Genomic DNA, 57671 nt, shown 5'->3' on the forward strand with positions numbered 1-57671 from the left:
TATTACAAGGTTTAGTCCAGTTAACGCAAATTTACCAATGCGATTCACCATTCGATTACAAAAGCTATCCTATTGATATTTTTATCAAATTATTAATTACATACACTGCGCTACACCGCATAAAAATGCCGTCTTATTGCAAAAGCTAAATGGCGTCAATTGACACTATGGGATACTCAGTATGAACGGGGCGAAGAACTAAAATCAGATGAGCATCAGTTCTTTGGCTTTGTGAATAGCCTGAGTCCGGCTCCCTGTACCCAATTTCACATTTATCTTGCGAGCGTGAGTTTTCACTGTGTGTAGCGAAATATAGAGCTGATCGGCGATCGCCTGATTCGACATTCCCTGAGCCATTAGATTAAGGACATCACGCTCACGCTCACTGAGCGCAGAACCGGGCTCATGAGCAGGGTTCAGTTCTACCGTTGGCAAATCCAGAAAAGCCACCAGCCCGGGCAGCCAGCTCTGCAGTTGCTGGTTTACGCCTTCGGCACGAAATGTCTTCTTCACGACGTCGATCTGGCGCATGGCTTCAGCGGGTTGTTGCAGCGTCATCAAGGCCCCAGCGCGAATCATGCGGATAAACACAGACATAAAACCGTCCGGAGTATGACGCAACCAGCGATCAGTCAGCTCCAGGCAAACCTCTGGGCGCCCAGCCATCAGATGCAGTCTCGAGAGCGTGAGGGTGCTGAACCCCGGCAACAACGCGCTGTACTCACAACGCGCAACGCCGGCACTGTCAGCGTCCGCCAGCAACGCCTCGAGGCAGTCATTAGCCCGGCGGAGTTTTTTCTGTGAGATCCAGATGTTAGAGCGCACTGTGTGCAACCAGGCGTACGCAACAAAATCGACCTGCTGTTCCTGTAAGCGACGCTCGCCGTCATCAAGAACATTCAGAGCCAGGGAGTACTGCCCCTGCCCCATCAGATTAAGCGCCCGGATTGCATACCCATAGGCTGCTGCCGGGTCAGAACGCTCTTCACATAGCAGCAATGCCTGAGTAAGAGCGGTATCCGTTGGCTCATCACTGTAACCCGTAATCCAGCCAACGGTTGCTTTCAGTATCTGCAGCCTCGCATACGCCAGACTGTTACCGCCATGCGGACTTGCTTCCAACACCTCATGGCCCTGAGTCAGAACAGATAAGCAGCGAGACGCGTGACCGCGATTAAACTCAATACGCGCATGATCCAGATGTGCCATGCCCTCGAGTGCACTCTGGCGGGATTTACGGGCGATATCGAGTGCAAAACGATTCCAGATACGTGAGCCATCAAGATCCCTATGCGCCAGCGATACCAGAGCCAGCATAGAGGCGGTAAGAAATCTCAGACTAAAACGTTCCGCGGGTAACATCTCCAGCGCCTGACGGCATTGCCGTTCCGCCCGGGTTAACTCGCCTCGTGAACCTGCCATATACCCTTTTAATGCAATCAGACCGGCTTCATCTATGCCCGGAATCAAAGACAGGCGCTCGATCAGGCTCTGAGCAGCATCCAGTCGGTTAGTCAGGAGGTGCGTCCAGCACGCAATCTGCATCAGATCAGGAGACGTGTATAGCTGGTCTTCGTTCAGCTGATCAAACCAGACAGTAAGCCCTTGGGTATCCAGACTAGCGAGGATACTGTCTGACTGTTGTGCCATCCAACCGGAATCAATCGCACCGTGGTCAGACTGCCCAGCATGAAATAACGCTGCAATGGCATCGTTACGATCCCGAAACCAGTTAAACGCGCGCAGGTGAATGTCTCTTCGCCAATCGGCTGGGCGTAGCCGCGATAGACACTGGGCTACAATCGGATCCATTCTGAACCACTCAGGACGACCGGGAACCTCCTGTAAGTACAGACCCAGCGCCAGTAATCCCTGCATATCACCCGCTGCATAAAGGTCAGGAGCGACAGCTTTAACCAGATCATCATGAAAGGTGCCAAGCACTGCACATAAACACATGAGATCCCTCAGCGGCACAGCCAGATTTGGGATGACCTCGCCACGAAGATAATCAGACACCTCATACAGACCCAGATCACTGCTCCAGCGCTCTGGCATGCCAGCACAACGCCAGGCCATGAGCCAGAGAGCCAGGCCCGCAGGCCAACCCTGCATTTTTCGCAATAACGACGGCACCTCCGCCGAGGGAAGAGTCAGTTGTTGACACTCTAACAGCGCGTTGAATTCAGATATCGAGAAGCTGAGTTGTTGAGTGGTGAGCCAGGCAATATCAGGCAATAATCCAATACTGCCGCGGGCAAACGGTAAATGACGTCCGCTGAATACGAGTTTCAGGTTCGCTGGTCGATACCGTAAAAGGAGAGTCGTAATCGCCCGGCTTTCTTCAAAATCGAGATATTCGACGTTGTCGATGATAAATACATACTGAGTGTCTTGCTGTCGCACATGCTCCAGCAAAGTTGCCACCGCTTCCATGTCGGAAAGTGACGACGAAACACCGCTACTGGTCAGGCCCAGCTCTTTCTCACACGCTCGGACCATCAACCGCGACGACTCGTCAAAACGGTCACACTGATAATATACGACCGTGTGGTCCATCTGCAGTAAAGAGATAGACGAGGATATCACCGACGTTTTCCCATAGCCCGCCGGCGCCAATAGCATTGCCACAGGCGAAGATGCCAAGGCCGCCATGAGAATATCAGAACGGTCGATATGGCTGGCAGGCACCTCAGGACGGGTTGTCTTAACCGCGATAACGCGCGCCTCTACATCGCTTTCGTTATTGCTGGCGGGGTGTACAAACACAGTGTCAGAATCCGTGACGCAAAATTAGTTATTGGGGCCTATAGAAACAAATCGGACGAGCTGCGGCAACGTTGCTCTGGTTACCTTCTGTTACCAGGACGCGACCACCACATCCAGATACCGCTGAATGCCAGAAGAAGCATTGCAAAAGCGGCGGCATCGACTATCCATATCCCCCCACGACCAAACCAGCGCCCACTGTGCATATCCTGCATCACACGCTGCCAGCTAATGGACTGGTTGACGGAAGGAAGCACCTCATACGAGGCAATTCGGGCATGAGGCATAATTTCTTCAAGAGTGAGCGCATCAGTATTCAGCCTCTGCCAATGATCAGGCGATCCAGCAACCAGCTGCCCCTCTGAAATCGCCGGCCTGGCGTCGTCGGCCAGACTAAGAAAAGCAGGATCAAAAGACTCGATCAGCTGATAATCGCCCGTCAGCAAGTGCCAGCCAGAAAGGCAGCTGACGAGCACATAATCCAGAGCCTCTGCAGCCCCCGTCAATCGGTCACAATCTGCTATGACCTCCTCGTCTAGCATCAGCATGCCGTTAGCAGAGTACAGCAACCCGTAGCGGCCGCGGTAGCCAATGTTATCCGGCAATACCGACTGATATGGCCAGAGCAGGACACGGCTCTGAGGGTAATGATTGTCCAGCTCAAGTTGCCCGGTATGATTCAACGCAACACCGGTAATCACGAGAAGAATAAGTAGGATAGATACCAGCAGTCCCAGGCGGCGATGCCAGCGATGCAGAAAAAAGCGGATTCTTCGTCTTAGCTGCGGTCTAGGGTTCGACGGCATTATCCTCATTCGCCCAGCGATCTAATAAGAGCGCCAGTTTAGCGACTTTCTTCATGGTACGCACTGAGTAGGTAGCGCCAGAAATGCCATCGATATGCTGAGAAAGATCTCCGCTGTCAGTCAAAGCGATATTTTTGTACTGACGCGTGTATTGTGGAAGACGGATTTCATCACCCCGGACCTCCCGGAACACCATAACTTCAATGCGCTCGATGTGCCCGGACGCGGTGACTATGCCAAAGGTAATAGGCTTCTCTTTACCGATTTCACTCAGTGTCCAGAGATGCCGCCCCTCAGCGGAAAGATAACGAAGCCGTGCCTGACGAGGCGCGTCTCCTAGCAAAGCCTCAGCTTGCTGTCGGCGCTCTGGCGTCATCCAGAGCGCCGATTTTTCCGGTTCAGACTCGCTGAATACTTCAGCACTGATCTGCGCTGGCGTGTAATACGTTGTTCCGGCCGACACCGGCAAACCTATTATTAGCAAGAAAGTAAAAAGCGAGCGTAACAAACCGGTCTACCTCAGAAGCTGAAACCTACACCAAGATTGTAACCAGTGGCGCTCAATTCACCAGCGGTTTCCTGACGGAAGTAATCAGCTTTCAGAACTGCAGTATCAGCCAGCCAGTAGTTCACACCGATGTCATTCTGAGTTTTCAGTTCATCAATCTGAGCTTGTGTTGCAGCATCCGCCGCATAGGTCATGTTAGACAGAGCGATAGCGGTGCCAAGCACAGCGAGCTTTTTCATCTGGGATCTCCAAATTAAGGTCATCAATTTCATCAGGTTGTTCGATTGCGACAGGGAAGATACCCGAAAGCACAATACAAAAGCAAATGCTACAGATTATTACTAACAAGACTATTCCAGTATTGTATACAATCGCATTTGCAGGTTTCATACACTCACTGAAACGCACTATCTGTAGCAACTACTTCAGAGTCTTACTCCAGAGAAGCCAGAACTCCCATCGACCGGTTCAATCAGGTAAACTCCTGAGCCATAGAATTTGCGAATCCACGCCACGAATCAGGCCTAATACAGCACATGACCATGCAAGAGACTTATCAGCCCCAAGCCATTGAATCTGCCGTTCAGAGTCACTGGGAAGAAAATCAGGTATACAAGGCTGTCGTCGACAGCAACAAAGAGAAGTTCTACTGCCTGTCGATGTTCCCTTATCCAAGCGGACGGCTACACATGGGGCATGTGCGTAATTACACCATCGGTGATGTGATCTCGCGCTATCAGCGCATGCAAGGCAAAAACGTGATGCAGCCAATGGGTTGGGATGCGTTCGGTCTGCCGGCAGAGAACGCTGCAATCAAGCATCAGGTGGCTCCAGCGAAGTGGACCAAAGAAAACATCGCCTACATGAAAGGCCAGCTTAAATCGCTGGGTTTCGGTTACGACTGGGACCGTGAACTGGCCACCTGTGACCCGGAATACTACCGCTGGGAGCAGTGGTTCTTCACCACTCTGATCGACAAGGGTCTGGCGTACAAGAAAGTTTCTGCCGTGAACTGGTGTCCGAACGATCAGACCGTACTGGCGAACGAACAGGTCATCGATGGCTGCTGCTGGCGCTGTGACACCGTGGTTGAGCGCAAAGAAATTCCGCAGTGGTTTATCCGCATTACCGATTATGCGGAAGAGCTCCTGAACGATCTGGACCAGCTGGATGGCTGGCCCGATCAGGTCAAGGCGATGCAGCGCAACTGGATCGGCAAATCCCGCGGTATCCAGATGGCATTTGGCCTCAAAGATCGAGCAGACAGCCTTGAGATCTACACTACCCGTCCGGACACCCTGATGGGCGTGAGCTACGTTGCCGTCGCGGCGGGCCACCCTCTGGCGAAAGAAGCCGCCGAGAACAATCCTGAGCTCGCGGCGTTCATCGACGAATGCAGCAAGTCCGGCACCGCCGAAGCGGACGTTGCCACCGCAGAAAAGAAAGGTATGGAAACCGGCTTCACTGCGATTCACCCGATTTCAGGCAAAGAAGTCCCTGTCTGGGTCGCGAACTTCGTACTGATGGAATTCGGCACCGGTGCCGTAATGGCCGTGCCCGCGCACGACCAGCGCGACTGGGAGTTTGCAACTAAATACGGTATTGAGATCCAACAAGTCATCGAACCTGCCAACGGTGAAGAGATTGATCTGAGCAAAGAAGCCTTTACCGAAAAAGGCACCCTGATCAATTCCGGCGAATTCGACGGTCTCGGTTTTGAATCAGCCTTTGATGCCATTGCAGAGAAACTCAAAAGCGAAGGCAAAGGCGAAATCAAAGTTAATTACCGCCTGCGCGACTGGGGGGTCAGCCGCCAGCGTTACTGGGGTGCGCCAATTCCGGTGATCCGTACACAGGACGGCGACACTGTTCCAGCACCGGAGAGCCACCAGCCGGTGATTCTGCCGACAGACGTAGTGATGGACGGCGTGAATTCGCCGATCAAGAACAATCCTGAATTCGAGAACATCGAACTCGACGGTCAACCGGCATTCCGCGAAACCGACACCTTCGATACCTTTATGGAATCGTCCTGGTACTACGCGCGTTACTGCTCACCGCAGGACGACACCCAGATGCTGGACCCGAAAGAAGCCAACTACTGGCTCCCGGTTGACCAGTACATTGGTGGTATTGAGCACGCGATTCTGCACCTGCTGTACGCGCGTTTCTTCCACAAGCTGCTGCGCGATGCGGGTCTGGTGAACTGCGACGAGCCGTTCAAAAACCTGCTGACCCAAGGCATGGTACTGGCCGAAGCCTTCTCCTACACCACGGAAAACGGCGCCAAAGAATGGGTTAACCCACTCGACGTGACCGTTGAGCGTGACGAGAAAGGCCGCGTGACCGGTGCCAAACGTACCGAAGACGGTCTGGAGCTGACGGCAGCGGGCATGAGCAAAATGTCCAAGTCGAAAAACAACGGCGTTGACCCTCAGGAAGCCATTAAGCAGTACGGTGCCGACACCGTGCGCCTGTACACCATGTTTGCCGCGCCGCCGGAACAAACACTCGAGTGGTCTGACTCTGGCGTTCAGGGCGCCCAGCGCTTCCTGCAGCGTGTATGGCGCTTAAGCTATGAGCTGTTGCAACAAGCAGATCGTGGCGACATCGCTCAACTAAACAAAGATGAAAAAGACGCACGCCGCAAAGTGCATGAAACCATTCAGAAAGTGAGCGACGACGTAGGCCGTCGTTACAGCTTCAATACTGGCATTGCTGCAGTGATGGAATTGATCAACACCCTGCAGAAGCAGAAACTCGATAGCGCTGGTGCTCGTGCTGTCGTCGCCGAAGGTCTGGACGCCGTGGTGCGCATGCTGTCACCGATTGCTCCGCACATTGCCCAGTCTCTGTGGGAGGCCTTTGGCAATGACGGTCTGGTTCTGGATGCGCCTTGGCCGGTAGTCGACAAAAAAGCACTGGAAAAAGACAGTATCCTGCTGATCGTTCAGGTAAACGGTAAAGTGCGTGCCAAACTGGAAGCGCCCGCTACCGCCAGCAAAGACGAGCTTGAGGCTATGGCCATGGCGGACGACAGCGTGAAAGCGCAGATCGACGGCAAGACAATCCGCAAAGTTATTGTCGTGCCGGGTAAACTAGTCAACATCGTGGCAAATTAAGAGAGCTAACTACCTTATCAGTCATAGAACCATAAGAGTAATAAACCCACTATGCGCCACCTGATTATCGCTCTAACGTTAAGCCTGATTGCCAGCTGCGGCTGGCAACTCAGGGGTGTTTCGGAGCTGCCAGAAGGCTTCCGTATTATTCACGTAAGTGGTGGCCCTCAGGGCATTCGTGAACAGCTGGTGCAGCGCCTTCGCTTTAATGACGTTGTTGTACCCGAACGAGCACTCGACGCACCTGCTCAGATTGAAATTAACGAATACTCCGTAGAGCGGCGTACTCTGACAGTAAATAGCGTTGGCCAGATTGCTGAATACGAGTTCAACGCATTACTTGATGTGACCGTAATCCGTGGAGAAGAGACGTATCAATTTGTCACAGAATCCCGGCGCACTCTGAGTAATGACGTCAACAACGTCGTTGCCACACAGCAAGAAGAACGACAGTTGCGCGATGCGCTGGATTCAGACTTGCTCAGTCGCTTGATGCGCCGTCTGGAACGCCTGTAATGAAATTACGTCAGGATCAGTTAGGGCCGCATCTCGCCAAAGAACTGGCTCCCTGCTACCTGATTTCAGGCGATGACCCGTTACTGGTCATGGAGGCTTGCGACGATATACGCAAAGCCGTCAAACAACAGGGCATTGATGAGCGCGAACTGTTTCATGCGGAAGCCGGTTTCGAATGGCGCACTCTGAGAGAAGAAGCGTCAGCCATGTCTCTGTTCTCCAGTCGTCGCCTGCTGGAACTACGCATCCCCAATGGTAAGCCTTCCGACAAAGGGGAGACGATTAAGGATCTTGCCGAGCATCCGTCGCCCGACAATATTGTGCTGATCATCTGCCCAAGACTCGATGCTAAGACGCAGAAAACCGCCTGGTATAAAGCGATTGAGAAACATGGTGTTGTACTGCCCATCTGGCCCATCGAGCGAAATCAGTACACTGGCTGGCTGAAACGTCGCTTCCAGATGGCAGGGCTCCAGGCTGACCAGGCTGCCGTTTCTGCACTTGCTCACCAGACAGAGGGCAACTTACTGGCCGCAGTTCAGGAAATCGAAAAACTGCGGATGCTGGGCGAAACTAACGTCAGCGAAGAGCTTATTATGCAGAGTGCGGGCGACAGCTCCCGCTTCGATGCGTTCGGGCTGGCAGATGCCTGCCTGATGGGAAAGCTGGGCGAGGCAAACCGTATGCTGGGTCACCTGCGTTCTGAGGGGCACGAGCCGATTATGGTGTTGGGCGCCCTGACCCGGAAGATCAGGCAACTGATTGCATTAAAGCCCTGTCAGGGGGCACAAGCACTCTCCGAGGGTTTCCGGTCTCAGGGCGTCTGGCCAAGACAGCAGGCCCCTTATAAAGCAGCCCTTCAACGTCTGTCGATGAAAGATCTCCACAGAGCACTGAGCACTGCGGCAGAAGCAGACCTGGCCGCCAAAGGCAGCGGCGACGACGCTTGGCTCAAAATGGGGCAAATAGTCATTATCCTGTCAGGTCAGGCAGACAAACTCTTTACATTGACCTGAAAAGAACCGTTAGCTCAGTCACACTTTTTTCCGATTGCCGCTGCCATACTCTCCTGAGTGATCCAATCAGCCTGAATTTGTACTCTGCCAGTCATATGGCTCACGACGACTAATCACGCGTCATGATATCGACAGAATTTGGCAATTAAGATTTCGGAAGTGTAGCCAGTGCCGTCATACCGGATTCATAATCCGGTAAAAAATAAGCGGTTTCAAAACCGCGTGTCTGATGGAGATTAAAATGAACACAGTAGCCCAGCAGCAGCAGAACAGCGATCTCGTATGGGATCTTGAGAAACTCAATCAGCACAAACGTGCGATGAATTTCGTAAAGCAGTTCGAAAACCGCTTCTGTGTATTCTCAACTTCCGTACGTCAGCTTTACACCAATTACAGTATTTTCTTCCCGGAAGAAGCACACCGCCAGATGGTGATTCTTCCAGATCCTTACGCCTTTCACGATACCTTCAGCCACCTGAACCCTGATGCTGTCAGTGCCACAGGCCTGCATGTCATTCCGGGTAACCTGATAGGCAAGCAAGGCCTGTATCTGGTGATTTCTCACAAGGATAAGAAGGTTCGCTCGGTGCCTATTCCGTTCCAGGAAGGTATGCGTCAGATTCTTCGCCGAACAAACAGCGACGATCCTTTCCTGCCCGTATTGATGAAAGGTGACCTACGTGAGTTCAACGACAAACTGCCGTGCCTGCACCTGCATCGTCTGCGGCTGAGCGAACTCTCGGGGCTGTCATCTCTGGAGCGTGAAAGTATCCGCAGCCTGATCACAGATAAGCTGATGGATCTCTACCAGAAGTCTGCGACTTTCAACACCGGCAGCTGACCCAAAAGTCTGAAATCTCAGGCGGTTTCTTTCGATGGGTCGTGGTAATAGGCCCGAACCAGACGCGCTAACCCTTGTCGCCACGCCTTATTCTTAATCCCAAACGTGTGGAACAGAGACGTGTGATCAGCAATAGGTACCCACACCTCCGGTGTCATACCCCCCTCCTGAGTAGTCAGTTCTACGGCCGTCAAATCCTCAAACTGACGCGCCTCTGCCAGCAAGGCTTCTGCAAAGGTGTATGATGAAACCGGCTCAACGCCAGAAAAATGATAAGTTCCCCAGAGATCCTCTGCGAGATGAATCTGACGAAGCATCGCCAACACCACGATCGCAACATCGTCGACGGGGGTCGGTTCAAACTCACGCTGCATATCTAACGCCAGCGACGGCTCTGAGCGGATGACGCTGAGAATACGACTGGCAAAGTCGCTGCCATCGAGCGTTAGCAACTGCCCAACTCGAAGAATAATATGCTGAGGGTTCTCGGCCACCAGTATTTCCAGCTCAGCAAAAGCTGAGCTCAATTCACTGGTATTGTCGGCAGGTGACTGCTCCTTCACTGTTTCTTTGCTGCCCAGGTATCGATGCAAGGTGGAGAGCAACACCACCAGAGCACCCTCTTCCTGGGCCCGGCCAATCCAGAATTTAGCAGACTCAAAATCGGTAGTTTCATTCAGCGCTGGCGAAATTACGTACACCGGTCGGGCACTGGACTGCAACATCGGACGCTCAGTACTGGCAATAGACACGCCGCGATGAATGAGATTCTGTTCTGCCAGATAGCGACAGAGATAACGACCTATTGGGCGGTCTGCACCAATGACGTGGGTGTGAAAACTACTGATAGCCAAGTGCGTATTCCGAGTATGGAGTTCAAAAAAGCAAGGTTACCACTGCAATCCTTAGACAGCACGCGGGATTTAATCGACGGCCAGTGACAATTCACAGATCACATTCTGATTCCGTAATGCATCATTTCTGTTGGGATACATGCGAACGTCGTTGAGGCCGATAAGTAGAGCGAGACCTCCAGTAAGGCCGACAAACCCGGCTCTGTGCTCTTCAATAAACGGGGAATGTAACGCTAGTCCTTGTGCAAGCGCTTCATTGCGTACCATGCCTCCAGCCAAGGGATCTACGCAATCTCCCGGGCGACGAAATAGAGCGATCGACTGTGGACTGATGACAAGAGCATTGCCATTGACCAGCTCAGCCTCAGCCACAGGCGTACCATCTACCAGGGTCAGAAGCTTCCAGGCACGGATCAGATCAGATGAATTTTCAATAATCATAGACAAAAATGGCGACTTAAAAGTCGCCAGTGTACCCCACCCGAAAGCCCCTCAGAAGAGCTCAATTTCGCTGTCACCGCCGCCCTCGTCTCTGCGGCGCCGATCGTTGACTTCAGCAAGCACCATATCCTGCAGGTCCAGAAGCTCATCATCGGTAAGCTGACTGATATCCAGAGCCTGAAACGTACGCGCTAATGCCGCCTGCGCCTGATAACAATGCTGGTGGGCTGGGCCGCTACCCGGGACCGTAACACCACTGGTGCCGAATACGGGCTTTTTGCAATACACACAATTGAGTGACATAACTCTCCTTCGGGAGAAGTTGTTGACCTTCTTTGTGTGAGTATAGCCAGTGATCCCGGTTTCGCCTGCGAGGTGAGGTCAACCCCCGACCTTTACACAGTTGCAACTACTCGAAATTCACCGACTTCTCAGCACGGTTGCCAAACTTATCTTCGACAACCAGCGTCCAGCGAGTACTGTTGCCAATGATCTGGCATGGCACCATAACGTGGCCAGGGTAAGACACAAAACCATCGCAACGGTCCCCCATAACACTTTCAAGCCAGACTGACTCAATGCCGCGGCCATCATCATACGCCATGCCTGACAGCCTCTTCGTCTCATCGAGCCATTCTATGTCACCAATCACGGGAGCATCATAATCGGGGTAATCCGATTTATCCCATGGGTCCGTACCATCCCGCGCTTCAATATCGTTACTGAAGCCATCACCATCGAGATCAGTGTCTGTATTATCTCCAATGCCGTCGCCATCAAAGTCTGCCCACTCCGTTGGGTCAGATGGAAAGGCGTCCACGTCATTGCTGTAACCGTCATTGTCTCGGTCATCATCCAGCTCATCCGGAATACCATCACCATCGGAGTCCGGCGGTGTACTGGTGTTGTCGTATGGATCATACGATAGTTCGCGCTCATAGCGATTAATGATGCCATCACCATCAATATCCGGGTCACTGTTATCGCCAGTGCCATCACCGTCCGTGTCGCTCCATTCCTTGCGATTCAGCGGGAATACATCGCTGCCGTTCGGGACTTCATCACCATCAATGTCTTTGTCCAGGGCATCTGGAATACCGTCCCTGTCCATGTCTGAAGGGACACTTAATGGGTCTTTTGGATCTGTACCCAGCCGTACCTCATATTCATTGCTGATACCGTCGCCATCGATGTCGAGATCGATATTGTCGCCTTCGCCGTCTCCGTCAAGATCAGACCACTCAAGGGGATTATCAGGAAAAACGTCTTCCTCGTTCAGGTAGCCGTCACCATCTCTGTCCTGGTCAACAACGTCGGGGATTCCGTCGCCATCAGCATCACGAGGTACGGAGCTGGCATCTGCAGGATTCGTCCCTGCCTGTTCCTCATAGACGTTATCGATGCCATCACCGTCGCGGTCTCTGTCGCGATTATCGCCGATGCCGTCACCATCCAGATCAAACCACTCGGACGGGTCACGCGGAAAGAGATCAATATCATTGCCAATGGTGTCACCGTCGAGGTCGGTATCCAGCTCGTCCGGAATACCGTCCCCATCAAAGTCGTTCGGGACGCTGTCAGCATTGTAAGGGTCAAAGCTCAGGGTAAGCTCAAACTCGTTATTGATGCCGTCGTTGTCGATGTCTTCATCTGAGTTGTCGCCAAGGCCATCGCCATCAAAGTCCGCCCACTCAGAGGCGTCCTCAGGGAAGGCATCGTCTTTATTCAGATAGCTGTCACCATCAATGTCATCATCCAGTACATCAACAATGCCGTCTTTATCCAGATCACGTGGTTTACTTTCAGGATCTGAGTCATCTGAACCCGCGATCCGCTCGACTTCATTACTGAAGCCATCATTATCCCTGTCAGGGTCGCGGTTATCACCGATACCGTCACCGTCAGTGTCTACCCACTCTTCGCCATCCGACGGGAATACATCGACACTGTTATCGACGCCGTCACCATCGAGGTCAGAGTCGAAGTAATCTGGCATGCCATCACCATCGACATCCGACGGCTTGCTATCCGGATCAAGAACGCCGGTGCCAAGATGCATTTCGAAAACGTTCGGAATACCGTCGTTATCAGCATCCGGATCTTCGTTGTCCGGGATACCATCGCCGTCGGTATCCGCCCACGCCGCACTGTTGTCCGGGTAGAGATCGACATCATTAGCAAAACCATCGCCATCACGGTCATCATCAAGGGTGTCAGGAATGCCGTCACGATCCGTATCGGCTGGCGCTGAAAAACGGTCATCCGGATCAGTACCCGCCTCCTCTTCGAAGCTATTGGCTACGCCATCACCATCACGGTCGGAGTCTGTATTGTCACCCGTTCCGTCGCGGTCAAGGTCTGACCACTCGTTTTTATCCAGCGGGAAGGCGTCGTCGACGTTAGGGACACCATCGTTATCCATATCAGGGTCAAGCAGATCTGGTATACCATCTCTGTCGCGGTCTTTCGGACGGGAGCTGGCACGCGTTGGGTCAAAGCCAAGCTTTTCCTCGTACTCGTTGCCAACACCATCACCGTCGAGGTCCTGATCCGTATTGTCGCCTACACCATCGGCGTCCGTATCCTTCCAGTCGTTCAGGTCCTGCGGAAAGGCGTCTTTCTGATTGGGCACTCCATCATTGTCCATATCATCATCAATGGAATCAGGAATACCATCACCATCGATGTCTGTCTGGTCAGGGACATCAGGGTCAAAACCGGCAGCCGCCTCGAGAAAGTTCGGGAGTCCATCACCATCACGGTCCGGGTCCTGAGCATCTGCGATGCCATCATTATCGAGATCATCAAGGGCCGAATGGGCAGGCAGTGACAGCGCCGCTAATATCGCCAGCGCAAGTGGTGTACGCCACATAGTTCTTTTTATTCCTAAGGCTGTGTTCTGGCCAGATCAGGCTGGCATTCAACCGGACGATTTTTATCAGTCACCAGAATACCGGCAACGTCTTTATCATTCTGTGGTCTGAGTAACAGATAGCCACTCTCACAGAATGCTTCTTTGCCGGAAGACTTTTCGGATACTTTGACGGAATACTCGGGGCTCAGTGACAATAGCTTGAATTCAGCCACAGTAGCCCGGTCTTTCTCGTCAGGAAATTGAATATAACCGTAATGTTTGAGGGCTAGTACAGTAACGATGACACCAACAATAAACCCGATAAAGCTCCACTTCGCTTTGTCCGGCTCGTTGTATTGCTCAGGTGTACTTTCAGTCATGCTTATTTCTCCGGAGATTCGCCCCACAAGGGCATCAGCTTGTGGTCAATGCCGAGTTGATTCAGTATACGCGCGACAATAAAGTCGATCAGATCATTGATGCTTTTCGGGTCATGGTAGAAGCCAGGGCATGCCGGCATGACCGTCGCTCCCATGCGGGTCAGGGTCAGCATATTCGTCAGGTGTATTTCAGAAAATGGCGTTTCGCGAGGCACAAGAATCAGTTTACGCCGCTCTTTAAGGGCAACATCCGCCGCTCGCTCGGTCAGATTGTTGCTTGCCCCGGTAGCCACCGCTGACAAGGTACCCGTACTGCAAGGACAGATCACCACAGGGCCTGGCTGACCTGACCCCGATGCCCACGGCGCCATCCAGTCTTCCCGGCCGTATACCCTGACATCATCCTCATCACAGCCGTAGTATTTCTGCAACTCACGAGCCTGAGCCTGAGGCTTGGCCGGTAGCGTCAGCTCAGTTTCAGTTGCCAAAACCAGCAGCGCAGCTTTTGAAAAGATAAAATCAGCACCGACACCCGCAGCAATCAATGCCTGGCCAAGCCGCAACGCATAAGCAGAGCCAGAGGCTCCTGTCACTGCAATAAGGATTCGGCCAGCATCAGCCATACTTTTCCTCCAGAGCCTTGGCTAAACGTCGGGGCATATTATCAAAGCCTCCGTTGGACATCACAAGGATACGGTCTCCCGGGCGCGCGTCATTGACGACCGCATCGACTATTTCCGCTGTCGATTGATAAGAATGTGCTGGGGCACGACACGCCCTCACGACATCCGACAATGACCAGCTGATATTTTCAGGCTCAAACCAATACGTGCCGTCAGCATCGTTTACCGAGCCCGCCAGTGTCTCTTTGTGAACGCCCGCTTTCATTGTGTTAGAACGTGGCTCCAGAACCGCGAGCAGACGTCCGTCAGTGTTAGTCAGCTGAGCCTTCGCCCCCTGAAGCGTGGTCGCGATCGCGGTTGGATGGTGCGCAAAATCATCATATACAGGAATTGCGCCTTCGGGGTTCACAAGCTCCATGCGCCGTTTCACCGATTGGAACTCAGCAAGTGCCTCGGCCGCAACAGCCGGGCTGACGCCCACATGAAACGCTGCCGCCATCGCCGCCACGGCGTTACTGACGTTGTGAGCGCCAGACAAGCTCCAATGGATGGGATACGCCTCGTCACGGACAGTCACTTCAAACTGACTGCCATCGGGCGCACTCATCGTCCATTGCCAGTCAGCTCCGGCCGATGAAAAAGTCGTCTGACTACTCCAGCAGCCCATAGACATCACACGATCAATTGCCTCACAGTCGGCTGGGCGAATGACCTGCCCGCTTTGAGGAATAGTACGGATGACATGATGAAACTGGCGTTCAATCGCCGCCAGATCAGGGAAGATATCGGCGTGATCAAACTCAAGGTTATTGGCAATAAAGGTTCGCGGGCGGTAATGCACGAACTTTGACCGCTTATCGAAAAAAGCCGTATCGTACTCGTCTGCTTCGATAACAAAGAAAGGGCTATCTCCCAATGTTGCAGAAGATGTGAAGTTCTCAGGGACACCGCCAATAAGATACCCCGGAGACATCCCCGCGAACTCAAGAATCCACGCCAGCATACTGGCGGTCGTGGTTTTGCCGTGAGTCCCTGCAACCGCTAACACCCAGCGGCCTTGAAGCACGTGATCGCCTAACCATTGAGGGCCTGAGGTATAGGGAATACCCCGCTCCAGCACATACTCTACCGAAGCGTTGCCACGTCCCATAGCATTACCAATAACAACAAGATCAACATCTTCAGGGATCCCCGCTGGATCAAACCCTTGCGTCAACGCAATGCCCGCCTGCTCCAGCTGATCGCTCATCGGCGGATAGACACCGTGATCGGATCCAGACACATCGTGTCCCAAGGCTTTTGCCAGCTGTGCCAGCGACCCCATAAAGGTGCCGCAGATTCCCAGAATGTGAAGCTTCATCCGTCGACCAGTCATCTTACAAAGCGGTTAGTTTACACGGCCACTGCCGTCTCCCCAACAGCCACTGAATTTCCGCACAGATTAAGGTAGTATGCGCCCATTACTTAAATCAGGACTATGAGGTTCGGAGCATGCAGCGCCTGCGCACTTTTCTCGACAACCACTGTAAGGATTCAGACGTCGCCAACATTATTGAAGGTCTGACGGTTACCTGTAAGGATATTTCACATCGCCTGCACCTGGGTGCACTGGCAGGCGTACTTGGCAGCGCCGGACAGGAAAACGTGCAGGGAGAATCTCAGAAGTTGCTGGATGTGATCTCTAACGACCTCATCAAAGAGTGTCTCGCAGCGATGCCTGCGGTGCGCGGTCTCGCCAGTGAAGAGGAGCCAGATCCGGTTGCCTGTAACCCAGAGGGTGATTATCTGGTTCTGTTCGACCCTCTCGACGGTTCATCCAACATTGATGTGAATGTCACTGTGGGAACCATTTTTTCTGTACTGAAAGCAGCCCCAGGGGCTGACGGTGGCGACGAAGCTACGTACCTGCAGGCTGGTAATAAGCAGGTTGCTGCAGGTTATGTTCTGTATGGCCCTTCGACCCTGCTAGTGTTCAGCACTGGCGAAGGTGTCCACAGTTTCACTCTGGACCCTCGTATCGGTGAGTTCGTACTGCAACGTGACAACATTCAGGTACCTGCGGAAACTCAGGAGTTCGCCATCAATATGTCGAACCAGCGTTTCTGGTTACCACAGATGCAGAACTATGTCGCAGACCTCCTGCAAGGCGAAGAAGGCCCTCTGGGTAAGCGTTACAACATGCGTTGGATTGCGTCTATGGTGGCTGAGATACACAGAATTCTGACACGTGGCGGTATATTCATGTACCCGTTCGACAATCGTGACCCTTCAAAGCCAGGCAAGCTCCGCCTGATGTACGAAGGCAATCCGATGAGCATGCTGATCGAGCAGGCTGGCGGTAAAGCCAGTACCGCCTTTGAAGATATTATGGACGTTGCCCCTGACGCGATCCACCAGCGTGTGTCTGTCGTTATGGGTTCAGCAGACGAAGTTGAGAAAGCCTGTTCCTACCATAAGTAAGCAGCGTTCTCTCTTCGATGTCTGACTCAGGTGGCTGTACTCTCCAGCCACCTTTCAGTCATCAGGATCAGCCCCTTAAGAGAAATCGGCTTGGCCATATAATCATTCATAGCACTGGCAAGACATCGCTCTTCAACCTGATCGGTTGTATTCGCGGTACAAGCGATAATAGCCCCACTAAACCCTGCCTCACGCAACTTCTGACTCGTCTCAAAGCCATCCATTCCCGGCATCTGGCAGTCCATCAACACCAATGAAACGGATTGTTCTTCGACGGCGACTAACGCGGCAGCCCCAGACATCACGGCGATCACGTCACGATCAGGATGAATCCGCGCTAACATTTTTTCAGCTACTTTGAGGTTCACCTCATTATCCTCAACAATCAGCAGCTTTCCTTTCTCCTCTGAACTGGCAGTCTCGACTTCAGCTGTGCCAGTATTCTGCTCACCGTTCGCACACACACGCGCCTGAGTGCCGCTCAGGACGACATCTGGCAAAGTGACCAGCACAATACACCCCCCGCCTTCAGACTCGCCGAAATGCAACTCTCCACCCAAGGCTTTTACAACATGAGACGTAATAGTCAGGCCTAATCCAGCGCCCTCATACTGTCGGTTCAGATCTGACTCGAGCTGAGTAAAAGGCTCAAGTATCGATTCGTACTCCGAGGGCGGTATACCAATGCCAGTATCAGATACCGTAATGCGAATACCAGACTTCTCAGCCGCTATGCTCACTGAGACAACGCCCTGAAGAGTAAACTTAAAAGCATTATCGATAAGGTGCCTGAGGATCTGCCGTAGTAGCCCTGGATACGTCAGTATTGGCTTCTCGCGCAATTCGCCCTGAATATCAGTGATAAAAGACAAGCCCTGCGACATTGCTCGAGATCTGAGAACATCAAAGAAAGACTCAAAATAGTCACTCAACAGACAGTATTCCGGAGCGGCGGACACTGACTTCTGCTCCGTATCAGCGACGACCATAATGTCATCAAGAAGCTGCGCCAATTGCACCAGGCTCTGCTCTGCCTGATCCTTGTGCAACGTAAAGTCGCTCTGATCCATTTTATGGTTCATCAACTCGAGCATACCGAGTGCACCATTGAGTGGTGTTCTCAGTTCATGACTCATCATAGCGAGAAACTGACTTTTAGATTCACTCGCACTACGCGCTTTTTTCTGTTCTTCCAGCAACCTGGCAGTAAAAACACGTTGCTCACTCTGAGCCCGTTCAAGCGCTTCTGCCAATCGGTTACTGCTGCTTTGTACACGGCCCAATTCAGCGCCGTCTGATTCCTCGATGCGATTCCAGTAATCACCGCTGGATAGGGATGACAGAAAAGCAGCGGTACGCTCCAATGGCCTTACTATCATCAACGCAATGTAGCGACCAGTGAGTGCCGCAAGTAACACCACCAACACCCCGGCAACTAACGACTGGTAGAGGATTTCCATTTCTCTGGCGTGAAGATAATGGTCAGTCATCACTATTTCGATCACTGCAAATGTCACGCTTCGCTCTGACGTTTCTTCGTCCAGCAAACCGCCCATATCCACGGGGTCCAGATCGATGACCGTACGATTAAGCTCTTTCTGAAAAACACGGAGATCATCGAATTCCAGCTGGTCATAACCTTCAACTGTTCGCTCGATCAGGGGCAGACCGAGAGGATCCAGCACCCGGACCGCTGCTATTTCCGGCCTTCCCAGTGCAGCATCCATTAATGGCGCCAGCATCTCATAATTACCCGAGATCACAGGGTACTCGGCGGATGCACTGATGCTCTCAACCATCAGGCGCACAATGGATTCGCTGTTCTCACCAGCATCAGACCAGCGCTGCGACATGTGCATTACTGTTAACAGAACGACGGTCAGGAATGCCGGCACAGCCGCAAGCACAATGGCCCTGCGACGGATCGACCAGTGGCTTATCCTCATCGGTCCACCTCCTGAGCGCGTATACGCTCAGCGACATCAGCAGGATCAGGAAGCAGTAGGTTGAGAGAGCGTCCTACCTGGCGATTAAAGCCAACACTGAAATACGGATTGTAGTCAGGAGCCGGAAAGGTTCCCTGTGCACTCAGACCCTCAGTGACGACTTCAGACAGACGCCTCACAACATCTTCCGGTGTACTGTAGGTCGACGCCAGAGCTCCAGCTTTAAGATAAGCCTGTGTTGGACCAATCAATGGACGATTGTGCCGGTAAGAGGTAATCAAAATACTCTTGATGTTTTCTGCACTGTAGAGCTCCGGATCATACACACCGACCAGAGCCTTACTTGATCTCAGGAGTTCGACTAACGCGTGATTGAGACTGTCGTACTCGGCTATGGGATAAACACGTAGATTTTCTGCTGATACTAATGCGCTGGCGTCTTTGGCAACCAGAGCGCCAAATATTTCATTGGCGCCAAATATGGCTTCAGCGAGTGCAAGCTGGCGCTGCAGAGGCGCCTCAGAATATATCGCACTGGTAACATGCGACCTATATTGACGATACTCGGCTTTAGAGAGATAAGACGCGATAACAGGAATATTATCGGGGAGTCTGTTATCAGCAATTAACTGACGTAAGGTACTGCCACTGAGAGTAATAATCAGGCGGTATTTGTCCAGGCTAGCCTCTGTGTTCAGATCCAGAAGGTCCACCTGTTCAGACACAGAGGTATCTTTGAGGGATACTTCCAACATCTGTGCGAACTTCTGCGCCTGAGCCGTTGTGGAAGGCGCAATTATCGCGATATCAGCATGCGCGGCAATAATGCTGCAATACAGCAATAACGCCCAACATGTCCTGATAACTGCTTCCATGCTTGTATCTCTGCCTTGATGATATCCTCTGATCAGTATAGCGCTTCCTGATATCAAACGCTTTTATCTATACAAATGAATACTCAATAGAGGCAGCGGTTGAATGACATGAAAGTACAGGTCTGAATCTGATTGCCAGAGATAAGGCGGGGGCCGCAACGAACAGGATAAAGAAAGCTCAGGCTATCGCAATTGAGAAGTAAGTTCTGACGTGTCCGACGGCAGCAGAATATCCAGTGAGCGCGCTACCTGCTCGTTCATTGTGACCGAGAAGTAAGGGTTATACCCCGGTGGAGGTAGTACATCAGCTTCAATAAGCTCCACAAGGCGCTTAACTGTATCAGCAAGTGAGCTATAGGTCGTCGCGATGGCACCTGCACGAATGTATGCCTGATGAGGCCCAATCAATGGAATATTCTGGCGATACGCAGTGATAAGGATATTCTTGATGGTCGATGGATTGTATACCCCTCTGTCGAGGGTCCCTAACAGCACGTCGTGATTAGCCAGAGCGGCTTTCAGGGTGCGGTTCAGACTTTCTTCCGGCTTGTTAGTAAATACCTCAAAGTCATCGCCCTGAAGTTGATTAATTTCAACAGCCACCCATGTGGGCACCTCAGCAGACACTGTAATTGCTACCCGGGAATCAGGAAAGAGCAGGCGTGTAAGATCCAACTGCCGCTGTAGAGGAGGTTCTGAGAACACGGCGCTATAAATATTGCTCCTATTCGCTTCAATAGCCTCACGCCTGCTCCACACGGCAATACTCTTCTGGTTACCATCCCAGTTTCTGACCATGCTATCTCCCGCGATAATCACGAGATCCTGCTCCTTTATCTGGCTCTGAGAATGGACCTGCCGTACGGGCTTTCCGAGCGCAGTGGACACTCCTTCTGCCAGCGCTAATAGCGCGGGCGAATGATTTTCAGACAATAGCACAACCTCGGCGCGGGCCAGAGCCGCGCCGAAAAGCAGGATGAAAAATCCTGCTATGCGCATCAGAATTTAACACCTACCTGAAGGAATCCGAGATACTTATCTTCAATGCGGTTGGTGTTATACGCGATCGGGCTCTCATCAATCAAATGATGCAGGAAGGCACTCGTCTCAAGTTCCCAACTGTTAAAGATCCATCCTTTTTTCAAATGAGCTTCATATCGGCGGTACGGAGAAGACTTCGCGCCAGAACTGTTGTTATAGCTGCGGTGCCAGAAGTAAGATTGGGTAAAACGCCAACTACCTAAGGCCGCACTCCAGCTAAGGTTGTGGCTGAACTCAGAACTGAGACGAGTTTCAACCCGCTTGAGATTACTTTCCTCCTTGTCAGACAGATTAGGAGACTCTCCGACACGGACATCGGCATCCAGATAAGCCCCCGAATACCAGAAGGAATGATCCCTCACTGGAGTCCACGTAAACTGCCAGTCGACACCCTGAAGATTCATCGTCGAATTTGAACTTACGTCCGGCGTATTCAGGTTAATAGGATCCGAAATCAACTGATAAAGATGATCGCGATACACCTTGATATCCATTTCAAGGTTTTGTACTGGTAAGCGGCCATAATAGCCCAGTTCCCAACTGGTAATACGTTCATGGTCCAGTTCACCATATGCTCCCGTCTGAGTCGCGTACAAGGTGCCTTCGCTTAACCCAAGATAGTTCTCGGTCAGGTTCGTAATCTGCAGGCTGTAATCTGGCTCCTGCTCCAGCAGATCTGGGGACCGTACGGCCGTTGAGTAAACCAGCCGCAGACTGTGCTGAGGAGCAACAAGAAAGTTGGCGGCGACACGAGGTGAAAAGACAGCGCTATTTTTATCCTCGTCTTCGTACATACCGCCGAGGTTGAAAATCAGTTTGTCCAGTGGACGTATCTCAGCATTCGCAAACACACGCATCAGATCGTTACTGACAGTGCCGTCGAAATAGGTTTGAGAAGTGACCTGATCTCGGCGGAAGCTAACCCCAGCAACGGTACGCAGAATATCATTCCATTGCACAGTATCCTGAAACTCAACATCAATTCTCTGCTCGTCGAAATCAAGATCGTACTCGCCGCAGGTGATACTCGACAGATTAACAGCATCAAAGCCTGCCTGAGCAAATATGGTCTGTACCTGATCAAGATCAGACTGCGAAATATCGTAATTGCGGTCCAACTCTTCTTCGAGCAGGGCTTCTACATCTTCTGGATTCGCAGTGCCTCCTGCTATCGGCAAGAACAATTCTTCGGGCAGCTCAAAGCGCCCGATCACATTTGCCCAGTAAGGGTCTTCGCGATACAATTGACCCAATAATGGAGACAGCACAACCGCGGGCGCACACTTCCGGAACTCAGTGAGGCGCTTCTCCTTCTGCCAGTAGGCTCGCAATTGTGAAGTGTGTGTTGTAGAGAAATCATACTGCCACTGAGCCATCACGAAGCCGCTCTGGTTGTCGTCAACCGGGGCAATCTCATCTTCCCCACGACGCTGACGGACACGCTGTTTTCCATCTTTGTATGCCGCTTCGACAAGAAGCCGACTCTGATCGGAGAACTGAGTCGTTGCATTCAGGCTGATAAAGCTATCGCGGCTACCGTCATGTAGGTTGTCCCCTGGCTGAACAGTCTCCTGGCCGAGACGCTCACTACCATCGAAGCCATCATCATGCTTACGGGACACGGTCGCGCGATACACCCACTCGCCAAGTTCAGCCGAATGACTGACCTCGTAGTCACGTACTCCCTGGTAACCAGAGCGGGCAAACGCGCGAGAGCCCAATGTGTCCGCAGGGTGGAAGGTCACAATGTTGATCACCGCCATAAAGGCATTGGCACCGTATGAAGAGGCGTTTGGCCCACGGAACACTTCAATGCGTTGAATGTCTTCAAGCGCAACCGGGATATCTTCCCAGACCACAGAAGCGATACCTGCGCGATATACTGAGCGACCGTCGATCAAAACCTGCATACGACGCATCAGGTTAGGATTGGACGCGTGATAGGCAATAGAGTCCTGATCACCATGCTTAACGAACATGCCCGGGACAAACCTGAACAGTTCAGGAACAGTACGCACCCCCCACTGTTCGATATTCTCTGCTGTGATCACAGTCATGCTACCCGGTACCTCCGACCTGGGCTGCTTCAGCCGTGTCGCAGTCAGTACTTCCGGTACCACAGTGAAGCCGGACAGTTCCGCATCCAGACCCGCATCAGGCAGAAATAAGTCTTCTGCAACTGCTGCATTCATTGTCGTGGCCAGAATTGCGACCATTGAGCTGAAATAGCCCTTCATTGCACCCTCTCTGTTCTTCTCATTCTGTACTGTCCCGATTATAGAGTCTTTCTCCATTGGTGGAACTGACAGGACACATTAGATAGGTCTATAATCCGCGCCATCTGTTAAAAACTCTCACGTTACAGGAAATACCATGAGCTATAACGCGATTACTGCCGGCAAAGACCTGCCAAATGACGTTTACGTTGTGATTGAAATCCCGGCGAACCACGCCCCAATCAAATACGAAATCGACAAAGACATGGACTGCCTGATGGTAGACCGCTTCATGGCGACGCCGATGTTCTATCCAGCAAACTACGGTTACATCTCTGACACTCTAGCTGACGATGGTGACCCTCTGGATGTTCTGGTCGTGACTCCTTACCCAGTGGCTCCTGGCTCAGTGATCCGTGCACGTCCAGTTGGCGTTCTGAACATGGAAGACGAAGCTGGTGAAGATGCAAAACTGGTCGCTGTTCCACACGAGAAGCTGACCCAGCTGTATAACGATGTAAAAGACATCGACGACGTTCCGCAGCTGCTGCGCGATCAGATCGGTCACTTCTTCGAGAACTACAAAGACCTCGAGAAAGGTAAATGGGTGAAAGTGAAAGGCTGGGGTAACGCTGACGAAGCTCGTCAGATGATCCTGGACTCTGCCGAAGCCTATAAAAACGCCTGATTCTGGCGTGAACAAAAAAGGGAGCTGTCAGCTCCCTTTTTGTTGCCTGATTATAAGTACTGTCAGGCTTTGCTGGCCTTCAGCGCAGCAAGTTCTTCCTCCGCCGCACGGGCGCGGGCTTCGGCTTCGATCTGTGCGGTGACATCTTTCTGGATGCCGATGTAATACGTCAGCTGATCCTGATCATTGCGTATAGGAGACAAGCTCAGCTCATTCCAGAACATTGTGCCGTCTTTATGATAATTTCTCAGAACTACCCGGGTACTGCGCCCTTCTTTGATGGCCGCACGTACTTCCTGCAATCCCTCCTGCTCACGGTCACCGGTTTGCAGAAAGCGACAATCCTGATAGAGGATCTCGTCAGCGGTATAGCCTGTCAGGCGCTCAAACGCCTTGTTGACGTAAATCAGAATGTTATCGTCACCTTCCTGCTCGGCAATCACGATGCCGTCGTTTGAGGCATCAACTGCCTTCTTCAGAAGTTCAAGATTGATAGGGCCCTGCTCATCATTCAGGTCTGTGACCATCGATCGTCTCCGCTGTTACTCTCTGTCGCCGACTCTCTGACTGTGATCAGAGTCGCTTTTCATATCATTCAGATCAAGACTGAGCGTATCAGCCTTTTGGTTTCTTTTACATTATGTACAACTACTTATAGAATTTGGACTGCTTTGTATAGTTCTGGAAATAAATTCGTCATGTCCGCCCCCTCTGAATCTCAGGCTGCCTACTATCCGATACGGGTAGTCTCGAACGAAACCGGTGTTAACGCGATTACTCTGCGTGCGTGGGAGCGACGTTACGGCCTCATTACCCCGAAACGTACCGCCAAGGGACATCGTCTGTATACCGAAGCAGACATACAACTTATACGCAAAGTTGTATCACTTTTGCAGCGCGGCATTCCCATTTCTCAAGCTAAGGCGATGCTGGAAAATGGTGAGCCTGAGCCCGATATTAATGTGCAGACCAGTCAACCGTCACAATGGTCACAGTACAGAGCCCGCCTCGCTAGCGCGATACGGGACTTCGACGACGTTGAAATTGCGCGGGTCATGGACGAGGTAACCGGCTTCTTTCCAGTCGACATCGCTTTACGCTTTCTATTACTGCCACTGCACCAGCAACTGAGAGAACAGATTACCGAGCCACTCGGATCTGCGCGGTTGCAGTTCTTCGCTGGCTTCCTGCAGGGGCGCCTCAGCATGCGCCTGAGCGAGTCTTCAGAGCAGTCCATGAAGGTAACTCTGGTGCTTGCAAACACCGTCTACAGTGACGACCTGGAACTCCTTCTGCTGGGCATACTACTGAAACAATTCGGCATACGGGTTATCCGTCTCGCCGGTCTTTCGACACCGCAGGAAATTTCAGAGTTAATCCGCACTCAGAACCTCCAGGGCGCGGTACTGGGTGTTGCCGACTCACCTGAGCCCGGCCAACTGCAGAGTTTAAGAAACCTGGCTGCTGAAACGGGGCAGCTGATTTTCTGCAGTGGGCAGAATGTCTCTCAGGCGAGTACGTTACGGGAGCGCGGCCTAGTTGCACTGAACCGCGACCCACAACAGGATGCTCTCACAGTAAGAGATGTACTGACCGGCGTTAACGAATGAGCAACGTATACGAACTGCTACAGCGCCACCCGATGCTGCTGACTGCCAACACCACGATTATTGGTTCAGAAGCACGCTTACCATCAGGCTGGGCTGAACACATAAACGAACACAAGGTTCAGATTATCACCGCCGACTGGCTGACCGCTCAGGCCTACCACGCTGACAAAGAGAATCCACAGGTACAGTTCGGCGTTCCCGATGTTTCTGAGCTCTCAGGTCGACTGGTGATTGTGCTCTGGCCAAAAGCCAAAGCCGCGGGGCAGGCTATGATCAGTATGCTCAGCCAGCAGCTCGACAGCTGCTACGTTGTCGCCGCCAATGATGCGGGTGGTAAAAGTATCGGAAACGCCCTGAAAGACCACGCCAGCGAAAGTTCAAAAATGGACAGTGCTCGCCACTGCTCACTCTGGAATGTGCGTCTGAAAAAATCGGAGGGTGCGGCTAACTGGTTGCGCTTCGCCAGCTCATTTCAGGCGGGCGACCTCAGTTTTATGACGCTGCCGGGCGTATTTGGCCATGGCAAACTCGACCAGGGAACTGCTCTACTGCTCGAACATGTGCCTGCGCCAGCGCACGGTAAGGTACTCGACCTCGGATGCGGCTCTGGAGTTATTGGGCTAACCATGAAATCACGTAGCCCTGCTCTCGACGTCACCCTGACCGACGTTGATGCCATGGCACTGAGAAGCGCAGAACTGAACTCCGCCCGTCTCGGACTGAGTGCAGAAACAATAGCCAGCGATGGGTTAAAGAGTGTCGAAGGGCGTTTCGATTACATATTCAGTAACCCGCCTTTTCATCAAGGCAAGCGTACCGATTACGAGTTCGCCTTACGACTTTTCCGTGATGCCAGACAACACATGACACGCGACGGACAGTTATGGATCGTTGCCAACCGGCACCTGGCCTATGAAGAGTGGGCCTCTGAAGCATTCAGAAGTGCTGAGGTGATGGTTCAGAGAAACGGCTTTAAGCTGATTTGCGCATCTGACCCAAAATAACCAATCAGACGTAGTTTTTACGATCGCTACTTCCTATGAAGTAGCTTTCCCGGCCTTATCCATGGTTTCACGCCCTTGGCTGAAAGAGCTACTCGCATAATCCACTGAAGCAGCTACTCTGAAACAGACACTGACCATAAGGACCAGGAGACGTTTCCGATGTTGTTTACCTACGCCGTTCTCAGCGGAGTGATTATTGTGGGCGGATTGCTCACCTGTGCATTACGCCAGTCGAAGGATTCCCGTGGGCGTATTCTCGCCGTTTACCCCATACGAAAACGCTGAGCATAGCTCAGCGTTTTACATTGACGGCCAACAACCTCAAGGTTACGGCATATTTCTTGAGTAAAAGATTTCGAGCATTTCTTTACGCACCTTAGCCTCTACTTCAGCACGCTCTTCGGCGCTCATATTTTTGGAGCGCTCTCCAAACAGATAATTATCCAGCTCAAAATCTTTCAGGATCATCTTTGTGTGGAAAAGATTCTCCTGATACACGTTAACATCAATCATCTCGTAGGCATTACGAGTGTCTTCGGTCATGTAGTTCTGAATCGAGTTGATGTCGTGATCGATGTAATGCTTCACACCGTCCTCGTCACGGGTAAAGCCACGGACGCGGTAGTCAACGGTCACGATGTCCGAATCCAGTGAGTGGATCAGATAGTTCAACGCCTTCAGCGGTGAAATAAGCCCACACGTAGACACATCAATGTCTGCCCGGAAAGTCGAAATACCGCCATGCGGGTGACTTTCAGGATAGGTATGCACGGTGACATGAGACTTATCCAGGTGAGCGACTACGGAGTCACGCAGAGGGCCTGGCTTCTCTTCAACCATATCCTCCGGCGGTGGTACCTCATGCTCAGCAATCAGCATGGTGACACTGGCACCCTCTGGCTCGTAGTCCTGACGCGCAATATTCAGAATATGAGCACCAATAATGTCGACAACTTCCGTCAGAATCTTGGTCAATCGGTCGGCACTATAGAGCTCATCGATGTACTCAATGTACTCAAGACGCTCTTTCTCTGTCTTGGTATAGCAGACATCATAGATGTTAAAGCTCAGCGTCTTCGTCAGATTGTTAAAGCCATGCAGGCGCAGCTTATTATTCAAATCGGTAACCTCAAATGCCTAGCCAGAATTTATTCAGCTTCGGCGACAGTATAGCTATGAGTAATTTCAACACCGCCTTGTTCCAGCATAATGGAAGCAGAACAGTATTTTTCGGCGGACAGCTTCACTGCCCGCTCCACAGCCGATTCCTTCAGGCTTCTCCCCGTCACAGTGAAGTGGACGTGGATTTTAGTAAATACAGCAGGAACGGCATCTGCGCGCTCAGCGTCGATATCGGCAACACAGTCCGTCACATCCAGACGCTGCTTACGCAGAATGCTCATAACATCAAAACTCGTGCAACCACCCAGCCCCAGCAGCAACATCTCCATCGGACGCACACCAAGGTTACGGCCGCCGTGATCTTCAGGCCCATCCATCACCACCGAGTGACCGCTGCCTGACTCCCCGAGAAACATAGCGTTATCGACCCATTTAACCCGCGTTTTCATCTGCGTTCACTCCGGCTGGTAAAAACGCGGAGCTTAACACAGACGGGCCAGACCGATAATATGACAGCGAGAAAAATCAATAAAAGCCTGAAAAACAAAGGCAAACGGCATAAATGGCCCCAATGCCGGGTTCAACTCACGCCGGCGATGCGTAATAATCAAAAGAGATTCGATTAAGGACAATAACAAATGATCATCCCTCGTATTCCATCAATGCACGCGCCGCTGGAGCACTTCCTGACGCACTGTCATAAGAAGCGCTATCCGGCCCGGACCACCATCATCCATGCAGGTGAAGAAAGCGACACCCTGTACTACCTGATGAAAGGGTCTGTGAGCGTCACCATTGAGGACGACGAAGGCCGTGAGATGATCATGGCTTATCTCAACGAAGGCGACTTCTTCGGAGAAATGGGCCTGTTCGACGACGAAAACAGCCCACGAACCGCCTGTGTCCGCGCCAAAACCCCCTGCGAAGTCGCTGAAATTTCATATGCCCGCTTCCGTGAACTGGCAGACTCCGATACTGAACTCGTATTCCGTATCTTCCGCCAGATGGCCGAGCGCCTGACCCGTACCACGCGCAAAGCTGGCGACCTCGCCTTCCTCGACGTGACAGGTCGTGTCGCAGGCACCCTACTGGATCTTTGCAAACAGCCAGACGCTATGACACACCCAGACGGCATGCAGATCAAAATTACCCGTCAGGAAATCGGTCGCATCGTTGGTTGTTCCCGCGAGATGGCGGGGCGCGTACTGAAGTCCCTTGAGGAACAGGGGCTGATCAGTGTGTCTGGTAAAACCATTGTGGTGTTTGGTACTCGCTGAGTACCGCAGCTGCTGAAAGCGCCCGGTTTTGACCGGGCGTTTTTGTATGTGAGGTTTATAGCTGCCTTCGGCAGAGAGGTTCTTTTGGCTGCCGCCGGGTTCCATTGCCCTTGTTAGCAGTAGCTGCCTTCGGCAGAGAGGCGCTTTTGGCTGCCGCCAGGTTCCTATGCCCTTGTTGGGGGATTGCATCCCCCGGGCGGGCGGCCCATCCCCCTGCTTTCGCGCTTTCTGGGCCGTGAATCCGATATTTACTGGCTTTTCCGGCAACCGGCTCCGGCGGGCATCCATGCCCGTATGGAGCCTCGTTCGGCATCCCGCCTCACGTTGCCTGCAAAGCTGGCGTAAATCCCGGCGACCCCAGAGGCGCATTTGAATCCGCGAAACCGTGCTCTTCTCATGGTGCGCAATACCCCCCCCTACCGTAGGGTGGGTACTACCCACCAAAAGGCCTACATAAATATTATTCAACCTCGCCGCGAAGCGCTGATGAAGCCCGGCTTGTGATGACCCCGCAGGATCGCAGATAACGATGGGTGCTAACCGGCAGGACGCCGGTTAAGCCTGCCCGCGGCCATGGATGGCCGCTGCAGGCGTGCCCCAATCGGTATCAAGAGACAAGGATTAGGGCATCGCGCCGGAAAAGGGGATCGGAAGGGGCCTGCCCCTTGCAGAAAAAACAAAGGCCCGGCGGCAGCCAAAAAAGCCTGTCCACCGAAGATGGCTATAAACTCTGAGGACCGAAAGAGACTTGCCCCTTGCAGAAAAAACAAAGGCCCGGCGGCAGCCAAAGAAGTCCACCCACCGAAGGTGGCTATAAACCGACCGTCAGGTCAGAAAAACAGCTTGGCGAGCTCCTCGCCCGGATCATCCGCCCGCATAAAGGCTTCACCAACCAGAAACGCATGAACATCCCGCTCACGCATGGCAGCAACGTCTTCTGGCCCAAGAATACCGCTCTCAGTAACCAGCAGGCGATCAGATGGTACTTTGTCCAGCAGACCGAAGGTTGTTTCAAGCGTCAGGTCGAAGGTGTGCAGGTTACGGTTGTTGATACCAACCAGAGGGGTCTGCATGTTCAGTGCCGTTTCCAGCTCTTCGCCGTCGTGAACTTCAACCAGTACATCCATACCCAGTTCGTGGGCAATGCCTTCAAGGTCCTGAAGCTGCATTTTGCTCAGAGCAGAAACGATCAACAGCACGCAATCGGCATTAATCGCGCGAGCTTCGTAGATCTGGTAAGGGTCAACGAGAAAGTCTTTACGGATCACCGGCAAGCTGCAGGCTTTGCGTGCCGCCTTCAGGAAGTCTTCGTGGCCCTGAAAATAATCGCGGTCAGTCAGTACAGACAAACACGCAGCGCCGGCTTTCTCGTAGGATTCTGCGATTTCCTGCGGAATAAAGTTTTCGCGCAGTACGCCTTTCGATGGCGATGCTTTCTTGATCTCGGCGATCACTGCTGGCAGGCCAGCGTCGACTTTCGCCTTCATTGAGCGGTAAAAACCACGCAGTGCGTCTTTGTCCATATCGAGTGCCTGAGCTTTGAGCTCATTCAATGGAAGGTTCGCACTGCGCTGAGCCACTTCTACGGCTTTGGTATCGATGATTTTTTTCAGAATGGTCGGAGTATTCATAGCAATTCTTTCGTGCCGCTCAGCGGTCGTTGTCTTCCGCCAGCAGTCCGGAGAAGCTGACCAGTTCATTGAGTTTGCCCAGCGCAAGGCCAGAACAAATAGCATCATCTGCCATGGCGACGCCCTCTTTCAGGCTTGTCGCAAGACCAGCCACGTAGATCGCGGCGCCTGCATTTAATGCGAGCATATCTGCAGCACGTTGGCCCTCGGCTGTTTCACGCTTTCCTAAGGCATCCTTGATTAAGGTCAGAGACGCCTCAGCACTTTCAACGTCCAGTCCTTTTAATGGCTGAGACTCAATACCGAGCTCATCGGGAGTAATAACAAACTCACGCAACTCGCCATTCTTTAATTCACAGGCGTATGTCTCAGTGGCCAGACTGATTTCATCAAGTCCGTCTTTTGAGTGCACGACTAATACATGGCCACCGCCCATTCTCTGTAATACTTCGGCAACAGGGCGCACAAGCGCCTGTGAGAAAACACCAATGACCTGATTCGCAACACCCGCTGGGTTGGTCATTGGCCCAAGGATATTAAAAATGGTACGCATGCCCAGCGACTTTCTTGGGCCGATGGCGTGCTTCATTGCACTGTGGTGTGATGGCGCAAACATGAAGCCAACACCGAGCTCATCAATGCAACGCGCAACCTGCTCTGCAGTAAGCGTCAGGTTGACGCCTGCGGCTTCAAGCAGATCCGCACTGCCGGATTTTGAAGAAACCCCGCGGTTACCGTGTTTTGCAACTGTGCCACCAGCCGCCGCGACAACAAACGATGACGCCGTTGATACGTTAAAAAGGTTCGCACCATCACCGCCGGTACCCACGATATCAACCGCATTTTCAGCCTTAACAGAAACGCCCGTAGCCAGTTCGCGCATGACGGTAACAGCACCCACGATTTCATCGATACTTTCGCTTTTCATACGCAGCGCAACCAGAAAAGCACCGATCTGAGCATCGTCACACTGACCCGTCATAATCTGACGCATGACGTCGATCATTTCGTTAGTAGCCAGGTCCTGACGCTCAACAACGCGAGCCAGTGCCTCTTTAATTTCCATGAGTTTCTCCTGTCAGTCGCGGTTAAGCGTCGTTTTTAAAAAGTTATCTAATAATTCGTGCCCATGCTCCGTCAGAATAGATTCCGGATGAAACTGAACACCTTCGACGGCCAGCTCTTTATGTCGAACCCCCATAATTTCTTCCATACTGCCGTCAGGATTCTGAGTCCATGCAGTTATTTCCAGGCAGTCCGGAAGATTCTGTTTATCTATCACCAGAGAATGGTAGCGGGTCGCTTTATAAGGGTTGGGTAACCCTGAAAAAACACCCTGACCCGCATGATAAACATCAGAGGTTTTGCCGTGCATAACTTGCCCGGCACGAATGATGTCACCGCCATAAACCTGGCCGATGCTCTGGTGCCCGAGGCAAATACCCAGCACTGGAATTTTTCCGGCAAAATAGCGGATCGCTTCCATAGATATGCCCGCTTCATTCGGCGTGCAGGGCCCCGGTGAAATAACCAGGCGCTCGGGTTTCAGCGCTTCGATTTCTTCGACGGTAATTTCATCATTGCGGAATACCTTTACTTCGGCTCCGAGTTCAGTGAAATACTGGACTACGTTGTAGGTAAAGGAGTCATAATTATCGATCATTACCAGCATGCTATTTCTCCTTTACTGATCCAGCCCTGCAGCCGCCATTGCGACTGCACGGAATACGGCACGGCCTTTGTTCATCGTCTCTTTCCATTCAAGTCGCGGCACAGAATCAGCAACAACACCGGCGCCAGCCTGAATGTTAAGGGTACCGTCTTTAATCACAGCCGTGCGGATAGCAATAGCGGTATCCATGTTGCCATTCCAGCTCAGATAGCCCACTGCTCCGCCGTAAACACCGCGTTTGGTGGATTCGAATTCATCGATGATTTCCATTGCACGAATTTTCGGAGCACCGCTCAAGGTACCGGCAGGATGGGCTGCCCGTAACACATCCATTGCCGTAATGCCGTCTTTTACTTTACCAGTCACATTAGACACGATGTGCATGACATGACTGTAACGCTCAACGACCATCTGATCAGTGACTTTCACCTGACCGGATTTTGCAATTCGGCCCACATCATTGCGGCCTAAATCGATCAGCATCAGGTGTTCGGCAATTTCTTTCGGGTCAGCAAGAAGCTCATCTTCGAAGGCCTTGTCTTCTTCCTCGGTATAACCCCGCTTGCGCGTGCCAGCGATCGGGCGCACGGTCACTTCACCATCTTCAAGTCGGGCGAGAATTTCTGGTGAAGATCCCACTACATGAAAATCACCAAGGTTCAGGCAATACATATATGGCGATGGATTTAACGTACGCAGAGCCCGGTATACATCAACAGGGTTACCGTCAAAAGGAATGCGCATGCGCTGAGAAATCACGCACTGCATGATGTCGCCAGACAGTACGTATTCTTTAATCTGATCGACGGCATCCATGAATTTCTGCTCACCAAAACACGAGCGAAAATCCTCTTCGGTAATTTCCGTTGCCGTACGAAGCTGACCAACTTCGCCCTGATAAGGCGCACGCAGAGTTTCGCGCAGTTCACCCAGGCGCTGTTCGGCTTTTTCGAAAGCCTGCTCCACAGACGGGTCGGCCATCACAATCAGGTGCAGTTTGCCGCTGAGGTTGTCGAAAACGACGACCTCTTCGGAGACCATCAGGAGTATGTCCGGCGTACCGATTTCATCTTCAGGACAACTGTCTTTCAGTCGCGGTTCGATATAGCGGATCGTGTCGTAGCCAAAGTACCCCACCAGACCACCGTCAAACTTCGGCAGGCCTTCCAGATCTGGCACCCGGAAGCGCCCCTGAAATTCCTCGATGAATGCCAGAGGATCATTAACCTCCTGCTCTTCAATGATTTCGCCATCCCGCAGGTGCTGCACGGTGTAACCACTTACCCGGATGACTTCACGGGCTGGGAGGCCGATCATGGAGTAACGCCCCCATTTCTCGCCGCCCTGCACCGACTCGAATAAGTAGGTATATGGCTGATCAGCCAGCTTGAGATAAGTAGACAGAGGAGTATCAAGATCAGCCAGTACCTGGCGTGCGACCGGAATACGGTTATAGCCCTGTTCAGCCAGAGCAGCAAAAGATTGCGGAGTCATATAAAACCTTCAGATTGTTAAGCGCGTAAAAATAAAAGACGTAAGAAGTTCTGGCGCTTAACACCATCGACGGGTCAGGTGCTGACCCTGTTGTTGTGGGCGGCTGTATTGGAAGAACACCGCTTGCTCCGGAGAATAATTGAGAGATACGGCTGAATATAACGGCTGGTCGCCGCAGGAGCAAGACCTCTCCTGAATTTGCGTACTATGAAACGGTCTCACGCCAATCCAGTACCGGCCAGCTACGCTCCTGTGCGACATCGGCAAGAATTTGAGTCGGATTCAGAACCACCGGAAACCCGACCTGCTCAAGCAATGGCAGGTCAGCATGGCTGTCAGAATAGAAGGCTGCCTGATCCAGGCCATAGCCCGAACCACTCAAAAAACGTCGCGCCATATCTACTTTGCCAATCCCGTAACACAAGGGTTTCTGCAGCCCCTTGATCTGAGTTTCGGCGACATCCAGACGATTGCTGATGACATCTCCAATGCCCAGCTCGCGGCCGTAAGCCTCTGCGACAACCTCATCAGCGCCGGTGATCATCACGATCCGGGTTCCCTGACGTTGATAGGCAAATAACAGAGAGGCCGCCTGCGGGTAAATATGAAGCTGGCCGCGCTCATTGAAGAAACGTTCGACAGACGACTGGTAATCGGCAAGGGTCATTCCGCGGGTGCGGGTTCGGTAGTAATTGGACAAGCGGGTATGTGTGACGCGCCCTTTCTTATAGGCGCGGTACAATGACAACAATGCCTGAACGCCTTCCACCATGGCCCAGCGATCACGACGGAAACGCCAGCGAATCCACAAGCTGTTGGCGTCTTTATTTATCAGACTGTCATCAAGGTCAAAGAATACGACCGGGACATCATAAACCTTCATTCCGTCCTCCTCTGACCTACAGACTACCATACGCCCGGGATGACCATAGTGTCCCGATTGTAAAGGTACAAACACAATCAGACTGCTGAAATGTGACAAATTACATTTTGCCACGTTTCCAGGATTGACCTGAATCACCACAGGCGTAGTGTAAATAGTCCATCCTTAATCAAGACGGCGCAGTAAAGCGCGTCTCGCCACTGTGAAAAGGAGCGACTATGAAAGGTTTGGAAATTTCTTTCCGTGATATCGAACACTCTGACGCTATTGAGTACCAGATCCGCGAAAAAGCCAGCAAACTGGCCTCCCGCTACGATGAAATAACAGGAATCCGAGCCGTTGTTGGCTTACCCCACAACCACAGCCACAAAGGGAACATTGCTCATATCACTCTTGAGGTCGGACTTCCCGGCGAAACCGTTGCTATCACCCACGACCATCACGATAAATCAGAGCATGAAAATATGTACGTTGCTCTGCGTGACGCGTTCGATAAAGCACAGCGAAAGATAGGTAAAATTCACAATAAGCGCATCGACAGCAAGCGCAGAATGCACTGACCGACAGAGTTGAAAACGACAGTGCAAATAAAAAGGGGCCATCAGGCCCCTTTTTTCTATCTGATCTTATTCAACCAGAGATTCAAACTACAGCTTGCCGCTGAGAAGCACCTGCAATAAGCCAGGACGGGAAAGATCAGCATACAGTGACGCCAATTCTTCCGGGCTTTCGTTAAAGTCTTCACGAATCCAGCGAACAATGACCGCAAATGACGCGCCAGCCAGATAATCAATCACATAGTGAATGCGACTGTTGCTGGCAATGTTGAGCTTGTGGGCTTCGATGTAGCGCTCAATCGTGCGCCCGACATAGGTCTTAAACTCATTTAACAGGATCGCTTCAACATCTTCGGCCACCAGTAACTTAGCCACGTCAGAATGCAACTGCCATTGACGGAACATCAGTACCGCAATCTCAGGATCGACGTTAGGTGACCGGGTGAGAATTGGGTCAATCTGCTCGGCAAACTCCAGGAACATCTGCTCGATGTAATAACGCAGCAGATCATCCTTCGACCGGAAGTGCAGATAGAATGTCGGACGGGCCACGCCTGAGTGCTCACAAATGTTCGCTACCGATAGCTTTGAGTATGGTTTCTCTGCCATCAGTTTGAGTAGTGTATTAACCAACAGGCGGCGAGATCGTTCTACCCGTTTATCCAGTTCCTTCGCAGCGGCCACAGCGCCCCCTACAGATTGATGAGTTTTTCTTATAAATATACAGATTGGCGCAAGTGTACATGAACTTATCATCAGGAAGAAGATGGCCTGACACTTCGGGCACAAAAAAACCGCCCGGAGGCGGTTTCTTTACGCTCATACTGACAATGTCAGTATCAGGCAGTCTCGAACATCTCGTCGTCCAGACCGTACAGTGACTCAGAGCCACCCTTAACGGTTGCTGACAAACCAATGTATCGAGGCAGCAGACGCTTAACGTAGAAACGTGCAGTCTCCACTTTCGCCTTGTAGAAGCTGTCATCCTGCTTAGGCAGAGCAACAACCGCCATCTTCGCCCACATATAAGCGTACGCCGCGTAGCCAAATACGTGCAGGTACTCAACAGACGCCGCACCGATCTCGTTCGGGTTGCTCTGAGCCTGATCGATAACCCACTGAGTCAGATCAGACAGATTCTCCATCGCTGCCTTCAGAGGCTCGATGAACTCAGCCGCAGCTTCGTTACCCGCCTGTGACGCGACAAAGTCGTTAACGTCCTGCTCAAATACTTTGTACAGAGAGCCGTTGGTACCAACAATCTTACGGCCCATCAAGTCGAGCGCCTGAATCCCGTTTGTGCCTTCGTAGATCTGAGTGATGCGCAGGTCACGAACGTGCTGTTCCTGGCCCCACTCACGGATGAAGCCGTGACCACCAAAGATCTGCTGACCCGCGATCGCGCTTTCCAGAGCTACGTCAGTCATGAATGCTTTCGCAACCGGCGTCAGCAGAGCAACCATCTGCTCAGCGTGCTTCGCCTGATCTGCGTTGTCGCTGTACTTAGAAGTATCCAGCCACGCACCTACGTAGGTAGAGAACGCACGACCAGCTTCGTTGAACGCACGCATAGTCATCAGCATACGACGTACATCAGGGTGTACGATGATTGGGTCAGCTGCTTTGTCTTTCGCGACTGCACCAGTTGGCGCACGGCTCTGGATACGGTCACGAGCATAAGCAACAGCGTTCTGGTAAGAGTTCTCGGCAACGCCCAGCCCCTGGATACCCACACCCAGACGCTCATAGTTCATCATGGTGAACATGCACGCCAGACCTTTGTTTTCTTCGCCTACGAGCCAGCCTTTTGCACCGTCGTAGTTCATTACACAGGTCGCCGAACCTTTGATACCCATCTTGTGCTCGATCGAACCACAAGAAGCTGCATTGCGCTCACCCAGAGAACCGTCTTCGTTCACCAGGAATTTAGGTACCAGGAACAGAGAAATACCCTTAGGGCCAGCTGGTGCATCCGGCAGTTTCGCCAGTACCAGGTGGATGATGTTCTCTGCCATGTCATGCTCGCCCCAAGTGATAAAGATCTTGGTGCCAGTAATATCGTAAGAACCGTCAGCGTTTGGCTCAGCTTTGGTACGGATGATACCCAGGTCAGTACCCGCGTGAGGTTCGGTCAGGTCCATCGCGCCAGACCATACGCCCGAGTACATGTTCGGCAGGTACTTTTCTTTCAGTTCCTGTGAACCGTGAGCATTCAGAGACAGACACGCACCAGCGGTCAGCATAGGCGCCAGACCGAACGCCATGTTCGAGCCCTGAACCATCTCTTCAACCTGAGCAACCAGAGTTTTAGGCATGCCCATACCGCCAAAGTCAGGGTTACCACCCAGACCGTTCAGTCCCGCTTCAACGTAGGTCTGGTATGCATCTTTGAAGCCCGGAGCGGCAGTCACTTCACCGTTTTCCCACGTAGATGAATTCTCATCGCCGTCACGGTTGATAGGTGCGAGTACCTGGCTGGCGATCTTGCCGCACTCTTCCAGGATGGCTTCAGCGGTTTCCATATCCACCGCGCCTTGCAGACCGGCCAGAGACGACCACAACTTATCTGCTTCAAATACTTCATTCAGAACAAAGCGCATATCGCGTAACGGAGCTTTATATTCTGGCATGACTCACCTCATTTAAATTGGTACAGAACGCACATCCGGAGCGTTCAGAAATTCGATCAAAATAGCTTTGTATATAACGCAGAAAAACCGCGCCGTGGCGCGGTTCTTCTTAGTCAGACACATCAGAACGCGAAGTGTTCGGCGTCCAGATCCATCATGCTGTCAGCACCGGCCAGCATGGCAGCGGCGTGACCTTTAGCGCGTGGCAGTACACGTGCGAAGTAGAACTTAGCAGTCTGAATCTTCGCTTTGTAGAAGTCTTCTTCACTGGTGCCAGCCGCCAGAGCGTCCTGAGCAACCTTAGCCATACGAGCCCACAGGAATGCCAGAGTCGCGTAGCCAGAGTACATCAGGTAATCAACCGATGCAGCACCCACTTCTTCGCGGTTCTTCATAGCGGTCATACCGATCTTCATGGTCAGGTCGCCCCACTCTTTGTTCACTTCAGCCAGAGGCGCTGCGAACTGAGCCATCTGTTCGTCACCTTCAACAGACTGACAGAACTTGTGAACGATCTTAGTGAAGTTACGCAGAGACGCACCCTGAGTCATCAGTACTTTACGGCCCAGCAGGTCGAGCGCCTGAATGCCAGTAGTACCTTCATAGATACAAGCGATCTTAGTATCACGTACCAGCTGCTCCATACCCCACTCAGCGATGAAGCCGTGACCACCGAATACCTGAACACCCAGGTTAGTCGCTTCGTAGCCAGCTTCAGTCAGGAAAGCTTTCGCAATTGGAGTCAGGAAGCCCAGCAGCTCGTCTGCAGCTTTACGCTCTTCTTCGCTTTCCGCTTTCTTAACGATGTCGTTCTGCTGTGCCGCCAGATAAACCAGCGCACGACCACCTTCTGCGAAACACTTCTGAGTCAGCAGCATGCGACGTACGTCTGGGTGAACGATGATTGGGTCAGCTGCTTTCTCAGGCGCTTTAGCACCAGTCAGAGAACGCATAGCCAGACGATCTTTCGCGTACGCCAGTGCGCCCTGGAAAGACGCTTCAGCCGCAGATGCACCCTGCAGAGCAGTACCGATACGGGCAGTGTTCATGAAGGTGAACATGCAGTTCAGACCTTTGTTCTCAGGTCCGATCAGCCAGCCTTTAGCACCGTCGAAGTTCATCACACAGGTCGCGTTGCCGTGGATACCCATTTTGTGTTCGATAGAACCACATACAACACCGTTGCGCTCGCCCGGAGTACCATCTTCGTTTGGCAGGAACTTAGGAACGATGAACAGAGAGATACCCTTGGTACCTTCTGGAGCGCCTGGGAGACGAGCCAGTACAATGTGTACGATGTTCTCTGCCATGTCGTGTTCGCCAGCAGAGATAAAGATTTTAGAACCAGTGATGGCGTAAGAGCCGTCAGCGTTTGCTTCCGCTTTGGTCTTCAGGATACCGAGGTCAGAACCACAGTGTGATTCGGTCAGACACATGGTACCAGTCCACTCACCTGACACCAGCTTGCTCAGGTAGGTGTGTTTCTGTTCTGGCGTACCGTGCAGGTCCAGAGTGTTCATCGCACCGTGAGACAGACCCGGGTACATGCCCCATGACCAGTTAGATGAACCCACCATCTCAGAGATAACAGTACCCAGAGATTCTGGCAGGCCCTGACCGCCATGGTCTTCTTCGTGCGCCAGTGAAGGCCAGCCGCCTTCAACGTACTTAGCGTAAGCTTCTTTAAAGCCAGTTGGCGTGGTTACGGAGCCGTCATCGTGGCGGGTACAACCTTCGATGTCACCAGTACGATTCAGAGGAGCCAGCTCCTGCTCACAGAATTTTGCACCTTCAGTCAGAATGGCGTCGATCATGTCAGGCGTTGCAACCTCAGCATAAGCTGGGATGTTTGCGTAATGACCTGGCATATCCAGCAGTTCGTTCATTACAAACTGAATGTCACGGAGGGGAGCTTTATACTCTGGCATAGGGATGACCTCGTTGCCGTTATTTGTTAGCGCAGCTAGGCTGCCTGATTATTTTCCCGCAGACCAAAAGCCTGGCAGGACGCAATTTCGATCAGGATATACAATCCAGATTCAAACAAGTGTTTGAAACATACGTTCGCACAATGGAATTGTCAAGCCTGAGAGGGATGCAACATCGGGGATTGATCGCATAGAAATTGAAAAGAAAGGGTTATGACCGATTAAGCCAATCAGGCTTCTTCGTCGAAGAGAGTCCCGGAGGTTGGAAGGCTCGGAGAACTTATGCGCAGCAATGTTTCGTTGATCTGACGAAGTCTGGCGTTGTATTCAGCGAAGCGCTCAGCGACGGAGACGAAACCTTCGTCTTCGTCTTCATCGGAGCCTGACTGAGCCTGTCGCGCCGCTTCGATCTCTGCACGCATATCATCACGTTTCTGATCTCTTAGCTCAGCCTCTGCGCTCAGGTCTTCGCGTTGCTGCTGAGCAATATCGGCCTGAGCTTCGGCCATTTTCTGTGCCGCCATGGCAGCGACCTGACGGTCCTGAGCAGATGGTTCCGCAGGTGCCAGCGCTGCCCGCCGGACACGCGCCATCTTCTCGTAAGTCGCGGAGGGATCTCCCGGCACGTCCGAGACATCAATACTGACTTCCCCCGATACCGCATACCGCTGACCATCCGGGCCTTTCGTAAAGCTGTACGTCGGTGCACTCGCCAGCTGCCCACCAATTGCCTGATGGGCTCTTTCATGGTTCCGAACTTCAATATCCCGGCTCTGTAGTTGCCGTACGAGGTCAGCATCCTCCTGCTGATTACGCATGTCAGCGTCAGGCTGGCGGACGGATGAAGAGGCGCCATCAAGGGTCTTCCCCGCTTCGGGAGCGGCATTTACCGGGGAGTCGGCACCGACGTCTGTCGTTGCATCAGTGCCTATGTTGGTATTTTGGGGGCTTCTCTCAGCCCGCGAAGAATAAGCGGGCTCAGGAGCGGTGAAGAGTACACCTGACGCTATCTGCATATAACGCCCTCAGGGGATTACGCCTGCGTATCGATAAGAGAACCCAGCTGACGGTCGGCTGCCTGCAGTACTTTCGCGTTTGCGTCAGTAGCCTGCTGACCCTGCTTCATGTCTGTCATCGCAGACGCAAGATCTCCGGTCCCCTCAACGGGACGCTCGGTTGTAGTTTCAACGACGGTCTGGGCAGCCTTGGCAACCTGCTCGGTTCCCTGACTGACACCATATGCTGCGGTGGCGAACGTCGAACCTGCTGTTGATCCTATATTCATAACGACCTCTGCTGAACAAATGTTCCTGATCATTATTTAATCAAATCAAAAACAAAAACGCCATCCCGGACAGGATGGCGTTTAGACTGATTTCTTATATAAATCAGTGAGTTTGTGCTGACTGCTGGGAAGCGTCATAAAAAAGATCAGCATTCTGCTCAGGTTGCGCCAATATCTCGTCAAGCTCCTGTGGGGCCTTGGTAACCCGATGTTCTGAGTTGATTCCCAGTTTACGGAACAGATCCTGGTCCTTGTTAGCAGCCGGGTTAGGAGTCGTCAGTAAGCACTCACCATAGAAAATGGAATTAGCCCCGGCAAAGAAGCACATTGCCTGCATTTCTTCCGACATTTCCTCTCGCCCAGCACTCAGACGAACATGAGACGCTGGCATCATAATGCGGGCTGCTGCAATGGTGCGGATGAAATCCAGAGGATCAAGATCGCCCTGAGTCTCAAGCGGCGTGCCCGCCACTTTCACCAACTGGTTAATCGGTACTGAATCGGGATGTACCGGAAGATTAGCCAACTGAGCCAGAAGACCCGCACGGTCTTTATGGGACTCGCCCATCCCCAGAATGCCACCGGAGCATACTTTCATGCCGGCGTTGCGTACATTGGCCAGAGTATTCAGGCGATCTGAATACGTGCGCGTCGTGATAATTTCACCATAAAACTCAGGCGACGTATCAAGATTGTGGTTGTAGTAATCAAGGCCCGCTTCAGCGAGGGCATCCGCCTTCTTATCATCCAGCATGCCGAGCGTCATGCAGGTTTCGAGGCCCAACTCTTTCACGCCCTTAACCATCGCGAGTACGTAAGGCATATCTTTGTCGCGCGGCGAACGCCACGCAGCGCCCATACAAAAACGATCCGAACCCGCAGCCTTAGCCGCCTTGGCCTTCTCAATAACCGCCTCAACTTCCATCAGGCGTTCACGCTCCAGCCCGGTGTCGTAGCGGGCACTCTGAGGGCAGTACGCACAATCTTCCGGGCATGCACCCGTCTTAATCGACAATAAAGTACTTACCTGTACGGCGTTCGGGTCATGATACTCACGGTGCACGGTCTGAGCCTGAAAAAGCAGATCGTTAAACGGCGTGTTCAGTAGCTGCTCGACTTCTTCAACAGTCCAGTCGTGGCGAACAGTGCTCATCATGGTACCCTCAGTTTGGTGTCAGTATCACGGATGATAAAGATGAGGCATAACTGGTCAACCCTGATGAAAATCCGGGGTAACCTCAGTACGTTTTTTGATCAACTCTTCGAGTGTGAGCTCTGCCTTGAGCCCGATGGCAGCAGTACAGGAATCTGCGAGGAGTGCCTGAACCGCTTACCCTACATGGGACTTGCCTGCCCGCAGTGCAGCGAAAGTGTTTCGACGGAGGGGTTGTGCGGTCGCTGCCAGCGAACGCCACCAGCGTACGACTACAGCTATTGCTCTCTCAGTTACGAACACCCGCTTCCTCACTGGCTGCATCGCTGTAAGGACAAACGCGATACCAGGCAAATCAGCCGGATGCAGACGCTCATGCTGATGGCACGTCCTGCCTTAGATGACCAGCCTGAAAACTACCCAGATATGGTTACCTGCATACCCACCAGCCACCGACGACGACTCTGGCGCGGTTTTAACCTGAGTGAAGAATTGGCCCGCGCAGTCGCCCATGATCTCGGCCTGCCATTCCATCGTCTTCTGAAGAAAACGAAACACCAAGAGCAACGTGGACGTTCCGCCAGACAGCGAGCCAGTAGTCAAACCGATATGCGCGTAGAAACCAATCTCAACCTTGCTGGCAAACACATTCTTATCGTTGATGATGTCATGACTACCGGCAGCACGCTTCACACCGCTGCAGCACTTCTGAAAGAATCCAATGCGCAGAAGGTCGGCGCCTGGTGTTTTGCCAGAACACCGAAAACCCGATAAACCCAGCTCACCTTCAGGCATAATGTCCACCACACTCATGTTCCGGATTCCGCTATGCACGCCTACGCCGATTTAAGCCACGACCTGGTCATGGACGCAATTGAATCGCTCGGATACCTCTGCGATGCCCGCGTAATGGCATTAAACAGCTATGAAAACCGTGTATTTCAGGTAGGCATTGAAGATGAACAACCTTTAATCGCCAAGTTCTATCGCCCGACTCGCTGGACTGATGAGAGCATCCGTGAGGAGCACCAGTTTCTGCTTTCGCTGGCCACAGAAGATGTGCCCGTCATTGCTCCGATAGAGATAAATAACGAAACTTTATTCACCTATGGCGGTTTCCGTTTTGCACTTTTTCCTCGCCGCGGTGGTCACGCTCCCGAACTGAGTAATGACGACGACCTGGAACTGATTGGGCGCTGGCTTGCTCGCCTGCATAACATTGGTGAGACCACACCGTTTATTCACCGGCCGCATATCAATGGCAGTGAAGATATTTCCGCAGCAGCAGATACCGTACTTGCCAGCGGTTTAATGCCTGAGGATTATCATGCGGCGTACACGTCACTCATCAGAGACATCTGCGCACATACAGATCAGATCAAGCTGTCGAATCATTCACAGATTCGTCTGCATGGTGACATGCACACGGGCAATCTGATTATCCGGGACGAGAACCTCTACCTCGTCGACTTCGATGACTGCGCTCAGGGTCCTGCAATGCAGGATATCTGGATGTTACTCAGTGGCAGCCGAGAGGAACATCGCCAACAAATCATGGTCATAGCAGAAGGCTACAGCATGTTTCGCAGATTTCCTGCAGAGGAACTCCCTCTGATAGAGACCCTGTGTACACGACGAATTGTTCGACATGCCGCCTGGCTGAGCCAGCGCTGGGACGACCCGGCATTTCCGGTGGCATTCCCGTGGTTTGCATCACACCGCTACTGGTCAGAACATTTACTGGCACTGCGTGAGCAACTGTCCGCACTGCAAGAAGAACCACTGGCATTACCTGTATTTTAAAGAGGATGTTATGAAAAAGTACCTGATCGCTACCGCCATTTCTGCCGCAACTATTACGACCGTTTCTGCGGAGGAAAATAACCTGCGTAATGCGCTTTATCTCGGCGGTGCCGTTAATCACAACGTCATTGATTCACCGTTCGGCGGCGACGAGTTGGACGCCAATGGCTACTCGCTGTTTGGGGGGTATAAGTTCGACAACTCGGTTGCCGACCTGATGACAGCAGTTGAGTTTGGATACAGTGACACGGGCGATTTTTACAACAGCAATGGTAACGGTGACGAGGATATCAATGGTGTCTGGGTCGCTGCGGTTGCAGAAAAGTACCTGCCGGAAATTGACCCACGCTTAAGCGTTATTGGTCGCGGTGGCCTGGACCTGGGTGACGACGACGGTATTTTTCTCGGCGCAGGTGCCGGATTTAAAGTAAACGAACAGGTCGGGCTTCGCGCAGAATTTATTAATAAAGATGCATCCTCTGTTTATCAGGTTGGCGCCTTGTTTCATTTCTAAGTTCATTACCTGACTAGTAATCTGATCCTGACTAATGACCTGATTAATAATCTGAGTCAGGATAAATAAAAATGCCCGGCCTGAAATACAACTCAGTGCCGGGCATTTTTATGCATAAAGTGGATTAAAAAAGCTCCCCACCCTAAATGGATGAGGAGCTCTCTTAGATCAGGGAGATAAACCTCCCCATCAGGTTCGCAGTCAGAGTATCAGCGAACACCGCCACGGCGCAGGGCCGCTGGAGTGTAGTCAGAATAAGTACGCTCAAATTCGTACTGGTAACCTGACTCTTCTTCGTTATCCAGACCCAGAGCCAGGTAGCGTCCTGAGTTCAGGTCGTACAGTGTCTCGATGGCATACCAAGGCACTTTACGGTCGAAGTAGAACATGTTGTGTGATTCAGCCACACGCCACAGTTCGCCACGGCCGTCGTAATGATCGATCTCAGTCGCCTGCCAGGTATCTTCATCGATGTAGAAAACACGCTTAGCGTATACATGACGCTGACCATCTTTCAGAGTCGCTGTTACTTTCCACACACGGTGCAGTTCGTAACGAGTCAGATCCTGATTAATGTGACCAGCTTTGACGATGTCGTCATACTTCAGGCTGGTGTCTTTCAGCTGATATGAGTTGTACGGAATGTACACTTCCTGCTTACCTTCTAACTTCCACTCGTAGCGGTCCGGAGAGCCGTTGAACATATCGAAGTTATCTGCAGTACGCAGACCGTCAGACGCGGTACCTGGGCCGTCGTAAGCAACCTGCGGCGCACGACGTACACGACGCTGACCAGCGTTATATACCCATGCCTTACGTGGCTCTTTTACCTGGTCCAGTGTTTCGTGAACCAAAAGAACGTTACCCGCCAGACGCGCTGGAGACAGAACATCCTGCTTAAAGTAAAAGAGAACGTTGTCATCTTTATCCGCCTGGAAATCGACCAGGTTATTACGGAAGGTGAACTCGTCTTTAAAACGAACGACGGTGTAATCACCGTTCACCTGCGGCGTCACCTGACCGATGATACGGCTGACCGAACCACCGCGATATCGCGTAATGTGGTTCCAGATCACTTCAACACCTGTCTGCGGGAATGGGAAAGGCACGCCGAACGTGAAGTTCGCGATACCATTACCGTCATTCAGCAGAGAGGTGTTCACTGCGTTCTTCTTAGTCTCGTCGTAGACGTCCTGAGGGTAAGCCGCTGAACGCACAGTTTTGTACACGGGCATACGGTAGGTATCAGGATACTTCTCGAACATCGCTTTCTGACCGTCGGTCAGATTTGCGGCGTAGTCTTTGTAGTTCTCTGCGGTGATCACGAACTCCGGCTTGTCTCCCGCAAATGGGTTACCAAGACGACCATTCTTATCAACGCTGGCTGCGTCTGTTGCCAGACCGCCCGTCCATGCAGGGATATTACCCTGAGCTTCTTTCACTGCGCCCACTGGAGTCAGTTCTGTACCCAGCTTGGCAGCCTGATCAGCGCTCACACCTGCGTGTGCAGAACCCACCAGCATGGAGAGGGCCGCAGCCGCTCCCCAGGTTTTAAATTGTTTCTTCAACATATTCGGAACCTCTGTGTAACTTGTTCAACTGCTCAGAATGAATATTTAGCAGAAAGACTGATGTTGTCGCGGTCTTTCAACTGGTTATATTTGCCACCCGAGAAGTTAGTGTATGACACGTCTACGGATGTCTGGTTCAGATACAGGAATGACACACCCAGACCTACGGTCAGACGATCATCAATAAACTGAGAACCTGGCTCTGGACCGTAACCCTTGTCGTAAGCAATCGACAGGTTAGGCGTCATATTTACACCCGCGAAGGCGTTGTTGTACGTCAGGCCAGAGCGCAGACGGATACCACCTGACAGCTTGGTGGTGTAACCATCGTCGGTACAGTAGTCCGAGTTCACGTTTGCTGACGTGCCACCAAAGATACAATAGTTAGTATCACCGCCAGGTTCATAGACCCCATCGTTGTTACCAATACCGTAGGCACCTGAGCGGCCATAACGGGCATCATCAGTGTCCGGAAGATCCGGGATGTAGGTCGCGCCGACTTCACCAACGAGCGCCAGACGGTCTGCACCTAACACACGATCAAAGAACATGATGTAGGTTGACTGTGCCTGCCAGATATCAAACTCGTCGTAGCCCTTACCAACTTCACCGTACAGGTCAGCAGCATTACCTGCTTCTTCAGCACGTTGCTGATACAGGCGACTCCACGGAGCACCGTTACCCGCCAGAATCAGCTCAAATGCGTTCCACTGAACTGGCATATCTGGCTTATAACTGATCTCACCCGAGATAGATGCACCACTTGCGGTACTACGCGCAAACGAGACACCCGCAATTTTGATGTCTTCTGGATAAGCGATCTGATACAGCGGACGATACGTGTTATATGAAGCATCTTCATTCACTTCCATATCCGGCGTACCGGTCAGAACACCAAGGCGGTCCTGGTTCGTGATAACACCGTTGATGTATGGAAGGCGGCTATGAATGTTCATGTAGTAGAAACCGAATTCGGTATCACCCAGCGCTTCTGAATACCAACGAACAGCCATACCGTACTGACCACTGTCGCTCGGTTCTTCATCTTCGATCCGCTCTGTTACTGGTGCCACGCGGTTTGCCAGCGGCACACCCGTGTCCACTTCCAGATCGCGCAACGCGAGGATATCGCGTTCATCAGCCGTACCACCCAGAATAACCGGGCCACAACCGTCGGCTACGAAATCAACCGTTGAGAAGAATGTACCGCACGGGTCACTGCGTGTGTGATCCCACTCCAACTGATAGAAAGCTTCCAGAGTGATCTCACCCGTCAGGCCAATCGAGGTATAGAACATGTTGACCGGAAGAAGTCCCTCTTTCAGCTCGGCACCCGGCTTACGGAATGCGGAGGCATCCACTGGGTTAACGCTGTTGATGCCACCCTGAATGAAGGTACTTTCACCCCAGCTAAGAACCTGACGACCAAGACGGAAGGTCACAGGCACGTAGTTGATGTCATAGTCTGCCCAGACAAAAGCATCCAAAAGTTCAGCACCACGACCGGCGGCGTTTTCAGTTTCTTCGTTCAACTGTTTGAACTCAGTGTCCTGATCCATAATCGCGTGATCATAGTAAGCACGGGCACGGAAGAAACCACCGTAGTTGCGGTAGCTCATTTCGAGATCGCCGCTCCACTTGAAGACATTTGTATAAATGTCTCCCTGATCGTAGTTAAGCGTACCGTCGTCGTAGTTGTACGATGCACCGGAGGTGTTCTCTCCAATCGCATTCCCATTACCTGGCATAATCTGAGAGCGGTCACGCTCATCAACACGCCAGCCAATACCATAGGACACTGTGTTTGCCAGCTGAATATTTAACTCGCCAACGTTGTACTCAATTGCTTGAGCTGACGTGACTGCTCCCGCCATGGCCAGAGCCAGCGGAGTCTTTTTAAACATCTGATAAATTGCTTTATTCATGATTTTTATTCTCCGCAACTCAATTACCGGTGCTTTCAAGGACAGCCGTATTTTCAATGATCAGACCTTGCTGATCACCCGCAAGACCAGATAGTTTGGTCGCGCCATAAGGGTCAAAGAAAGATCCGATCTGTTGATAGATCTCAGCAAATACCGCCTGAGGGTCTGCCGAAGAGAAAGTCGCGTGTGTACCTTGAGCAACACGTACATTCGCCCTAACGATTGCGTCGTTAGTAGTGCTTGGGTAGTAGTACTGAGGATCAGGACTGATCACACTTCCGGTTTCCGCCTCTTCCTTCGTAATAAGAGTGTCGATACCCATCTCAGCTACCAGAGGATCTGTACCAGCCAGGAAGGATACTGAGGTTGCAAGCGTCGCTGTTTCTGCATTATTCGGCACAACCTGATCCGACGGTTCATCAGCATCACCCGTTACACCTACGTCTTCATAAACAAGCACTGGCACATCTGCAGTACCGGCAGCGAAGTTAATCGGATCAGCTGAGTCCAGCATGGCCTGGAAAACCCCAAAGAAGCTTTCGATGCTGTCCGAACCCTGCTCAACACCACTAGCTGCCAGACCAGCAATGATACGTGGACCAATCTGAGCACTGTTTTCCAGCAACTTCACGACACCACCACCTGGATTACCCAGAGCAGCCGCTTTGATCTGCGGAATGTTTGAGTTGTACGCACGAACGCTAGTGTCGTTAGCAACAGACAGGAAGGTCGCACCGACAATACCGCCCAGAGAGTGACCTACGAAGTACACATTGGCAGGATCAAGATCATCCGCTGTACCATCTGAGTTCACATCCATATCGTCAATGGATGCGGCAACATTCAGCATGTCCAGCACCGTCTGACGAATTGCATCGCGGGTACGCGCAAATTCGTTCAGGTTGATATACAGGTCACCGGATTCACCGACCGAGGCTGCAGTCACTGGGTTACCCTGAGCGTCCAGAGCACCCTGGAAAACCATGCTTACATTACTCTGATCGGCGGCCTTACCTACGTTATTGTGACGCTCAGCCAGAGCAGCGAGGCCAGGAACGTTTTCAGCGCCAACCGCCTGGATAACACCTGCACGTGCTGCAGCAAATGGGCTATTGGTGGCGGCATCAGATGCAGCAACCTGCTCGACGTTAAACAGACGCAGGCTGTTCGCCTCACCGTCGTTCAGTGGAGCAATACCGTGCATTACGTGGTCAATCGCGATGGTAGCGATACATGCCGAAGCCAGAGCGTTACCCACCAGAAGACCTGCAGTACGGTCAACGGTAATGCCGTGCTGATAGATAACTACTGGCCAGCCATCAGCAGGCTTACCAGAAGCCGGCCCCGGACCATCAGGATCACAGGAAGCATCTGGTATCATAGCCAATACAGGGACAGTCACATCGCCCTGTTTGTCTGCGTACGGGAAACGCCAGGTAACGTTGATGCTACCGTCGGCGTCGGCAGGAGCACTTTCGAGCCCAAGTGCCAGGGCAGCATTGTTGCTACCAGACCAGCTACCAAGGTCCGCATCCGCTGTACCTGCTTCAGGAAGAGGCAGGAAGTTAGGTATCGTCAGACCACCCTGAAGAATCGAGCCGCCAGATGAAATTGCTGACACCTGACCTGCGACAATAGCGTCAACAGTTGACTCATCTGCGTCCGGGTTCGCTTCTTCAACGCCCGGGCGCAGTGCCACTGTAAGGAAAGCATCGTAAGAGATCTCTACCGCTGTAGAACCATCCGCCGTAATCGGCGTATAAGTACGGGACGCAGGCTTATCAACAATCGTATCTACGCCTGCTCCGCTACCATCAGCGATCGTAGTAATCAGGCCCTGATAGTAGTTTGGAGAGAAAGTCTCGCTGGCTTTAAGAGCATCACGAGTATTACTGTCTACAGGAATAACCGTCATGCCCGCCTGGGTATTAATGGCAGTTGCCACGCCCTGTGCAATCGTCAGGAGTGTTCCCTCAGCTATTGCTTCAGCTGTTGTTTGATCTGCACCATCTTTAATCTCTTTAGCAATTACAGACGCAGAGATAGTCGCCTCAGCAGCGGCAATACTTGTAATCTGAGTAGTCAGGAAGGTCGCCGGAGCAGCCATCGCATGCAGCACGTCCGTGGTACCAGTCGTTGTGAACGCGTAACTAAGGATGATGTTATCCTGGGTCACCTGGCCAGAGGTCGCGCCATTCAGGAAAGCACCTGCCAGAGATTCCCATGCCTGAACCGCGTCACGAACTGGCTGCAAACTAGGCGCAGGCAGCTCCAGATCGCTTGTAACCAGGTCGTATTCAGCAGACGGACCAACATCTACCCCGCTTGCTGACTCAAGTGCATCAGTCAGAACCACCAGATACTTAGTTTTTGGATCAAGAGGCGTTTTAGGGAGAATCTGAATCGCTGGCGTAGAGCCACCATCCATTGTAATGAACCGTGCTTCGTAATCGGTACCAGCCACCGGCTGATCTGCTGCAAACGGGTTATCACCTTCGTTTTCAACAATAGTACTGATGTCCAGTGGATCAATCGCAGCGTTATCTTCACTGTTTTTCAGTTTCACCAGCAGGACAGTCTGTCCCGCGGCAACAGTGTCTGCATCCAGCTCGGCATTGAACTTAACGTAAATGGCAGCAGAAGTGGAAAAGCCATCAAGTTTGTTCAGTGCGGTAGTTACTGGTGGAGTTGTATCACTGGTATTCGCTGTGCCATCGGTCTCAGCGGCATCCGCGAACAGAAAATCGTTAGCCAGAGGAAGGTTCGCGCCACCCGCAGAGAAAATAGGAGAAACACGCGATACCTCCGACCCCGGAGAACCGGCAGTCACTGCCCCGGTATCAACTTTATAATCACCGCCAGTCTTACAGCCCGCAAGACCTGCGGCTGTGGCTGCGATGGCCAGACTGAGTAAAGTCTTCTTCACCATACATGTACCTGTAATGTGTTGTTATGGTTATTCAAATGCGCTGGTACACACATCCCTTGCGGATATCAGCAATCACCTGACTATAATCCCGTCGACTCATACCCTCATCACTCGAAAGTATGATTCGCCTCCTTAAACCGGGGCATTTTGTATCTGATCGTAATCAACCATAGTCCAGATCGGCCAACCTACCAAACCGGGGGATAGGATTTACGCACCCCTTTGTCATAGAATAGGCGCCCTTTTAAACCAACCCTCATTCCCGAACAGGAGATCCCTATGTCGTCCAATCAGGATTCCGTTGTAATTGTTGCTGGTGCCCGTACCCCAATGGGCGGCTTTATGGGCAGCCTCAGTTCAGTCTCTGCACCCGAGCTTGGTGCTATCGCAATTGAAGAAGCAGTGAAGCGCTCTGGCCTGCAACCAGCTGATGTTCAGGAAGTTATCATGGGTAACGTACTGTCTGCTGGTCTGCGTCAGGGTCCTGCACGTCAGGCGATGCGCAAGGCAGGTCTGCCGGATAACACTGGCGCAACCACCATCAACAAACTTTGTGGCTCTGGCATGAAAGCCACCATGATGGCTCATGATGCAATCAAAGCCGGTTCTGTTGATATCGCGGTATCCGGCGGCATGGAGTCCATGTCAAAAGCCCCTTACATCCTGGAAAACGCACGCGGTGGCTATCGCATGGGCCACGGCGATCAGGCCAAAGACCACATGTTCTTCGATGGTCTTGAAGATGCAGAGACTGGCAAACTGATGGGTGCTTTCGCTCAGGACATGTCAGATAAGAAGGAATACACCCGCGAGCAGATGGACGAATACGCGATCCGCTCTCTGAACCGTGCTAAAGACGCGATTGAGAAAGGTCTGAACACCGCTGAAATCGTACCGGTAACTGTAAAGAGCCGCCGTGGTGAGACTGTTGTAGAACAGGACGAGCAACCATTCAACGCCAACATCGAGAAGATCCCGTCGCTACGCCCTGCGTTTGCTAAAGACGGTACTATCACAGCTGCTAACGCTTCATCTATCTCTGATGGCGCTTCGGCACTGGTACTGGCTCGCGAATCCGTTGCCGCCGAAAAAGGTCTGACGCCGGTTGCTCGTATCGTGGCGCACAGCACTCACTCTCAGCACCCTTCTGAGTTCACGGCCGCTCCATGTGGCGCCATTGAGACCCTGCTGGCAAAAACCGGCTGGAGCAAAGACGACGTTGACCTTTGGGAAATCAACGAAGCTTTCGCTATGGTCGCTATGATGCCAATCGACGCATTTGGTCTGGATGCTGAGAAAGTAAACATCTACGGCGGTGCCTGCGCACAGGGCCACCCGGTTGGCTCTACTGGCTCACGTCTGATCGTGACCCTGATGAACGCCCTGAAAAACACTGGCGGCAAGAAAGGTATTGCTGCTCTGTGTATCGGTGGTGGTGAAGCAGTTGCTGTTGCGATCGAAATGATCTGATAACAAGCACGTATCGAAAAAGCCGGCATCCTGCCGGCTTTTTTATTGCCCGTTAAAACAGAGCATTTCGCGAAGGTTTTTAACACCGCTATGACAACGCACGTAGCTCCATAACTGAGCCGTCGGCGAAGAAGTCATAGCGAGGCAAGCATCGGTCAAAGAAACGGAGCTTACTTAACGAATTAAAGCGTCAGCGAGGCCGTCACAGCAAGGCAAAAATCTTCGAGAAAGCGGAGTTTACTTTAGTAAATGAGCATTTCGAGAAGGTTTTTAACGCCGCTGTGACAACGCAGCTAGTTTTAAGATTGAGCCGTCGGCGAAGAAGTCATAGCGCGGCAAACATCGGCCAAAGAAACGGAGCTTACTATTGCTAAGTGAGTATTCTTTGGCCGATGTTTAACAAAGCTATGACGATGCAGGCAGGCTCAGAAGACGATGGTCTTGTTACCGTGGAGCAAAACTCGATCTTCCAGGTGACTCCGCACCCCTCTCGCCAGCACTGACTTCTCAACGTCTTTGCCTAAACGCACCATGTCTTCGACCGTATCGTTATGACTGATGCGGATTACGTCCTGATCAATGATAGGCCCGGCATCCAGCTCCTGGGTCACGTAGTGGCAGGTAGCACCGATCAGTTTTACACCGCGTTCTGCGGCCTGGTGATATGGCTTGGCCCCTACAAACGATGGCAGGAAGCTGTGATGAATATTGATCACTTGCCCAACGTATTGCTCACAGATTTCTGGCGGCAGAATCTGCATATAGCGCGCGAGTACGATGGTATCGGCCTTGTGTTCTTCGACAATCTCTGTCACCCGGCGGAAGTGTTCGGCCTTGTTATCTTTATCAACCGGTACATGAAAGTACGGAATACCGTGCCATTCCACCAGCGAGCGCAAGTCGTCGTGATTTGAGATCACGCATGGGATATCACACTCAAGCTCCCCACTGTGCCAGCGGTGCAGAAGATCAACCAGGCAGTGGCTCTGCTTACTCGCCATCAGGATGACCTTCTTAGGTGAACCACTGTCGCTGAGCTGCCAGTCCATCTCGAATTCGTCGGCAATCGGCGCAAAAGCTGCCTTCAGCCCATCAGCATCAAATGGCAGGGAGTCTGCGCGGATACAATGACGCATAAAAAAGCGTCCGCTAACCGGGTCTGAATAGTGGTTTGCCTGAACAATCCAGCCACCGTGCCCCGAAAAAAACTGGCCAATTTTAGCCACGATGCCGACCCTGTCAGGACAGGAGATAGTCAGCCTGAATACTCTTTCCATAATGTGATACATCACTCAATAACGATAGCCACCAGCTTGCATCCAGAAACCTTTCATGGTCAACTCTTTGACGCTCTAATGACTGTTCAGAACTAAAACAGAGACGGATCTATGTTACTCCTAAGGACACTCTTACTCAGCCTTTTTTTCAGCTTGCCTGCGCATGCATCAACTCTGGCAGAAGAGCTTAGCGTTTTTAAGCTGAGTACCAGTGTTAAGATTTTGCTTCTAAAGTACTACCACGTCCAGGCGGATGAGGGAAATCCTCAACTCGTCGAGGAAGTTCTGCGCCATCGCGAAGAAGTCAGTCTTCAGAAAAGTCTTCTGCTCGAGGATCTTGGAGCTAATTTTCCTGCGAGAACTCAAGGGATCCAGACCCACTGGGACGAATTTAATAGCCTGCTCGATGAGAACATCGCTGAAATCCGCGAAAGCAATTACCCTGAACTGCAAGTCGTCACTCTGATGCGCAAAGCGCAGCGAGCTATGTTGCAGGAATTAGAATTACTTTCTGACCAGATACTGGCAGAAAACGAGCTTACTCTGTCAGAACTCACTGTCTGGCAGCGTCAGCAGAAAAACCTGCTCCTTGAAGTGGTTGAACGTTACATCGAACGTGCGGCGTCCTCTATGGGAGCTCCCCTGACCATTGATAACGTCGACATCCGAGTACTATGCCAGCAGTTTGAGCGCGGTATTGCCGATATGAAGAGCCGCGTCACGGCAAGTGAAGCTCAGCGCCAGCTCAGCAAGATTCATAGCCAGTGGCTGTTTATCGAAACAGCGGCAACCGATACCAATGCGCGCCTTGTTCCGTTTCTGGTGATGCGCTATGCCGACGGTATTCTTGGACGTCTTGATGAGGTTGCTCATCACATCTGAGAGCTGCGTAAGAGGTTTTAGCCGTCGGACGCGCTATACTTAACGCTCAGCAGCCAGAAAAAGTAGCCGATGGGTTTAATTGTTTTCGACATGGGGCGCAGAGTAGAAACGCCCGTAAACAGCCCACGCCGGCGCGTGTCGCCGGTAGAGCGAACTTCTGCGGTTTCCAATATCGAAAACGAGCCTGATCAGGCACTATCATCCGACGATCTGATTTACTCCCCAGAAGGTACCACCGAACGTCAGGAGCATGCTCCACAGACGGTTGCCTTCGCCGCCGACATCATGACCCGTAATGTCATTACCATTCGCCAGGAAACAACAATCCGGGACGCCTACCAGCTCATGCGGGAGCACGACATTCACCATCTGCCGATCATCGACGAACACGATAATCTTCAGGCGTTAATTTCAGACCGGCGCATATTAAGAGCACTGGCCGAGCAACGTTCTATAGAACATGACTCCGTCATGACGGTTGCCGTCAGACCAGTCTATTGCACAGCAGAGAGCACCGACATACGACAGACAGCAAGACTACTTACGGAATATCACATCGGTGCCCTCCCTGTGCTTAATAACAAAGAACAACTGACAGGTATCATCACCCGCAGTGATTTACTGCACCTGCTCAGTGAATATGGCCCGCTGGAATTGTGGGCCTGACATGCCCTTAGGTGGGCATTAAGGAGAATGATTTTGGCTAAACAATATGAGTTAATTCACCCGAAGACACATCTACGCGTGCTTTCGCAGTATGAAATTCAGCAGCTTAAAGATGTCAGCAGCGGTGCTCACGAGCTGCTCCGTCGCTGCTCATTCGCAGTCCTCTCTGCCGGAAGCCTGGAGGATGACTACACCCGACTGGAAGAGAGCTACAAGAACTTCAATATCACTGTCGAGCAGGAAGAGCGCGGCATTGTATTGCAACTCAGCGGTGCGCCAAGCGGTGCATTTGTTGACGATGAAATTATCCGGGGTGTACGCGAGCAGCTTTTTTCTGTGCTGCGGGACATCCTCTATGCGGAAGAAAATATCCTGAAAGCCCATCGTTTTGATTTAGATAAAAGCGAAGATATTACCAATGCGGTATTCCATATTCTGCGCAATGCAAACCTGCTAAAGCCAGACGTAGAACCTAAACTAGTCGTCTGTTGGGGTGGGCATTCCATTCCGCCTAACGAATATCAATACACCAAGGAAGTCGGCTATGAACTGGGGCTTCGAGGCCTTGATATCGGTACGGGCTGTGGTCCAGGTGCCATGAAAGGACCGATGAAAGGTGCGACCATTGGCCATGCTAAGCAGCATATCCGAAACGGTCGCTACATCGGTATTACCGAGCCCGGTATTATTGCTGCCGAATCACCCAACCCAATCGTCAACGAGTTGGTGATCCTGCCGGATATCGAAAAGAGGCTGGAAGCCTTCGTTCGCATGGCGCACGGAATTATTATTTTCCCTGGTGGCCCGGGTACCGCCGAAGAGATCTTATATATCCTCGGTGTTTTGTCGCACCCGGCAAATAAGGATATTCCCTTCCCTCTGATAATTACCGGCCCAGAAGAAACCCGGGCATATCTCGAAGACATTAATCGCTTCATCGGCGATACGCTCGGAAAAGAAGCTCAGGCGCGTTATGAACTGGTGATTAATGATCCGGTGACGGTTGCGAGAAAAATGAAAGCCGGTATGGAAGCCGTTCGACAGTATCGCCGTGATAACAACGACGCCTACTTTTTCAACTGGACCTTAAAAATCGATCATGATTTTCAGGTGCCTTTTGAACCGACCCACGCCAACATGAAAACCCTTCGTTTAACGCACGATGCTCCGTTCCATGAGCTGGCCGCAGATCTGCGCAGAGCATTTTCAGGTATCGTGGCCGGTAACGTGAAGGCCGATGGCGTTAAGCTGGTGCGTAAGCATGGGCCTTATGAAATTCACGGCGACGCAGATATTCTCGACGGTATGGACCGTTTACTGCGAGCCATGGTTGACCATGGCCGAATGAAAATCAGTGGAAAATATGATCCGTGCTACCGGATCGTAAAATCCTGAAGGTTATTGTTTTGCGCTGAGGCGTGCTGCTGCCTTTCCGGATAGGTTGGCAGCACGATCCATGACATGGAAAATGACGTTCTGCTCGTTCACGCCAGACACCATTGCGGCCCCCGGACCTGTTGCATAAATCGCCACATCTTCACCGCCATGCGTTTCTGAATCACGTGGAATCAGAGCCTCCTGATGATAACCAGCGGCCTCCGTATTCATACCGGTAATATCTTTACGTCCTGCATTAATTGGCTCTTCGTATACAAGTTCGGCGTCTGTTTCACCACCCAGGTGATGATGTCCGCGACCGTTCATATAACCCAACGTAGTATACGGCAGGCCGTCACCGGCCATGGTGGGTTCTGTCTCACCGGGCGCAACGACTTTACCAAGAATAGGATTACCGCGCTTAGGATACCCTGCAATGGTAAATACATGACTGTGATCAGCAGTAACGATAATCAAAGTATCTTCCGGAGAAGTCATAGACTCGGCGAGAGCAACAGCATCAGAAAACTCTCGGGTCTCATTGAGCGCATTAAACGCATTTCCGGCGTGGTGCGCATGGTCAATACGACCGGATTCCACCATGAGAAAGAACCCCTCCTCACTGCCTGACAACAACTTAATCGCTTTTTCTGTCATCTGGCTAAGTGATGGCTCCCCTAATGTGTCCTGGTTGCGATCTGCCTCAAACCGCATATGCGCCTCTTCAAACAACCCCAACACAGGAGTACTGCTCAACTGATTAAACCCCTCTTCATCGATAACCAGTTGACCTTGCGGATTCTGGGCTTTCCATTCTTCCATCAGATTACGGCCATCAGTACGATCACCTTCTACCGTACTTCTGGCATCGGGGGTATTAGACTGAACATCATCAGGAAGAAAATGTCGACGACCGCCACCAAAAGCGAGTTCGATGCCATCTACCGCGACACCATAGTCTTGCAAAGTACGTTGCCTGAAACTCAGAAACTGCGAAGCAATATCCTCGCAGCCTGCTTCAACTGCAGCTTCCGGCATATCCGAAATATCTTCCC

52 protein-coding genes (1 of these 52 only partly in view) are annotated in these 57671 nt (G+C 52.0%); 18 read left to right on the plus strand and 34 right to left on the minus strand.

Annotated elements, in window-relative coordinates; all coding sequences use genetic code 11:
* Window positions 1-204: 204 nt before the first annotated feature.
* The 4 genes from AC5E51_RS06935 to AC5E51_RS06950 all read right to left on the minus strand — a co-directional run bounded on the left by AC5E51_RS06935 (window position 205) and on the right by AC5E51_RS06950 (window position 4322).
* A complete protein-coding gene (locus tag AC5E51_RS06935) occupies window positions 205-2769 on the minus strand; it encodes a LuxR C-terminal-related transcriptional regulator (protein WP_491778363.1) in 2565 nt (854 codons plus the stop codon).
* Between the two features lie 80 nt (window positions 2770-2849).
* On the minus strand, window positions 2850-3575 hold the full coding sequence (locus AC5E51_RS06940) for a PepSY-associated TM helix domain-containing protein (RefSeq protein ID WP_491778364.1): 726 nt from the start codon (window positions 3573-3575) through the stop codon (window positions 2850-2852).
* Window positions 3559-4038 (minus strand): FMN-binding protein, encoded by a 480-nt coding sequence (locus AC5E51_RS06945; RefSeq protein ID WP_068443356.1) that lies wholly within the window; start codon window positions 4036-4038, stop codon window positions 3559-3561. The genes AC5E51_RS06940 and AC5E51_RS06945 overlap by 17 nt, the downstream gene beginning before the upstream one ends.
* A gap of 56 nt (window positions 4039-4094) precedes the next feature.
* On the minus strand, window positions 4095-4322 hold the full coding sequence (locus tag AC5E51_RS06950; RefSeq protein ID WP_068443359.1) for a hypothetical protein: 228 nt from the start codon (window positions 4320-4322) through the stop codon (window positions 4095-4097).
* Window positions 4323-4625: 303 nt separating this feature from the next.
* Between AC5E51_RS06950 and leuS the strand changes: the two genes are divergently transcribed.
* The 4 genes from leuS to AC5E51_RS06970 all read left to right on the plus strand — a co-directional run bounded on the left by leuS (window position 4626) and on the right by AC5E51_RS06970 (window position 9578).
* Complete coding sequence (gene leuS / locus AC5E51_RS06955) at window positions 4626-7205, plus strand: leucine--tRNA ligase (RefSeq protein ID WP_491778365.1); 2580 nt, start codon at window positions 4626-4628, stop codon at window positions 7203-7205.
* A gap of 51 nt (window positions 7206-7256) precedes the next feature.
* On the plus strand, window positions 7257-7721 hold the full coding sequence (locus tag AC5E51_RS06960; RefSeq protein WP_068443363.1) for an LPS-assembly lipoprotein LptE: 465 nt from the start codon (window positions 7257-7259) through the stop codon (window positions 7719-7721).
* Entirely contained in the window at window positions 7721-8737 is a 1017-nt protein-coding gene (gene holA / locus AC5E51_RS06965; protein ID WP_491778366.1) for a DNA polymerase III subunit delta, read from the plus strand. The genes AC5E51_RS06960 and holA overlap by 1 nt, the downstream gene beginning before the upstream one ends.
* A gap of 241 nt (window positions 8738-8978) precedes the next feature.
* A complete protein-coding gene (locus AC5E51_RS06970) occupies window positions 8979-9578 on the plus strand; it encodes a hypothetical protein (protein WP_273089661.1) in 600 nt (199 codons plus the stop codon).
* Window positions 9579-9595: 17 nt separating this feature from the next.
* On the opposite strand, the gene AC5E51_RS06975 is transcribed toward AC5E51_RS06970, so the two are convergent.
* The 7 genes from AC5E51_RS06975 to mpl form a co-directional block, all read right to left on the minus strand.
* Entirely contained in the window at window positions 9596-10432 is an 837-nt protein-coding gene (locus AC5E51_RS06975; protein ID WP_301377662.1) for a sugar nucleotide-binding protein, read from the minus strand.
* A 69-nt stretch (window positions 10433-10501) separates the two neighbouring features.
* Window positions 10502-10879, minus strand: coding sequence for a hypothetical protein (locus AC5E51_RS06980; RefSeq protein WP_301377660.1), 378 nt, complete (start codon window positions 10877-10879; stop codon window positions 10502-10504).
* Between the two features lie 45 nt (window positions 10880-10924).
* A complete protein-coding gene (locus AC5E51_RS06985; RefSeq protein WP_076515367.1) occupies window positions 10925-11176 on the minus strand; it encodes a DUF2175 domain-containing protein in 252 nt (83 codons plus the stop codon).
* Between the two features lie 106 nt (window positions 11177-11282).
* Window positions 11283-13745 (minus strand): thrombospondin type 3 repeat-containing protein, encoded by a 2463-nt coding sequence (locus AC5E51_RS06990; protein ID WP_301377659.1) that lies wholly within the window; start codon window positions 13743-13745, stop codon window positions 11283-11285.
* Between the two features lie 14 nt (window positions 13746-13759).
* Window positions 13760-14107 carry a PA3694 family proteiin gene (locus AC5E51_RS06995; RefSeq protein ID WP_297531237.1) on the minus strand — a complete coding sequence of 116 codons (348 nt, stop codon included), beginning with the start codon at window positions 14105-14107 and terminating at the stop codon, window positions 13760-13762.
* A gap of 2 nt (window positions 14108-14109) precedes the next feature.
* Complete coding sequence (locus AC5E51_RS07000) at window positions 14110-14730, minus strand: flavin prenyltransferase UbiX (RefSeq protein ID WP_297531235.1); 621 nt, start codon at window positions 14728-14730, stop codon at window positions 14110-14112.
* Entirely contained in the window at window positions 14723-16090 is a 1368-nt protein-coding gene (gene mpl, locus AC5E51_RS07005; RefSeq protein WP_297531233.1) for a UDP-N-acetylmuramate:L-alanyl-gamma-D-glutamyl-meso-diaminopimelate ligase, read from the minus strand. Before mpl ends, AC5E51_RS07000 begins: the two co-directional genes overlap by 8 nt.
* 131 nt (window positions 16091-16221) lie before the next feature.
* On the opposite strand from mpl, the gene AC5E51_RS07010 reads away from it, so the two are divergent.
* A complete protein-coding gene (locus AC5E51_RS07010; RefSeq protein ID WP_068439003.1) occupies window positions 16222-17190 on the plus strand; it encodes a class 1 fructose-bisphosphatase in 969 nt (322 codons plus the stop codon).
* A gap of 26 nt (window positions 17191-17216) precedes the next feature.
* Here AC5E51_RS07010 and AC5E51_RS07015 read toward each other — a convergent pair whose 3' ends face one another.
* The 4 genes from AC5E51_RS07015 to AC5E51_RS07030 form a co-directional block, all read right to left on the minus strand.
* Window positions 17217-19136: a hybrid sensor histidine kinase/response regulator gene (locus tag AC5E51_RS07015; RefSeq protein ID WP_491778367.1), complete on the minus strand. Its 1920-nt coding sequence runs from the start codon at window positions 19134-19136 to the stop codon at window positions 17217-17219.
* Entirely contained in the window at window positions 19133-20011 is an 879-nt protein-coding gene (locus tag AC5E51_RS07020) for a hypothetical protein (RefSeq protein WP_491778368.1), read from the minus strand. The genes AC5E51_RS07015 and AC5E51_RS07020 overlap by 4 nt, the downstream gene beginning before the upstream one ends.
* 183 nt (window positions 20012-20194) lie before the next feature.
* A complete protein-coding gene (locus AC5E51_RS07025) occupies window positions 20195-21010 on the minus strand; it encodes a hypothetical protein (RefSeq protein ID WP_491778369.1) in 816 nt (271 codons plus the stop codon).
* Window positions 21010-23289: a TonB-dependent receptor plug domain-containing protein gene (locus AC5E51_RS07030; protein ID WP_491778370.1), complete on the minus strand. Its 2280-nt coding sequence runs from the start codon at window positions 23287-23289 to the stop codon at window positions 21010-21012. Before AC5E51_RS07030 ends, AC5E51_RS07025 begins: the two co-directional genes overlap by 1 nt.
* Before the next feature lie 136 nt (window positions 23290-23425).
* On the opposite strand from AC5E51_RS07030, the gene ppa reads away from it, so the two are divergent.
* Window positions 23426-23956, plus strand: a complete 531-nt coding sequence (gene ppa, locus AC5E51_RS07035) for an inorganic diphosphatase (RefSeq protein WP_068435573.1) — start codon at window positions 23426-23428, stop codon at window positions 23954-23956.
* 62 nt (window positions 23957-24018) lie between these two features.
* On the opposite strand, the gene AC5E51_RS07040 is transcribed toward ppa, so the two are convergent.
* Window positions 24019-24483 (minus strand): PAS domain-containing protein, encoded by a 465-nt coding sequence (locus tag AC5E51_RS07040; RefSeq protein WP_068438750.1) that lies wholly within the window; start codon window positions 24481-24483, stop codon window positions 24019-24021.
* Window positions 24484-24654: 171 nt separating this feature from the next.
* Between AC5E51_RS07040 and AC5E51_RS07045 the strand changes: the two genes are divergently transcribed.
* The 3 genes from AC5E51_RS07045 (at window position 24655) to AC5E51_RS07055 (ending at window position 26855) form a co-directional block, all read left to right on the plus strand.
* Window positions 24655-25566, plus strand: coding sequence for a MerR family transcriptional regulator (locus AC5E51_RS07045; RefSeq protein ID WP_076515387.1), 912 nt, complete (start codon window positions 24655-24657; stop codon window positions 25564-25566).
* The gene (locus AC5E51_RS07050) at window positions 25563-26570 is read left to right on the plus strand and encodes a class I SAM-dependent methyltransferase (RefSeq protein WP_297531219.1); all 1008 of its coding nucleotides are present in this window, start codon (window positions 25563-25565) and stop codon (window positions 26568-26570) included. Before AC5E51_RS07045 ends, AC5E51_RS07050 begins: the two co-directional genes overlap by 4 nt.
* Window positions 26571-26729: 159 nt before the next feature.
* Window positions 26730-26855 carry a hypothetical protein gene (locus AC5E51_RS07055; protein ID WP_273092020.1) on the plus strand — a complete coding sequence of 42 codons (126 nt, stop codon included), beginning with the start codon at window positions 26730-26732 and terminating at the stop codon, window positions 26853-26855.
* Between the two features lie 42 nt (window positions 26856-26897).
* Here AC5E51_RS07055 and speD read toward each other — a convergent pair whose 3' ends face one another.
* Together speD and AC5E51_RS07065 are read right to left on the minus strand one after the other, a co-directional pair.
* On the minus strand, window positions 26898-27689 hold the full coding sequence (speD, locus tag AC5E51_RS07060) for an adenosylmethionine decarboxylase (RefSeq protein ID WP_068439016.1): 792 nt from the start codon (window positions 27687-27689) through the stop codon (window positions 26898-26900).
* Window positions 27690-27718: 29 nt separating this feature from the next.
* Window positions 27719-28141: an OsmC family protein gene (locus AC5E51_RS07065; protein WP_068439018.1), complete on the minus strand. Its 423-nt coding sequence runs from the start codon at window positions 28139-28141 to the stop codon at window positions 27719-27721.
* Between the two features lie 189 nt (window positions 28142-28330).
* Between AC5E51_RS07065 and crp the strand changes: the two genes are divergently transcribed.
* Entirely contained in the window at window positions 28331-28969 is a 639-nt protein-coding gene (crp, locus tag AC5E51_RS07070) for a cAMP-activated global transcriptional regulator CRP (RefSeq protein WP_068439019.1), read from the plus strand.
* A gap of 830 nt (window positions 28970-29799) precedes the next feature.
* On the opposite strand, the gene trpC is transcribed toward crp, so the two are convergent.
* From trpC to AC5E51_RS07095, 5 genes are all read right to left on the minus strand, one after another.
* A complete protein-coding gene (gene trpC, locus AC5E51_RS07075) occupies window positions 29800-30600 on the minus strand; it encodes an indole-3-glycerol phosphate synthase TrpC (protein ID WP_273091911.1) in 801 nt (266 codons plus the stop codon).
* Window positions 30601-30619: 19 nt separating this feature from the next.
* Entirely contained in the window at window positions 30620-31666 is a 1047-nt protein-coding gene (gene trpD / locus AC5E51_RS07080) for an anthranilate phosphoribosyltransferase (RefSeq protein ID WP_068439263.1), read from the minus strand.
* Between the two features lie 12 nt (window positions 31667-31678).
* Window positions 31679-32272: an aminodeoxychorismate/anthranilate synthase component II gene (locus AC5E51_RS07085; protein ID WP_076515397.1), complete on the minus strand. Its 594-nt coding sequence runs from the start codon at window positions 32270-32272 to the stop codon at window positions 31679-31681.
* A 12-nt stretch (window positions 32273-32284) separates the two neighbouring features.
* The gene (gene trpE, locus AC5E51_RS07090) at window positions 32285-33766 is read right to left on the minus strand and encodes an anthranilate synthase component I (protein ID WP_297531210.1); all 1482 of its coding nucleotides are present in this window, start codon (window positions 33764-33766) and stop codon (window positions 32285-32287) included.
* A gap of 205 nt (window positions 33767-33971) precedes the next feature.
* Window positions 33972-34649 carry an HAD family hydrolase gene (locus AC5E51_RS07095; protein ID WP_068439257.1) on the minus strand — a complete coding sequence of 226 codons (678 nt, stop codon included), beginning with the start codon at window positions 34647-34649 and terminating at the stop codon, window positions 33972-33974.
* Between the two features lie 218 nt (window positions 34650-34867).
* Between AC5E51_RS07095 and AC5E51_RS07100 the strand changes: the two genes are divergently transcribed.
* A complete protein-coding gene (locus AC5E51_RS07100; RefSeq protein WP_491778371.1) occupies window positions 34868-35209 on the plus strand; it encodes an HPF/RaiA family ribosome-associated protein in 342 nt (113 codons plus the stop codon).
* An 87-nt stretch (window positions 35210-35296) separates the two neighbouring features.
* Here the strand turns inward: AC5E51_RS07100 and AC5E51_RS07105 are convergent, their stop codons facing one another.
* The 6 genes from AC5E51_RS07105 to bioB all read right to left on the minus strand — a co-directional run bounded on the left by AC5E51_RS07105 (window position 35297) and on the right by bioB (window position 42205).
* Complete coding sequence (locus AC5E51_RS07105; protein WP_297531205.1) at window positions 35297-35890, minus strand: TetR/AcrR family transcriptional regulator; 594 nt, start codon at window positions 35888-35890, stop codon at window positions 35297-35299.
* Window positions 35891-36045: 155 nt separating this feature from the next.
* Window positions 36046-37836 carry an acyl-CoA dehydrogenase C-terminal domain-containing protein gene (locus AC5E51_RS07110; RefSeq protein WP_491778372.1) on the minus strand — a complete coding sequence of 597 codons (1791 nt, stop codon included), beginning with the start codon at window positions 37834-37836 and terminating at the stop codon, window positions 36046-36048.
* Between the two features lie 122 nt (window positions 37837-37958).
* Window positions 37959-39764: an acyl-CoA dehydrogenase C-terminal domain-containing protein gene (locus tag AC5E51_RS07115; RefSeq protein WP_491778373.1), complete on the minus strand. Its 1806-nt coding sequence runs from the start codon at window positions 39762-39764 to the stop codon at window positions 37959-37961.
* A 230-nt stretch (window positions 39765-39994) separates the two neighbouring features.
* Window positions 39995-40780 carry a putative metalloprotease CJM1_0395 family protein gene (locus tag AC5E51_RS07120; RefSeq protein WP_068439162.1) on the minus strand — a complete coding sequence of 262 codons (786 nt, stop codon included), beginning with the start codon at window positions 40778-40780 and terminating at the stop codon, window positions 39995-39997.
* A gap of 17 nt (window positions 40781-40797) precedes the next feature.
* Complete coding sequence (locus tag AC5E51_RS07125) at window positions 40798-41049, minus strand: flagellar basal body rod C-terminal domain-containing protein (RefSeq protein WP_068439164.1); 252 nt, start codon at window positions 41047-41049, stop codon at window positions 40798-40800.
* A 103-nt stretch (window positions 41050-41152) separates the two neighbouring features.
* Entirely contained in the window at window positions 41153-42205 is a 1053-nt protein-coding gene (bioB, locus tag AC5E51_RS07130) for a biotin synthase BioB (protein WP_139325806.1), read from the minus strand.
* A gap of 39 nt (window positions 42206-42244) precedes the next feature.
* Here bioB and AC5E51_RS07135 point away from each other — a divergent pair, with 39 nt between their 5' ends.
* From AC5E51_RS07135 to AC5E51_RS07145, 3 genes are read left to right on the plus strand one after another with little or no spacing between them, the layout of a single operon-like run.
* On the plus strand, window positions 42245-42976 hold the full coding sequence (locus AC5E51_RS07135; protein ID WP_297531196.1) for a ComFC family protein: 732 nt from the start codon (window positions 42245-42247) through the stop codon (window positions 42974-42976).
* Window positions 42977-43030: 54 nt separating this feature from the next.
* Window positions 43031-44005: a serine/threonine protein kinase gene (locus AC5E51_RS07140; protein ID WP_297531194.1), complete on the plus strand. Its 975-nt coding sequence runs from the start codon at window positions 43031-43033 to the stop codon at window positions 44003-44005.
* A 10-nt stretch (window positions 44006-44015) separates the two neighbouring features.
* Complete coding sequence (locus AC5E51_RS07145) at window positions 44016-44519, plus strand: outer membrane beta-barrel protein (protein WP_076515418.1); 504 nt, start codon at window positions 44016-44018, stop codon at window positions 44517-44519.
* A 209-nt stretch (window positions 44520-44728) separates the two neighbouring features.
* Here AC5E51_RS07145 and AC5E51_RS07150 read toward each other — a convergent pair whose 3' ends face one another.
* From AC5E51_RS07150 to AC5E51_RS07160, 3 genes are read right to left on the minus strand one after another with little or no spacing between them, the layout of a single operon-like run.
* Window positions 44729-46090: a DUF1329 domain-containing protein gene (locus AC5E51_RS07150; protein WP_297531191.1), complete on the minus strand. Its 1362-nt coding sequence runs from the start codon at window positions 46088-46090 to the stop codon at window positions 44729-44731.
* Between the two features lie 32 nt (window positions 46091-46122).
* Entirely contained in the window at window positions 46123-48015 is a 1893-nt protein-coding gene (locus AC5E51_RS07155) for a DUF1302 domain-containing protein (RefSeq protein WP_297531189.1), read from the minus strand.
* 19 nt (window positions 48016-48034) lie between these two features.
* Entirely contained in the window at window positions 48035-50944 is a 2910-nt protein-coding gene (locus AC5E51_RS07160) for a hypothetical protein (protein WP_301181636.1), read from the minus strand.
* 279 nt (window positions 50945-51223) lie between these two features.
* Between AC5E51_RS07160 and AC5E51_RS07165 the strand changes: the two genes are divergently transcribed.
* Entirely contained in the window at window positions 51224-52414 is a 1191-nt protein-coding gene (locus AC5E51_RS07165) for a thiolase family protein (RefSeq protein WP_491226806.1), read from the plus strand.
* Window positions 52415-52839: 425 nt separating this feature from the next.
* Here AC5E51_RS07165 and purU read toward each other — a convergent pair whose 3' ends face one another.
* Window positions 52840-53691 (minus strand): formyltetrahydrofolate deformylase, encoded by an 852-nt coding sequence (purU, locus tag AC5E51_RS07170; protein ID WP_068439192.1) that lies wholly within the window; start codon window positions 53689-53691, stop codon window positions 52840-52842.
* Between the two features lie 111 nt (window positions 53692-53802).
* Between purU and AC5E51_RS07175 the strand changes: the two genes are divergently transcribed.
* The 3 genes from AC5E51_RS07175 to ppnN all read left to right on the plus strand — a co-directional run bounded on the left by AC5E51_RS07175 (window position 53803) and on the right by ppnN (window position 56634).
* The gene (locus tag AC5E51_RS07175) at window positions 53803-54573 is read left to right on the plus strand and encodes a hypothetical protein (protein WP_301378645.1); all 771 of its coding nucleotides are present in this window, start codon (window positions 53803-53805) and stop codon (window positions 54571-54573) included.
* A gap of 69 nt (window positions 54574-54642) precedes the next feature.
* The gene (locus tag AC5E51_RS07180; protein ID WP_068439182.1) at window positions 54643-55239 is read left to right on the plus strand and encodes a CBS domain-containing protein; all 597 of its coding nucleotides are present in this window, start codon (window positions 54643-54645) and stop codon (window positions 55237-55239) included.
* A gap of 27 nt (window positions 55240-55266) precedes the next feature.
* The gene (gene ppnN, locus AC5E51_RS07185) at window positions 55267-56634 is read left to right on the plus strand and encodes a nucleotide 5'-monophosphate nucleosidase PpnN (RefSeq protein WP_068439184.1); all 1368 of its coding nucleotides are present in this window, start codon (window positions 55267-55269) and stop codon (window positions 56632-56634) included.
* Window positions 56635-56637: 3 nt separating this feature from the next.
* Here ppnN and AC5E51_RS07190 read toward each other — a convergent pair whose 3' ends face one another.
* Window positions 56638-57671, minus strand: the 3' portion of a protein-coding gene (locus AC5E51_RS07190; protein ID WP_491778374.1) for an alkaline phosphatase family protein. The gene runs 589 nt beyond the window's last position; the window shows 1034 of its 1623 coding nt (coding positions 590-1623); its start codon lies off the right edge, out of view; its stop codon occupies window positions 56638-56640.

It is taken from the genome of Thalassolituus sp., from assembly GCF_984348125.1.

Excerpts from the sequence above, each read along its gene's own strand:
- AC5E51_RS06940 (WP_491778364.1), bottom strand. The coding sequence starts at position 3,575 with ATGCCGTCGAACCCTAGACCGCAGCTAAGACGAAGAATCCGCTTTTTT.
- AC5E51_RS06950 (WP_068443359.1), bottom strand. The coding sequence starts at position 4,322 with ATGAAAAAGCTCGCTGTGCTTGGCACCGCTATCGCTCTGTCTAACATG.
- leuS (WP_491778365.1), top strand. The coding sequence starts at position 4,626 with ATGCAAGAGACTTATCAGCCCCAAGCCATTGAATCTGCCGTTCAGAGT.
- AC5E51_RS06960 (WP_068443363.1), top strand. The coding sequence starts at position 7,257 with ATGCGCCACCTGATTATCGCTCTAACGTTAAGCCTGATTGCCAGCTGC.
- holA (WP_491778366.1), top strand. The coding sequence starts at position 7,721 with ATGAAATTACGTCAGGATCAGTTAGGGCCGCATCTCGCCAAAGAACTG.
- AC5E51_RS06970 (WP_273089661.1), top strand. The coding sequence starts at position 8,979 with ATGAACACAGTAGCCCAGCAGCAGCAGAACAGCGATCTCGTATGGGAT.
- AC5E51_RS06985 (WP_076515367.1), bottom strand. The coding sequence starts at position 11,176 with ATGTCACTCAATTGTGTGTATTGCAAAAAGCCCGTATTCGGCACCAGT.
- AC5E51_RS06990 (WP_301377659.1), bottom strand. The coding sequence starts at position 13,745 with ATGTGGCGTACACCACTTGCGCTGGCGATATTAGCGGCGCTGTCACTG.
- AC5E51_RS06995 (WP_297531237.1), bottom strand. The coding sequence starts at position 14,107 with ATGACTGAAAGTACACCTGAGCAATACAACGAGCCGGACAAAGCGAAG.
- AC5E51_RS07000 (WP_297531235.1), bottom strand. The coding sequence starts at position 14,730 with ATGGCTGATGCTGGCCGAATCCTTATTGCAGTGACAGGAGCCTCTGGC.
- mpl (WP_297531233.1), bottom strand. The coding sequence starts at position 16,090 with ATGAAGCTTCACATTCTGGGAATCTGCGGCACCTTTATGGGGTCGCTG.
- AC5E51_RS07010 (WP_068439003.1), top strand. The coding sequence starts at position 16,222 with ATGCAGCGCCTGCGCACTTTTCTCGACAACCACTGTAAGGATTCAGAC.
- AC5E51_RS07015 (WP_491778367.1), bottom strand. The coding sequence starts at position 19,136 with ATGAGGATAAGCCACTGGTCGATCCGTCGCAGGGCCATTGTGCTTGCG.
- AC5E51_RS07020 (WP_491778368.1), bottom strand. The coding sequence starts at position 20,011 with ATGGAAGCAGTTATCAGGACATGTTGGGCGTTATTGCTGTATTGCAGC.
- AC5E51_RS07025 (WP_491778369.1), bottom strand. The coding sequence starts at position 21,010 with ATGCGCATAGCAGGATTTTTCATCCTGCTTTTCGGCGCGGCTCTGGCC.
- AC5E51_RS07030 (WP_491778370.1), bottom strand. The coding sequence starts at position 23,289 with ATGAAGGGCTATTTCAGCTCAATGGTCGCAATTCTGGCCACGACAATG.
- ppa (WP_068435573.1), top strand. The coding sequence starts at position 23,426 with ATGAGCTATAACGCGATTACTGCCGGCAAAGACCTGCCAAATGACGTT.
- AC5E51_RS07040 (WP_068438750.1), bottom strand. The coding sequence starts at position 24,483 with ATGGTCACAGACCTGAATGATGAGCAGGGCCCTATCAATCTTGAACTT.
- AC5E51_RS07045 (WP_076515387.1), top strand. The coding sequence starts at position 24,655 with ATGTCCGCCCCCTCTGAATCTCAGGCTGCCTACTATCCGATACGGGTA.
- AC5E51_RS07050 (WP_297531219.1), top strand. The coding sequence starts at position 25,563 with ATGAGCAACGTATACGAACTGCTACAGCGCCACCCGATGCTGCTGACT.
- AC5E51_RS07055 (WP_273092020.1), top strand. The coding sequence starts at position 26,730 with ATGTTGTTTACCTACGCCGTTCTCAGCGGAGTGATTATTGTGGGCGGA.
- AC5E51_RS07065 (WP_068439018.1), bottom strand. The coding sequence starts at position 28,141 with ATGAAAACGCGGGTTAAATGGGTCGATAACGCTATGTTTCTCGGGGAG.
- crp (WP_068439019.1), top strand. The coding sequence starts at position 28,331 with ATGATCATCCCTCGTATTCCATCAATGCACGCGCCGCTGGAGCACTTC.
- trpC (WP_273091911.1), bottom strand. The coding sequence starts at position 30,600 with ATGAATACTCCGACCATTCTGAAAAAAATCATCGATACCAAAGCCGTA.
- trpD (WP_068439263.1), bottom strand. The coding sequence starts at position 31,666 with ATGGAAATTAAAGAGGCACTGGCTCGCGTTGTTGAGCGTCAGGACCTG.
- AC5E51_RS07085 (WP_076515397.1), bottom strand. The coding sequence starts at position 32,272 with ATGCTGGTAATGATCGATAATTATGACTCCTTTACCTACAACGTAGTC.
- trpE (WP_297531210.1), bottom strand. The coding sequence starts at position 33,766 with ATGACTCCGCAATCTTTTGCTGCTCTGGCTGAACAGGGCTATAACCGT.
- AC5E51_RS07095 (WP_068439257.1), bottom strand. The coding sequence starts at position 34,649 with ATGAAGGTTTATGATGTCCCGGTCGTATTCTTTGACCTTGATGACAGT.
- AC5E51_RS07100 (WP_491778371.1), top strand. The coding sequence starts at position 34,868 with ATGAAAGGTTTGGAAATTTCTTTCCGTGATATCGAACACTCTGACGCT.
- AC5E51_RS07110 (WP_491778372.1), bottom strand. The coding sequence starts at position 37,836 with ATGCCAGAATATAAAGCTCCGTTACGCGATATGCGCTTTGTTCTGAAT.
- AC5E51_RS07115 (WP_491778373.1), bottom strand. The coding sequence starts at position 39,764 with ATGCCAGAGTATAAAGCTCCCCTCCGTGACATTCAGTTTGTAATGAAC.
- AC5E51_RS07120 (WP_068439162.1), bottom strand. The coding sequence starts at position 40,780 with ATGCAGATAGCGTCAGGTGTACTCTTCACCGCTCCTGAGCCCGCTTAT.
- AC5E51_RS07125 (WP_068439164.1), bottom strand. The coding sequence starts at position 41,049 with ATGAATATAGGATCAACAGCAGGTTCGACGTTCGCCACCGCAGCATAT.
- bioB (WP_139325806.1), bottom strand. The coding sequence starts at position 42,205 with ATGATGAGCACTGTTCGCCACGACTGGACTGTTGAAGAAGTCGAGCAG.
- AC5E51_RS07135 (WP_297531196.1), top strand. The coding sequence starts at position 42,245 with ATGAGGCATAACTGGTCAACCCTGATGAAAATCCGGGGTAACCTCAGT.
- AC5E51_RS07140 (WP_297531194.1), top strand. The coding sequence starts at position 43,031 with ATGCACGCCTACGCCGATTTAAGCCACGACCTGGTCATGGACGCAATT.
- AC5E51_RS07145 (WP_076515418.1), top strand. The coding sequence starts at position 44,016 with ATGAAAAAGTACCTGATCGCTACCGCCATTTCTGCCGCAACTATTACG.
- AC5E51_RS07150 (WP_297531191.1), bottom strand. The coding sequence starts at position 46,090 with ATGTTGAAGAAACAATTTAAAACCTGGGGAGCGGCTGCGGCCCTCTCC.
- AC5E51_RS07155 (WP_297531189.1), bottom strand. The coding sequence starts at position 48,015 with ATGAATAAAGCAATTTATCAGATGTTTAAAAAGACTCCGCTGGCTCTG.
- AC5E51_RS07160 (WP_301181636.1), bottom strand. The coding sequence starts at position 50,944 with ATGGTGAAGAAGACTTTACTCAGTCTGGCCATCGCAGCCACAGCCGCA.
- AC5E51_RS07165 (WP_491226806.1), top strand. The coding sequence starts at position 51,224 with ATGTCGTCCAATCAGGATTCCGTTGTAATTGTTGCTGGTGCCCGTACC.
- purU (WP_068439192.1), bottom strand. The coding sequence starts at position 53,691 with ATGGAAAGAGTATTCAGGCTGACTATCTCCTGTCCTGACAGGGTCGGC.
- AC5E51_RS07175 (WP_301378645.1), top strand. The coding sequence starts at position 53,803 with ATGTTACTCCTAAGGACACTCTTACTCAGCCTTTTTTTCAGCTTGCCT.
- AC5E51_RS07180 (WP_068439182.1), top strand. The coding sequence starts at position 54,643 with ATGGGTTTAATTGTTTTCGACATGGGGCGCAGAGTAGAAACGCCCGTA.
- ppnN (WP_068439184.1), top strand. The coding sequence starts at position 55,267 with ATGATTTTGGCTAAACAATATGAGTTAATTCACCCGAAGACACATCTA.